Consider the following 40,797-nt stretch of genomic DNA (forward strand, 5'->3'; position numbering starts at 1 on the left):
GAGCGGGACCGGACGCCGTACTGGCTCACGAGCACCCGCCGGCCGGAGGAGCTCGTGGCGGTCCTCGGCGGCCACATGGCCGCCGAGGACGGGTGAGGGCTCAGCCCTCGCAGTCGGTGCAGTAGAGCTCGCCGTTCTTCTCGCGCGCGGCCTGCGAGCGGTGGCGCACCAGGAAGCACGAGGCACACGTGAACTCGTCGGACTGCGCGGGCAGGACCCGCACCATGAGCTCCTCGCCGGAGAGGTCCGCCCCCGGCAGCTCGAATCCCTCCGCCGCCTCGGTCTCGTCCTCGTCCACGACGGCCGACTGCGTGTCGGTGCGACGCGCCTTCAGCTCCTCGATGGAATTCTGGCCGAGCTCTTCCTCGTTCTTGCGAGGGGCATCGTAGTCCGTGGCCATGGTGTGGTTCTCACGCTCCGCTGGTGGGGGTACGGCATCGGGACCGATGCCGGTGCGGGCAGCGGATCGGGACCCCCGAGGGGAGCGCCCGCCGTCATCCTGCGCCGTTGCGCGTAGATTGTGCACCACGGGCCGCCGGGAACCAAATGGCCGCGGGCCGCGCTCGCACCGCGGCTCCCCGCGGCCGGACCGCTAGGATCAGCAGAGGCCCGACGCCGGCCGCGCCGTCCGCGCCCGCGGATACGCCGCGGACCGGTCGAGAACGATGTGGGAGGGACCACCGCCATGGCAGAGCTGCGACTGACCGGACCCACCGAGGACGGCCGGGCACTGCGCCTGGCCGACGCGGACGGGCAGGAGCACTCCCTGCCCCTCTCCGTCTACCTGCGCCGCCTCGTGCTCGAGGGCACGGAGCAGGAGGACGCCGAGCCTCAGGAGCAGCCCGCGCAGGACGCCCCGCGGGGGGACGAGCAGGACACCGACGAGCAGAGCCCCGACGACGCGTCCGGCGATGAGGTCACCGGCGGCGTCGATCCCGAGGAGGAACAGCCGCCCCGCCGCACCGGCCCCAGCCCCCTGGCGCCGCGCATCACGCCTCCCCTCCAGCCGGAGGCGGCCTCCCACGCGCCCCTGCCGCCGGCCGCCGGCGCCCCGTCTGCGGCCCCGCTCACCGCCACGTCCGCCCTCACGGGCTCCCCTGAGCCCGCCGCGTCCCCCGTGGAAGCGCGTCCGACGCCGGGCGAGCCCGCCGCGCCGCGCCCCTCCATGACCCGCTCTTCCGCGTACCGCCCCGCCGCGCAGGGCGAGCGCCGCACCGCGTCCGGCACGCCCACCGCTCCCCTGGCCGACCAGGAGGACGTGCGCGCCGCGGCCACCCAGGAGGCCCCGCCGCTCTCGCCGCGGGAGATCCAGCAGCGCATCCGTGCGGGCGCCTCGGTGGAGCAGGTGGCCCGCGAGAGCGGCAACCCCTTCGCCCGCATCCGCAGCTACGGCTTCCCCGTCCTCGCGGAGCGCGGCTACGTGGCGCAGCAGGCGCGCGGCACGGAGATCTGGGTCGGCGGCCCCGATCTGTACACCGATGCGATCGAGGACGGCGGGCCCAGCACCCTGGGCGAGCTCGCCGAGCATCGGCTGCGCGAGCTGGGCGCCCCCGCGGGCGGACTCGAGTGGGACGCATGGCGCGAGCCCTCCGGCGAGTGGACCGTGACCGCGCAGTTCGCGGCGACCGGCCTGCGCACCCGGCCCACCACGGAGGAGCCGCCCGCGCGGTGGACGTTCCGCCCGGTGGGGCGGCACCTGGACCCGCAGAACGCGTGGGCCCGGATGCTCTCCGATGCTGAGGCGTGGGACGTGTTCCCCGAGCCGCTGGCTCCGCGGACCCCGTCCTCCGAGACCGACGCCGAGGCCGCCGATGCGGGCGCCCCCGCGGCGGCGGGCCGCCGTCCTGACGCTGCGGTGGACGACGCGGAGGCGGCGGTGACCCCGCTGGGCGCCCACACCCCCGCGGCCGACCCCGACGCCGACCTCCTGGAGATCCTCCGGGCCCGCCGCGGACAGCGCGTGGGCGCGGACTCCGCCTCGGACGACGCCCTGGCCCACCTGATCGCCCGCGACGCGGCCCAGCGCCGGGCCGCGGCCCCGACGCCCCTGCGCCCGTCCCTCCCGGATCCCGCGGCGGAGGCGGCGGACGCCCGCCGCGCACCGGGGGCACACGACGCCGCGTCGTCCGAGGTGACCGAGGCCGAGGTGGACCGCGAGGTCAGCCGCGCCCAGGACGAGGTCGCCCAGGTCCGCGCCGCCACGGCCGACGTCGCCGACGACCGGGATGACGCGGAGGTCGCCGAGCCTGAGACCGCCGAGATCGAGGCCGAGGCGAGCGCCGGAACGCCGGAGTCGACCCCTGCCCCGGGCCGCCCCGCGATGCCCACCCCCACGCCGCGGCCCCGCTCCCGCTCGGCCTCGCGCCGCGCGTCGGTGCCCAGCTGGGACGACATCGTCTTCGGCCGCAAGGGCGACTGAGCCGCGCCTCGCCGAGGCGGGTCCGCTCAGCGCACCCAGGTGAGCAGCGGGACCTCGCGCTCGGCGCGTGTGGGCGCCCCGTGCTGCCCGACCATCGCGAAGGCGGTCGGCTCCACGCGGCGACCGTCGTAGAGCGCGAGGTCGCCGTGGACGGCGATCAGCAGGTCCCCGATGCGGCCGCGGACGCGCTCCTCCACGCGCTCCCCGAACCATCCGGCCGCCACCGCCTCCTCCCGGGTGAGCACCCAGGCGTGCGCCCCGTACCGCTCGAGCCACGCGGCACGGGTGCTTTCGCGCACCGCCTCGTCCGCGTCGGGGCGGAAGTGCAGCTGCACGAGACGCGGCTCCCCCGCGGTGTGCGCCACCCCGGCCAGCAGCGCGGGATCGAGCAGCGCGCCCCCGTCGTCGAGCGCGGCGTAGTCCACGCGCCGGGAGGCGGGCACGTCCACCATGCCGTGGTCGCCCGTGGCGAGGACCACGGTGCCCGCGGGGACGCGCGCGAGGAGGCGGCGCAGGGCGGAGTCGACCTCCTCGAGGGCGTGCAGCCACTGCGGCGATCCCACGCCGTGGCGGTGGCCGGCCTTGTCCAGCTCGTTCGCGTAGACGTACACGAGGGTGGGCTCGCGGGCGTCCTTCAGGACGCGCTCGGCGTGCTGGGCGCGCGCGAGCAGTCCCCTCCCCGCCACGAAGCGGCCGCCGCGCAGGCCCGCGCGGGTCAGCGCCGAGTGCTCGAAGGCCGGCAGGGAGACCGTGACCGTGTCCACGCCGGCCGCGGCCGCGCGCTCGAGCACGGTGGCGTGCGGCTGCCAGGCCAGCGGGTCCGTGGCCTCGTCCCAGCCGCCGAGCTGGTTGACCACCACGCCGCGCTCCGGGTCCAGGACGTCGTAGCCGGCGATCCCGTGCTCCCCGACCTCCAGGCCCGTGCCGAGGCTCGTGAGCGAGGCGGCGGTGGTGGTGGGCACGGCCGCCTGGAGCACGCGGCCGCCGTCCGCCATCGCCGCGCGGAGCGTGGGCGCGTGTCCGCCGAAGCGCCGGAGATGGGCACGTCCCAGCCCGTCCACGAGGGCCACGACGACGCGCCGCGTGGACGGCAGGCCGAGCGCGTTGGTCATCCCCTCCACCCCGAGGGCGGCCGCCGCGGAGACCAGCACGGAGCGCAGGGCACGCTCGGGCGGGACGACGCCGGCGGGGACGGCCGGGCCGCCCGGCGCCTGCGGAGAGGTGGGGGCCGACTCCCCCGTCAAGCGGCCGCCCGGAGGTGGGCGCGGCGCAGGGCGCGGGCGAAGACGACGGCGCCGTCCACGGCGGCCTGGCCCTCGGCGTCGGCCGCCACGCGGATCACGAGGTCCTCCCGTGCGGCGGTCCCGGTGTAGCCGTGGTCCTCCTCGCACTGCGGATCGGCGCAGCCGGCCGGCTGCAGGTCCAGGCGCTGGCCTCCGGCCCACTGCACGCCCAGCGTCACCTCGGCCACCGGGTCCGAGGGGTGGAAGCGGGCCGGATCGGCGTGACCCGTGGTGAGCAGGACGGAGGCGATCGCCGTCAGCGGGACCAGCTCGGTGGACACCTGGGCCAGCACGGCCTGGCCCTCCGGGTCGGCGGCATGGTCGTCGAGGTGGACGGCGAGCAGCACGTCCGCGGCGAGGACCAGCACGGTGATGTGCCGGTGGATCTCGTCGTAGTCGAAGTGCGTGTCCACGTGCACCAGGTGCGCCAGCACGGCGCGCCCCTCGAGCTCCTGGGCGATCGCGTGGGCCACGAGCTCCGGGTAGAAGCCGGCGCGCACGAGGGAGCCGCCCAGGGTGGCGGCCGCGTCCACGGTGCGGTGCCCGGTGCGGGCGTCAGGGCCCTCGGGACGGCCCCCGTGGCGGGGGTCCTGGTGGCCGGAGTCGTGATTCCTGCGCAGCGGGGTCATGGGGTCCATGCTACGGCGAGGCCCGCGGGAGCCGCCGTCCGCAGGGCCGCGCTCAGTCACCCCGCAGCGCGCGGCGCGCGGAGTCCGTGCGCCGTGCGGCGTTGGCCACGTCCACCTCCGCCTGGAGCACGGTGACGCCCTCGGGCGAGGCCAGCACGGGAGCGAAGCGCAGGCGAGCGACCTGCGGGAGGTCGTCCTTGAGCACGCTGACTCGCCCCACGAGGTCCTCGAGGGCGGCCAGGTCCACGGCGGGCACCCCGCCCGTGGCCTCCAGCTTGGCGGCCGCGCGGGGAGCGCGCACCATGCGGGCCACGTCCCGGTCCGTCAGGGGCGGCACGCGGTGCACCCAGTCCCCCAGCAGGTCCGTGGCGTCTCCGGCGATCCCGAACGAGACGACCGGGCCCAGGAGCGGGTCCTCAAGCGCCGTGACCATGCACGCCTGCCCGGCCGGGGCCATGGACTGCACCTCCAGCTCGGTGACGCCGAAGGGCTCGAGGACGCGGCGCATCTGCTGGACGTTGCGGCGCAGGGAGTCCGCGTCCACCACGTTCAGGCGCACGCCGCCGAGGTCCAGGCGGTGGCGCAGGTGCGGGTCCACGGCCTTCACCGCCACGGGGAAGCCCAGCTCCTCGGCCGCGGCCACGGCCTCCTCCGCAGTGGAGAAGCGCACGGAGGGCAGGACGTCGATCCCGTAGTGGCCCAGCAGCTCCTGCGTCTCCTCCGGGGTGAGGCGCACGAGCTCCGTGCCCGCCGCGCGGGCCGCCGCGGCCTCCACGAGCGACTCGGCCGCGTGCAGGTCCGTGCCGGCGGGCTCGAGGGGCTCCCCCGCCTCCTCACGCCGCCAGTCCACGTAGTCGGCCAGCCGGCCGAGCACGGCCATGGCCTTCTGCGGCGAGGGGTAGAACGGCACGCCGGCCTGGAGGGAGCCCGGCTCGGCGTCGTCGGGCAGCGGCCCGGACGCACCGAGGGTGGCGGCGGAGTAGCGCGGGGAGACCACGTCCGTGAGGCACACCGCCACCGGCACGGCCGCGCCCGCGGTCATCTCCGCGAGGGCGCGGGCCAGCTCCTCGGGCTCGTCCTCACCCTGGTGCAGCCCGAGGCGGCCGACGACCACGACGGCGTCCGCCTCCGGGTGGGCGACGGCCGCGCGCACCGAGGCGACGAGCTGCTCCTCGAGCGGGGCGATGCCGTTCTCGCGGTCGCCCAGGCCCAGGGTCTCGATCACGTCGAGCCCGGCCTCGGCGGCCGCGTCGCGGGTGAGGCGGTCCAGGGCCAGGGAGTCGGCCACGAGCACCACCCGGCGGCCCGTCGGCAGCGGCTGCGAGGCCACGGCCATGAGCACGTCCAGCATGTCGTCGTGGGTGGAGGCCTCGAGGACGCCGGTCTGGTCCAGCATCGAGTCCACGGCGCCCGCGGGCGCCTGCGTGGTGCGCGTCTCGTGGCCCGGGGGCAGGAATCGGCCGGTCACGTCCGAGCGGACCACCACCACGGGCTTGGTGCGTGAGAGCCGCCGCGCGATCCGCGAGAACTTGCGCGGGTTGCCGAAGGACTCCAGGTAGACGCCCACGGCGGCGGTGTGCGGGTCGTCCTCGAAGTACTGCATGGCGTCATTGCCGGAGACGTCCGCCCGATTGCCCGCGCTCAGGGAGGTGGACACGCCGATCCCGCGCCGCTTGACGCCCGCCGAGACCATGGCCCCCACGGCGCCGGACTGGCTGAACAGGCCCACCGGGCCACGGCCCGCCAGCCCCGGCGACGGCGAGGCGTTGAGGCGCACCGCCGGATCGGTGCAGACGAGCCCGGCGGAGGCGGGGCCGATCACGCGCATGCCCTCGGCGCGAGCGCGGGAGACGAGGCGGCGCTGCGCCTCCAGGCCGGCCGCGCCGGCGTCGGCATACCCGGAGGTGAGCACGAGCAGGCCCTTCGCGCCGATCGCGGCGGCGTCGGCGACGACGTCGTCCACCGCGTCCGCGGGCACGGCCACGACCACGAGCTCGACGGGCTCGCCGACGTCCGCGAGCGCGGCGTGCGCCTCAATGCCCTGCACCTGCTCCGCCGCGTGGTTCACCGCGTGCACCGTGCCCGTGTAGCCGGCCTCGAGGATGTGGCGCAGCACGATCGAGCCCACGGACTGCGGGTCGCGGGAGGCCCCGACGACGGCCACGGACTCGGGCGCGACGAGCTCGGCGAGGCTGCGGGCCTCGGCACGGTGCTCCCGGGACTCCACCACGGCGCGCCACCGGGCGGTCGGGTTGATGGGGAACTCGACGGCCACCACGCCGTCCTCGAAGTGGCGGGCCACCTCGAAGCCGGACTCCTGGAAGACGGAGAGCATCTTGCGGTTCTCCGGCAGGACCTCCGCCGTGAAGCGGCGGATGCCGAACTCGCGGGCCGCGACGGCCAGGTGCTCCATGAGGATGGAGCCGAGGCCGCGGCCCTGGGCGGCGTCGGAGATGTTGAACGCCACCTCGGCGGCGTCCGTGCCCGGGAAGCGGTCGTAGCGGCCGATGCCCAGGATCTGCCCTCCGCGCGTGATCACGAAGGCCACGCGGTCCCGGTGGTCCACCGTCGTGAAGCGCTCGAGGTCCTTGCGGGACAACTCGGACTTGTACGTGAAGTACCGCAGGTAGATCGAGGCCTCGGACTGGTGGGCGTGCATGTCCTGCAGCCCGGCGGCGTCGTCGGGCGTGATGGGGCGCAGTCGCGCCGTGGCGCCGTCGCGCAGCACGACGTCGGCCTCCCAGTGGCTCGGGTATCCGCGGACGGACTCGGTGTCACCCATAGGATCAGGGTAGACAATCACCGACCCCGTGAGGATCCCCCCACCGCCATGGCCCGTTCGTCCCGCTCCCGTCCCGCCGACCCGGACGCCGCGCGTCCCCTCCCGCTGGAGCAGGAGAACATCGTCGACGTCGACGTGGCGCAGGAGATGGAGAGCTCGTTCCTCGAGTACGCGTACTCCGTGATCTACTCGCGCGCGCTCCCCGACGCCCGCGACGGCCTCAAGCCGGTGCAGCGGCGCATCCTCTTCATGATGTCCCAGATGGGCCTGCGCCCGGAGAAGGGGCACGTGAAGTCCGCGCGCGTGGTGGGCGAGGTGATGGGCAAGCTCCACCCCCACGGCGACACCGCCATCTACGACGCGATGGTTCGCCTGGCGCAGCCGTTCTCCCTGCGCCTGCCCGTGGTGGACGGGCACGGCAACTTCGGCTCCCTCGACGACGGCCCCGCGGCGCCGCGCTACACGGAGGCCCGCATGGCCCCGGCGGCGCTCGCGCTCACCGCGGACCTCGACGAGGACACCGTGGACTTCGTCCCCAACTACGACAACCAGTTCCAGCAGCCCGCGGTGCTGCCCGCGGCCTACCCGAACCTGCTGGTCAACGGCGCGGCCGGCATCGCCGTGGGCATGGCCACCAACATGGCCCCGCACAACCTGCGCGAGGTGGTGGCCGGAGCCCGGCACCTGCTGGCCCACCCGGACGCGGACCTCGACGCGCTCATGGCGCACATCCCCGGCCCGGACCTGCCCTCGGGCGGACGGATCGTGGGGCTCGAGGGCGTGCGGGACGCCTACGCCACGGGCCGCGGCTCGTTCCGCATGCGGGCCGCCGTCGCCGTGGAGCAGGTCTCCCCGCGCCGCACGGGCCTCGTGGTCACGGAGCTGCCGTACGGGGTGGGCCCGGAGAAGGTCATCGAGCGCATCAAGGACGGCGTCAACGCCAAGAAGCTCGCGGGCATCGCCGACGTCGTGGACCTCACCGACCGCAAGAACGGGCTGAAGCTGGTGATCGAGCTGAAGTCCGGCTTCAACCCCCAGGCCGTGCTCGCCGCCCTCTACAAGCACACGCCGCTGGAGGAGTCCTTCGGCATCAACAACGTGGCCCTCGTGGAGGGGCAGCCGCAGACCCTGGGGCTGAAGCCGCTGCTGCAGGTGTATGTGGACCACCGCCTGGACGTGGTGCGTCGGCGCACGGCGCACCGCCTGGGGCGACGGCGGGACCGCCTCCACCTCGTGGAGGGCCTGCTGCTGGCCCTGGTGGACATCGACGAGGTCATCCAGATCATCCGCACCTCGGACGACACGGCCTCGGCCCGCGCCCGCCTCGAGCAGGTCTTCGACCTCTCGGAGGCGCAGGCCACGCACATCCTCGAGCTGCGGCTGCGCCAGCTGACCCGGTTCTCCCGCATCGAGCTGGAGGCCGAGCGGGACGAGCTGGCCGACGCGATCGCCGAGCTCGAGGCCATCCTGGGCTCCGAGGCCCGGCTGCGGGACGCGGTCTCCTCCGAGCTGCAGGCCGTCGCCGACGAGTTCGGGGACGAGCGGCGCACCCAGCTCCTGGCGGCCGAGACGCTCGCCGCCCCGGCCGGCTCCCGCCGGGAGCCTTCGGCGGCCGGCGCCGCGCAGGCCGGAGCAGACCTCATGGTCCCGGACACCGCCTGCTGGGTGCTCCTGAGCACGGCGGGCAAGGTGCTGCGCACCGCGGACCGCACCCCGATCACGGCGCAGGGCCGCCGCCGCAAGCACGACGCCTTCGTCTCCGTGGTCCCGGCCACGGCCCGCGGCGAGGTGGGCGCGCTGACCTCCGCGGGGCGCGTGCACCGGCTGCAGGTGGTGGACCTCCCGGCCGCGCCCGAGTCCTCGGAGGCGCCGGCCATGGCCGCCGCGGCGGACGCGAAGACGCTCATCCCCCTCGAGCGTGGAGAGTCCCTCGTCGCCCTCGTCCCGCTCGACGCCGTCCTCGCGCTCGGCACCGCCCGCGGCGTGGTGAAGCGAGTGCGCCCTGAGTGGCCCCTGAACCGGGACGCGATGGAGGCGATCGCCCTCAAGGACGCCGACGCCGTGGTGGGCGCGGCGCCGGCCGCCGACGACGAGGACCACCTCGTGTTCCTCACGCGCTCCGGGCAGCTGCTGCGCTACCCGGCCTCGGCCGTGCGGCCCCAGGGGCCGGCGGGGGGCGGCGTGGCCGGCATGCGCGTGGCCGACGAGGACGCGGTGATCGGCTTCGGCGTCGCCCCCGCCTCGTCCGTGGCCGAGGGTGCGGGCGAGGGCGACGCCGCCGCGGCGCGGGCCGCCGTCGTGGTGACCGTGGCCGACGGCGAGGGCGACCTGCTGGGCTCGGCCCCGGGCTCCGTGAAGGTCACGCCGCTGGCCGAGTACCCGGCCAAGGGCCGCGGCACCGCGGGCGTGCGGGCCCATCGCCTGCTGCGCGGGGAGTCCGGGCTCGCGCTCGCCTGGGTCGGCCCCGCCCCCGCCCTGGCGGCCTCCCGGGCCGGCGTGGCCCGCTCGCTGCCCGTGGAGTTCGGGCGCCGGGACGGCTCGGGCGTGCCGGTGGACCAGCGGATCGAGGCGCTCGGCGCCGGGGCCTCCCCCACGCTCGTCGCCGCGGCGCCGCCCGAGGACGACGCCGTGACGGTGTCCGCTGAGTGAGAACCCCTCCCCCCGGACGCCGTGATCCCGTCAGGGCCTCCGGGGGGCTCGGCTAGAGTGACAGCCCGGCCCGTGCCAGCCACGGGCCGGATCCCCACCGCCAACAAGAACGGTCCAGGTGCCCCACGTGTCCGGCAACGCCAGCTTCGAATACTCCCGCGCCGCCCTCCTGGCGGTGACCGAGGTGGAGGCACCCCTCGAGGTGACCTCGGATGACCTCGACGAGAAGCTGAAGGACGTGCTCGCCCGGCTGAAGCTGCCCGCCTCCCTGCTGCAGCGCGTCGCCGGGGTGCGGGCCCGCCGCTTCTGGGACGAGACGCGCGACTTCCAGGAGGCCGCCGCGGACGCCGGCACCGCCGCGCTCTCGGCCGCGGGCGTCGACGCCTCGCGCGTGGGCCTGCTGATCAACACCTCCGTCACGCGCGCCACCCTCGAGCCCTCCGTGGCCGTGCGCATCCACGACCTCATGGGCCTGCCGACCTCCGCCACGAACTTCGACATCACGAACGCGTGCCTCGGGTTCGTCAACGGCCTGATGATCGCCTCCACCCTCGTGGACGCCGGACAGATCGACTACGCCGTGGTGGTGGCCGGCGAGGACTCCGGCAGGGTGCAGGAGGCCACCGTGCGGAACCTGCACGCGCAGACCACCAATCGCGGCAACTTCATGGAGCAGTTCGCCTCCCTCACCCTGGGCTGCGGAGCAGCCGCCGCCGTCGTGGGGAGCATCGAGGACCACCCGGACGCGCACCGCATCCTGCGCGGGGTCACCCGCGCCGGCACGGACCACCACGGCCTGTGCGTGGGCGACCACAACGGCATGTTCACGGACTCCACGGCGCTGCTGACCGACGGCCTCGAGCTCGTCATGGACGCGTGGAACGACACGCCGCAGGAGTGGGGCTGGCGGGACATGGACCGCTACATCACCCACCAGGTCTCCCAGCTGCACACGAACGCCATCTCCGAGGCCGCCGGCCTCGACCCCGAGCGCATCCCCCGCACGTTCCCCACCCTGGGCAACGTGGGGCCGGCCTCGCTGCCCATCACGCTGGTGCGCGAGCAGGAGCGACTCTCCGCCGGGGACCATGTCCTGTGCCTGGGCGTCGGCTCGGGCCTGAACACCGCCATGCTCGAGATCCAGTGGTGAGCTGAAGGAGCCCCCATGCCGCAGATCCCCTCCGCCCCCGCCGTCCTGCCCCCCGCCGACCGGCTCCCCGGATGGGACGCCGCATGGTCCCGCCTGGTGGAGATCCGCTCCGCCGCCGACCCCGAGGGCACCGTCCGCACCCTGCACGTGGCGGACACCGGGCCCGTCCTGGCCTCGCTCGGCGTGGAGATCGCCGGCACCGTCGTGGCCGTGCACGGCAACCCCACGTGGTCCTACCTGTGGCGCTCGCTGATGGAGGCCACGGTGCGCCGCGCACGTCAGGGCCAGCCGGCCTGGAGGGTGGTCGCCCCGGACCAGCTGGACATGGGCTTCTCCGAGCGCCTCGCCCATCCCCGGCTGCCCAGGCCCGACGATCTCGGGGCCCCGGGCGGCACGTACCGCACGCTCGGCGCGCGGATCGACGACCTCGACGCCCTCGTGCAGGCCCTCGGCCTGACGGACCTGGCCCGCACCGGCCACCCGCTGATCACGCTCGGCCACGACTGGGGCGGCGTCGTCTCGCTGGGCTGGGCGGGCCGCCACCGGGACGTGGTCTCGGGCGTGGCCACGCTGAACACCGCCGTGCACCAGCCGCCGGAGGCGGCGATCCCCGCCCCGCTGCAGGCCGCGCTGGCCGGCCCGCTGCTCCCCGGCTCCACGGTGACCACCGACGCCTTCCTGGCCGTCACCACCTCGCTCGCGAACCCGTCCCTGCCGGACGACGTCCGCGCCGCGTACCACCTGCCCTACGAGGGCGCGAACCGCCGCGGCGGCATCGGCGGCTTCGTCGCCGACATCCCCGTGGACGAGGAGCACGCCAGCCACGCCGCCCTGACCGCGGTGTCCGACGGCGTCAGCGCCCTGGGCGCGGCGGGCACGCCCGCCCTCATCCTGTGGGGCGCCGAGGACCCGGTGTTCCTGGACCGCTACCTCGACGACCTGCGCGAGCGCCTCCCGCAGGCCCGCGTCCACCGCTACGAGGAGGCCGGCCACCTGCTCGTCGACGACCGGGACCTCACCCTCCCGATCCTCGCGTGGGCGCAGCTGCTGCACACCGGGCTCCTGGAGGATCCGGCCTCCGGCCTGCCGGGACCGGACCCGCGCGCCGCCCTCGCCGGACCCGAGCCGGGGGTCGCCCTGCTGTGGGACCACCTGCGCGACTGGGGCGCTCCGGACTCCGCGTACCGCGACTACACCGCGCTCGTGGACATGGCCGGCGCCGACACCGGCCGTTCGATCCTCGGCGGCTCGCGCCGCCCCGTGGCCGTGAGCTGGGGCGAGCTGCAGGAGATGGTGTCCGCGATCGCCTCCGGCCTGTGGGCCGCGGGGATGCGGCCGGGCGACCGCGTGGCCATGCTCGTCCCGCCCGGCCGCGACCTCTCCGCCGCGCTCTACGCCGTGCTGCGCGTCGGCGGGGTCGCCGTGGTGGCGGACCAGGGCCTGGGGATCTCCGGCATGACCCGCGCCATGAAGTCCGCGCGGCCGCGCTGGGTGATCGGGAAGACCCCGGGCCTCACGCTCGCCCGTGCACAGTCCTGGCCGGGCACCCGCCTCTCCGTCGCGCCGCTCGGCGCGGGCCAGCGGGCGCTGCTGGGAGTGGAGGGCTCGCTCTACGAGATGGTCGACCGCCATCGGGACGCCGAGGCCGGGGACGCCCGGGACGCCGCCGGCGCCGTGCTCCCGGAGCCGGAGACGTCCGCCGACGCCGCCATCCTCTTCACCTCCGGCTCCACCGGTCCCGCCAAGGGCGTGGTCTACACCCACGAGCGGCTCGGCCGCCTGGTCGCCCTGGTCCGGGACACCCTGGAGGTGCGCCCGGGATCCTCGCTGCTGGCGGCCTTCGCCCCCTTCGCCCTCCTGGGCCCCGCCCTCGGGGCCGCCTCCGTCTCCCCGGAGATGGACGTCACCAAGCCGGCCACCCTGACCGCGACGGCGCTGGCGGACGCGGCGATCGCCGGCCAGTCCACCGTGCTCTTCGCCTCCCCCGCGGCGCTGGAGAACATCGTGGCGACCGCGGGGAAGCTGAACCGGGAGCAGCGGCGGGCGCTCGGGCAGGTGCGGCTCGCGCTCTCCGCGGGCGCGCCCGTGCACCCGAACCTCCTGCGCCAGGTGGGCGCCCTTCTGCCCAACGCCCGCGTGCACACGCCCTACGGCATGACCGAGGGGCTGCTGCTCACCGACGTGGACGGGGAGACCGTGCAGGACCTGCGCCGCGCTGCGGACGAGGGCGTGTGCGTGGGCACCGCCGTTCCCACCGTGACGCTGGGCATCGCGCCGCTGCTCGAGGACGGGACCGCGGACGACGTCGTGCTCGACGCGCAGACCGGGCACGGGGTGCTCGGCGAGATCGTGGCCACCGCGCCGCACCTGAAGGAGCGCTATGACGCGCTCTGGTACACCGACCACCAGTCCAAGCGGGACGGGCTCTGGTTCCAGGACGGCCGCGTGTGGCACCGCACCGCGGACATCGGGCACTTCGACGCCGAGGGCCGCCTGTGGATCGAGGGGCGCCTGCAGCACGTGCTGACGCTCCCGGAGGGGCCGATCGGTCCGGGCGGCCCCGAGAAGGTCGTCGACGCGCTCGGCCCCGTGAAGCGCTCCGCCGTGGTGGGCGTCGGCCCGCGGGGCACGCAGGCCGTCGTCGTGGTGGTGGAGGCCGCCGTGCCCGCCACGCGCCCCGCCCGCCGCGCCGGCCACCACCGGGACGGCCGCCCCCACCAGGGCCTCGCCCCCACGTCCGTGGCCTCGGCCGTGCGCTCCGCGCTCGAGCCGCTCCCCGTGGCGGCGGTCCTCGTCGCGGATCAGATCCCCACGGACATCCGGCACAACTCCAAGATCGACCGGCCCCGGGTGGCGCGCTGGGCCGAGCGGGTGCTGGCGGGCGGCAAGGTGGGGTCGCTGTGAACCGGTTCGGCTACGACGTCGAGATCGACCCGCAGGGCATGCCCGTGCTCATGGAGCGTCTCGAGTCGCGCCGCGTGCTCGTGACCGGGGCGTCCGGCCTGCTCGGCTCCGGGGTGGCCCGCGTGCTGTCCGAGGCCGGCAACGCGGTGACCACCCTGCAGCGCCGCCCCTCGGGCGTGCCGGGGGCCGTGGACGTGTGCGGCTCGGTGACCGATCCCGCCGCCGTCGAGGAGGCCGTGACCGGTGCGGACACCGTGGTCCACGTGGCCGCCAAGGTGTCCGTCTCCGGCCCCGAGCGCGAGTTCGAGGCCGTGAACGTGGAGGGCACGCGGATCACGCTGGAGGCCGCCCGGCGGCACGGCGTGCGGCGGTTCATCCACGTCTCCTCCCCGTCCGTGGCCCACGCCGGCTCCTCCATCGTGGGCGAGGGCGCCGGGCCCGCCAGCCCCGAGCACGCTCGCGGCCCGTACGCGCGCACCAAGGCCAAGGGCGAGCTGCTGGCCCTGGCCGCGGACCGTGACGACTTCCGCGTCCTCGTGCTGCGCCCGCACCTCATGTGGGGACCCGGGGACCGGCAGCTCACGGACCGGATCGTCCAGCGCTCCCGCGCCGGCCGCATGCCGGTGCTGGGCACCGGGGCACCGCTGATCGACACGCTCTACACCGGCAACGCCGTGGAGGCCACGGTGGCCGCCGTGAGCGCCGCGGACCACACCCACGGCGAGGCGCTCGTGGTCACCAACGGGGAGCCGCGCCCCGTGGGCGAGCTCGTGCGCGGGATCGCCCTGGCCGGTGGCGCGGCGGAGCCGGCGCGCACGGTGCCCGCGGGGCTCGCGCGCCGCGCGGGGGCGCTCATCGAGAAGGCCTGGGAGCGGAACCTGCTCGGCGTGCGCTCGGCGGGCCTCGGCTCCGACGACGGCGAGCCGCCGCTCACCGAGTTCCTCGCCGAGCAGCTCTCCACGGCCCACTGGTTCGACCAGCGCCGCACGCGCGAGGTGCTCGAATGGACGCCGTCCGTCAGCATCGACGAGGGGCTCCACCGGCTCGCGCAGTACTACCGGGAGCACTGACCCCGCCCCGGCGTGGCGGCTCACCTGGCCGGACTCCCCCGGGGGACGGGGTCGGGCACCGGCTGCGGCTCGGGCGTGGTGGTGGCCGAGGCCACCCCGATGCGCCACCGCCAGGACCGCTCGCTCATCGTCGCGTTCATGTGTCCAGGCCCTCACAGGCCTGTGCGGCGATCGAGGGGAACCCGACTCCTCCCCGGAGGTGCCGGGCTCAGGCGTCGATGCGGGCGCGGTCCAGGTCGTCCGCGCCGGAGACGATGAACTCCTTGCGAGGGGCGACGGAGGAGCCCATGAGCAGGTCGAACACGCGCTCGGCGGCCTCCAGCTCGGAGATGTTCACGCGGCGCAGCATGCGGTGGCGGGGGTCCATGGTGGTCTCCGCCAACTGGTCCGCGTCCATCTCGCCGAGGCCCTTGTAGCGCTGGATGGGCTCGCGGTAGGAGCGCCCCTCCTTCTCCAGGCGGGCGAGGACCTCGCGGAGCTCCTGCTCGGAGTAGGTGTAGATGACCTCGCGCTCCTTCTGCCCGCGGGTGACCGCCTCGATCCGGTGCAGGGGCGGGACGGCGGCGAACACGCGGCCCGCCTCCACCATGGGACGCATGTACCGGAAGAAGAGGGTGAGCAGGAGGGTGCGGATGTGGGCACCGTCCACGTCCGCGTCCGTCATGAGGATGACCTTGCCGTAGCGCGCCGCGTCGATGTCGAAGCTGCGCCCGGCGCCGCCGCCCACCACCTGGATCAGGGCTGCGCACTCGGCGTTGGAGAGGATGTCCGAGACCGAGGCCTTCTGCACGTTGAGGATCTTGCCGCGGATGGGCAGCAGCGCCTGGAAGTCGGAGGACCGGGCGAGCTTGGCGGTGCCGAGGGCGGAGTCGCCCTCCACGATGAACAGCTCCGAGGAGGCGACGTCCGAGCTGCGGCAGTCCGCGAGCTTGGCCGGCATGGTGGAGGTCTCCAGCGCGTTCTTCCGCCGTTGGTTCTCCTTGTGGGTGCGCGCCGAGATGCGGGACTTCATCTCCGCCACGACCTTCTCCAGCAGCACCGCCGTCTGCTGCTTCTGCGCCCGGGCCGACGACGCCAGACGCGCGGTGAGCTCCTTCTCCACCACCTGTGCGACGATGCGCCGCACGGCCGAGGTGCCGAGGATCTCCTTGGTCTGCCCCTCGAACTGCGGCTCGGCGAGGCGCACGGTGAGCACGGCGGTCATGCCCGCCAGCACGTCGTCCTTCTCCACCTTGTCCGTGCCGGCCTTCAGGCGGCGCGCGTTGGCCTCCACCTGGGCGCGGAGCACCTTGAGCAGCGAGGCCTCGAAGCCGGACTGGTGGGTGCCGCCCTTGGGCGTGGCGATGATGTTCACGAAGGAGCGGAACACGGTCTCGTAGCCGACGTCCCACCGCAGGGCGAGGTCCACCTCGCACGTGCGCTGGACGTCCTGCATCGCCGTCCGGCCGTCCTCGCCGAGCACCGGCACGCGCTCCTTGAACGTGCCCGAGCCCTGGATGCGCCACACGTCGGTGACGGGGGACGCGGGGGTCAGGTGCTCGACGAACTCCGAGATGCCGCCGTCGTACTGGAAGACCTCCTCCGCGGGGGCCTCCTCCCCCGCGGCGCGGCGCAGGTCCCGCACCGTGATCCGGAGCCCGGGGATCAGGTAGGCGGTCTGCCGGGCCCGAGCGCGCAGGTCCTCCGCCGAGAACTTCGCGTCCTTGATGAAGATCTGGTCGTCCGCCCAGTAGCGGACCCGCGTGCCGGTGCGGCCGCGCTTGGCCTTGCCGACGACGTCCAGCGGCGAGGCGTCCTTCGCCGGCTCGAACGGGGCCTCCGGGGAGGGCCTCGAAGCGTCCGCGAACCGGCCGGGCTCGCCCCGGCGGAAGGACATCTGGTGGACCTTCCCGCCGCGGAACACCTGCACGTCCAGACGGGAGGACAGGGCGTTCACCACGGAGGCGCCCACCCCGTGCAGGCCGCCCGAGGCGGCGTAGGAGCCGCCGCCGAACTTGCCTCCCGCGTGGAGCTTGGTGAACACCACCTCGACGCCGGTCAGGCCCGTCCTGGGCTCGACGTCCACGGGGATGCCGCGGCCTGAGTCCTCCACCTCCACGGAGCCGTCCGGATGCAGCGTGACGTCGATCGACTGGCCGAAGCCGCCGAGGGCCTCGTCCACCGAGTTGTCGATGATCTCCCACAGGCAGTGCATGAGGCCGCGGGAGTCCGTGGAGCCGATGTACATGCCTGGCCGCTTGCGCACGGCCTCAAGCCCCTCCAGCACGGAGAGGTGGCGCGCGGTGTACTCGGAGGACGCTGGCACGGGAGGCGGGCCTTTCGACGGGGATGACGCGGGGGCCGAGGCGGCGCGGCGACGGCCCGTCCAGCCTACTCGGGGGGCCGGACACGGCAGGGCGCCCTACGGGAGGCCCGCAGCGTCCGGAGACCGACGTCGACGTCGCCGATACGCGCCCAGCGAAACGGGGCGGGTCCGCGCCCCGCGCCGCGAATAACCCTGCCATCCTGGCTGTTCCATCGGACGAGTGGGGCAGCCGGCGCATCCGCCGGCTGTCAGCCCCCAGACCCGAACTCGAGGAGGACACCGTGTCCATCACCGCCCTGGCCGAGCCGGCCGCCCTCACCCGTGCCGACCGCTGCGACCGCTGCGGCGCCCAGGCCTACGTCCGCGCTGTGCTCGAGGCCGGCGGCGAGCTGCTCTTCTGCGCTCACCACGCACGTGACGTGGAGGCCGCCCTGCGCCCGAAGACCGCCGTGTGGCAGGACGAGACGTCCAGCCTGAGCTGAGCCGACCCCCGGCTGCGCTGCAGCCGAACCGAACGGCAGAGGGCCGGGGCACCATGACGGTGTCCCGGCCCTCCGCCGCGTGGGGGGACGGGCCGCGTCGGACCCGCCCTCCCCGCGATCAGTCCAGGTAGTCCCGCAGCACCTGCGAGCGGGACGGGTGGCGCAGCTTCGACATGGTCTTGGACTCGATCTGGCGGATGCGCTCGCGCGTCACGCCGTAGACCTTGCCGATCTCGTCCAGGGTCTTGGGCTGGCCGTCGGTGAGGCCGAAGCGCATGGCGACCACGCCGGCCTCGCGCTCGGAGAGCGTGTCCAGCACGGAGTGCAGCTGTTCCTGGAGCAGGGTGAAGGAGACGGCGTCCGCGGGCACGACGGCCTCGGAGTCCTCGATGAGGTCGCCGAACTCGGAGTCGCCGTCCTCGCCGAGGGGGGTGTGCAGGGAGATGGGCTCGCGGCCGTACTTCTGGACCTCCACGACCTTCTCCGGGGTCATGTCCAGCTCCTTGGCGAGCTCCTCCGGGGTGGGCTCGCGGCCCAGGTCCTGGAGCATCTGGCGCTGCACGCGGGCCAGCTTGTTGATGACCTCCACCATGTGCACGGGGATGCGGATGGTGCGAGCCTGGTCCGCCATGGCGCGGGTGATGGCCTGGCGGATCCACCACGTGGCGTACGTGGAGAACTTGAAGCCCTTGGTGTAGTCGAACTTCTCCACGGCGCGGATGAGGCCGAGGTTGCCCTCCTGGATCAGGTCCAGGAAGAGCATGCCGCGCCCGGTGTAGCGCTTGGCCAGCGAGACGACGAGGCGCAGGTTCGCCTCGAGCAGGTGGTTCTTGGCGCGGCGGCCGTCGGCGATGATCAGCTCGTAGTCGCGGCGCACCCGGTAGTCGTCCACCGGGTTCTCCTTGAGCCAGTGCTCGGCGTACAGGCCGGCCTCGATGCGCATGGCGAGGTCCACCTCCTGCTCGGCGTTCAGCAGGGCCACCTTGCCGATCTGCTTCAGGTAGTCCTTCACCGGGTCGGCGGTGGCGCCGGCCACGACGACCTGCTGCACCGGGGCGTCGTCCTCGGAGTTGTCCACCACGAAGGCGCCCCGGACGACGGCGGGGCCGCTCGCCTTGGTGCCGGTGACGGACTCGGGGGCCATGGCCGGCGCCTGGTTCGCGTCCGAGCCGTCGGCGTCCTCATCGTCCGAGTCCTCGTCGGCGGTGGTGTCGCCCTTGGCGGCCAGCGCCTCGTCCTCCGGGCCCACCGCGTCGGCCTTGGCGGTCTCCTCGCGGGCGTCGACGGCCGCCTCGTCCGTCTCCGCCTCGGCGTCCGCGTCGGCGGCCTTCGCGGCGGCGGCCTTGGCGGCCGTCGCCTTCGTGGAGGCGGCCTTCGCAGCCGCCGTGGGGGCCGTGGCCTTGGACGCACCGGCGGTCTTCGCCGCGGTGGACCGGGTCGTCGACTTCTTGGCGGCGGTGCTCTTGGCGGTGCCGGTCGCGGACTTCGCGCCTGCCGCCGACTTCGTGCCGGCAGCGGACTTCGCCGCGGTCGTCTTGGCCGCGGTCGTCTTCGCCGCGGTCGTCTTGGCCGCGGTCGTCTTCGTCGCGGCGGCCTTCGTGGCTGCCGTGCTCGTTCGGGCCGTGGCCGTCTTCTTCGCCGTGGCGGTGGTCTTCTTCGCGGCGGTCCCGCTCGCCCGGGTGCGGGTGGTGGCCTTCTTGGCCGCACCGGTGCCGGTCGTCTCCGGGCCGTCCTGCGCTCCGCTGGTCGTCGAAGTGGTCACTCGTGGCCTTTCCGTCGGTCCGCGCCTGCGCGCGGATCCCCTGCAGTCCATATACACGTGACCCTGTCAAGTCCCGGCCGCGGGCGACGACGTCGCCCGGGCCCGCAGACTGCAGGGTCCTGGAGTGCTCAACACCGAGGCGGCCGGGTCTATTCCACGCGGATCGCACCGAGGCGGACCGCGCGGCTCGACCGGCGCTGAACCGATCCATTGTCGCACGGTGCGGCAGGCCCCCACCCCGGCCACGCCCCGCGGGGCGTCACCGCCGCGGACCGGCCCGCCATGCGGTCTCCGGGGACGTCGCCCACCCCGCGACCAGGCCCGCTCCCGTGACGGCCCGCAGCACCGAGCCGAAGCGGTCCCTCGGGTCCAGCGCCTCGGCGGCCTCCAGGTGCGCGCTCGCCGCGGAGCCGTGGCCCCGTGCCCAGGAGACCCATGCCGCCACCGCGAGCGCCTGGGCCGCGTGGCGTGCCGGGGCGGTGCTCGCGATGCCCCGGCACGCCTCCCACAGGCGGTCGAGGGAGCGCCAGTCCGGCGGCTCCGGCGTCGAGGCCGTGAGGATCGGCTCCCGCGCGGCGCCGTCGGCCGCGGCGGCGTCCGGGCCGCACGCCGCCAGGACCACGAGGGCGTCGCGCCAGGCAGGGAGGACGAGCGGCCCGGCGAGGAGCTCGTGGTCCTGCGCGCACCCGCCGCGCAGCACGGTGCGCCACGCGTCCTGCCAGGCGGCCCGGCCGGCGGCGTCCTGTGGGTCCGGCGCCGGCCACCGCCGGGCGTCGGCGGGCGCCGCCCGTCGCGGCGGCGGCACGAGGACGTCGCGGTCCCGCAGGCCCCACACGGAACCCTGGGCGAGCAGGTGAAGGGAGAGGACGCTGGACTCAGGGCTGACCGCGCGCGCCTGCGACGCCGTGCCCCGCCCGGGAGGCCACGGCCAGGCCCGCTCACCCGCGCTGCACCACGCCTCGGCCACCGGGATGTCCGCACGGCACAGGGCGTCCTCGAGGGCCGGCCACCATGGAGGCGCGGGGGCCGCGCCGGGCTCGGCCGAGGCGTCGAGCACCAGGGCCAGGACGGCGGTCGCCCGGGCGTCCCGCCGGCAGACGCCGGCCACGGTGCGCGCCCAGCGCCCCTGCGCGTCGGCATGCCCCGGCAGGTCCACCCGCACGACGGCGCGCAGGAGGCGGTGCTCGAGGGTCACGAGGACGAGGCTCTGCCGGGGAAGGGTGCCGAGGGCGTGGCCCACGTAGCCGAGGAGGTCGTCCACCCCGCGGGCGGAGAGGGTGCCGGGGGCGAGGGTGGGGGTGGGGGTGGGGGTGCAAGGGTCCATGGCCCGATCCTGGGTCGGGCGCCCCCGCCGCCGGGGGTCAGTCGCTCGGATCGGTGGAGGGCGGACCGGGCCGGTCCTCCTGTGCAGGATCCGTCCGCGTCCAGGGGTGCACCGCCCCGTCCCGCTCCGCGAGGTAGGCCTCGACGGCGGAGGCGAGCGCGTCGCCGTCGGGCAGTCCCCCGTCGGTCTCCAGGAGGGAGCGCTCCTGGTCCTCGGCGTTCTGGTCGAAGTTCTTCTCGAGCCCCGTGATCATGGACCGGACCTCCTCCGAGCCCGCCACCTGCCGCTCGATCTCCGCCTCGATCTCCCGGGAGGCGTCCCGCAGCTCGTCCGTGGGGAGCATGAGGCCCAGCGCGGCGCCCGCGTACTCGAGTGCGGCCACCGCCGCCTGGGGGAAGGCCGCCTCGCCGAGGTAGTGCGGCACGTGCAGGGTGTACCCGGCCGTGGGGATGCCGGCCTCCTGCGCGCGGACCTCCAGCATCTGCAGCGCCCCGGAGACGATGTCCGCCTCAGGGCTCCACGTGGAGAGCCCGCCGACGGCGTCCTGGCGGGAGCCGTGGGTGGTCACCCCGAGACGGCGGGTGTGCGGGACCGGCATGGGGGCGGCGTCGAGGAAGGTGAGGGAGTCCACCTGCCACTCCTCGGCGAGCCCGAGCAGCGCGGCGGTGAAGCGCTCCCACTGGAAGTCCGGCTCGGGGCCGGCCACCAGCAGGAACGGGTGGCCGATCAGGTCCTCCACCACCTCGACCCGCAGCGAGGGCATGCGCAGGTCTCTGTATCGGTCCCGCTCGAACCGCAGCCGCGGGCGGCGGGCCCGGTAGTCGAACATCTGGTCCAGGTCGAAGTCGGCGACGAGCCGGTGCGTGAGGTGCTCGCGCAGCGCCGAGCGCACCTGGAGGGCAACCCGACCCGCGTCCATGTGGCCCGTGAGCACGACCAGCATGCCCAGCCCCGGGGGGACGGCCAGGTCTGCGGCGCCCTCAGGCCCGCCGTCGTGACGTGTGTACAGCTGCGTGGGATCCTGCACCGCGCGCCCTCCCGGTTCGTCCTGCTCGATCTCGTCCTGCTGATGGTCTGCGGCGGACGCCCGTGGTCCCGGGCCCCGCCTCCGCCAGGGTCAACCTCCCCGACGGCCTCCCCTATTCCACCGCGGCGGGGCCAGGGGGCCGCCGGGGCCGTGACTAGGATGGCCGATGAGGGCCGCGTCACACGGGTGTCGCCGGCCCACCCGTCCCGCAGTCCCCGCCGAGAAGAGAAAGAGGCACCACCGTGATCGCACAGGACCGTCCGTCCCTGACCGCCCGTACCCTCGAGGACGTGACCGCGTCCGCCCTGGTGGTGGGGGTGGGTTCCGGACCGGACGGGCCGCTGCTGCTCACGGATGCCCTGCCGGCCGAGGCGGCCACCGCGCTCGAGGCCTCGCTCGAGCTGTTGGGCGTGCGCGGCGGCGCGGACGAGGTCCACCGCCTCCCCGGCGTCGGCGGCTCCCCCGTGCCCCTGCTCGTGCTCGTGGGCGTGGGCCCGCTGGACGAGGAGGGCGGCGTGAGCTCCGAGGCGCTGCGCCGCGCGGCCGGCGCCGCCGTGCGCTCCCTGGCCGGCACCGACGCCGTGGCCCTCGCCCTGCCCTCCGACTCCGCGGAGCGCCTCGCCGCCGTCGCGGAGGGCGCCGCGATGGGCGCCTACGCGTTCACGGCCCTGAAGTCCGAGACCGTCCGCGAGGAGTCCCGCCGCTCCCGCCCGGTGCGGTCCCTCGAGGTCGTCACCGACCTGGGCGAGGACGTCGCCGGCCCCGCCCTGCGCCGCGCCGCCGTCGTGGGCGACGCCGTGTGCGCCGTGCGCGACCTCGTGAACACGGCCCCCTCACACCTCTACCCCTCCACCTTCGCGGACGCGGTGGAGCAGGACCTGGCCGGGACGTCCGTGGACGTCACCGTGTGGGACGAGGGGAGGCTGGCCGCCGAGGGCTTCGGCGGCATCCTGGCGATCGGCCAGGGCTCCTCCCGTCCGCCGCGCCTCGTGCGCCTCGAGCACGCCCCGGAGGGCGCCGCCGCCCACATCGCCCTCGTGGGCAAGGGCATCACCTTCGACACCGGCGGCATCTCCCTCAAGCCGGCCGCCTCCATGATGACCATGAAGTCGGACATGGCCGGCGCCGCCACCGTGTTCGCCGTCGTCCGCGCCGCGGCCGCCCTCCAGCTGCCCGTGAAGGTCACGGGCTGGCTGGCCCTCGCGGAGAACATGCCCTCGGACACCGCCATCCGCCCCTCCGACGTCGTGACCATGTACGGCGGCAAGACCGTGGAGATCATGAACACGGACGCCGAGGGACGCGTCGTGATGGCCGACGCGCTCGTCGCCGCCACAGACGAGCGCCCCGACGCCGTGCTGGACATCGCCACCCTGACCGGCGCCCAGCTCGTCGCCCTCGGCACGCGCTACACCGGCGTGATGGGGGACGAGGCCCTGTGCGCGGAGGTCGTGGCGGCGGCCGACCGCGTGGGCGAGCTGGCGTGGGCCATGCCCATCCCGGAGAACCAGCGCGCCTCGCTGGACTCGCGCGTGGCGGACCTCTCGAACATGGGCGACAAGTTCGGCGGGATGATGACCGCCGCCGCCTTCCTGCGCGAGTTCGTCGACGCCGGCCGCGACGCCGCCGAGCGCGCCGAGAGCCCGACCCCGTGGGCCCACCTCGACATCGCCGGACCCTCCTTCAACGACGCCGCTGCCCACGGCTACACCCCCCGCGACGCGACCGGCGTGATGGTGCGCACCCTGGTTGGTCTCATCGCAGGACGCGCCGGGTAAGGTTGGCTCCGACGTCCGTCCCCCGTCCCGGTCCCGGCTCTGTGCCGGGCCGGCGGGGAGGCGGTGACCAGCAGGGATCCCCTGCTCCACCCACTCCCAGCACAAGGAGCATGACAAGTGGCCGATTCGGCAACCGCTCAGGAATTCGACGTCCTCGTCCTCGGCGGTGGCTCCGCCGGGTACGCGGCAGCCCTCCGGGCCGTCCAGTACGGCATGACCGTCGGCCTGGTCGAGAAGGCCAAGCTCGGCGGCACCTGCCTCCACTGGGGCTGCATCCCCACGAAGGCCTACCTCCACGCCGCCGAGGTGGCCGACGAGACCCGCCACGCCGAGAAGTTCGGCGTCAACGCCACGCTCGAGTCCGTGGACATGGCGAAGGTGCGCGACTACAAGGACGGCATCGTCGCCGGCAAGCACAAGGGCCTCACCGGCCTCATGAAGATGCGCAAGGTCCAGGTCATCGAGGGTGAGGGCAAGCTCGTCTCCCAGGACGAGATCGAGGTCGACGGCACCCGCTACAAGGCCAAGAACATCGTGCTGGCCTCCGGGTCCGTCTCGAAGACGATGGGCCTGCCGATCTCCAAGAAGATCATGACCTCCACCGAGGCCCTGGAGCTGGACTACACCCCCAAGTCCGCCATCGTGCTCGGCGGCGGCGTCATCGGGTCCGAGTTCGCCTCCCTGTGGAACTCGTTCGGCGTGGAGGTCACCATCATCGAGGGTCTGAAGAACCTCGTGGCCAACGAGGACCCCGCGATCATCAAGATCGTGGAGCGCGAGTTCAAGAAGCGCGGCATCAAGAGCAGCCTCGGCACCTTCTTCGACAAGGTCGAGGAGACCGAGTCCGGCGTCAAGGTGACCCTGGCCGACGGCAAGGAGTTCGAGGCCGAGGTGTGCCTCGTCGCCGTGGGCCGCGGCCCGAACACCGAAGGCCTCGGCTTCGAGGAGCAGGGCATCACCCTGGACCGCGGCTTCGTCATCACGAACGAGCGCCTCCACACCGGCGTGGGCAACATCTACGCCGTCGGCGACATCGTGCCCGGCCTGCAGCTCGCGCATCGCGGCTACCAGCAGGGCATCTTCGTCGCCGAGGAGATCGCGGGCAACACCCCGATGGTCGTCGAGGACATCAACATCCCGAAGGTCACCTTCACCGATCCCGAGATCATGTCCGTAGGCTACTCCCAGCCCAAGGCCGAGGAGAAGTTCGGCAAGGACAACGTCGAGGTCGCGGAGTACAACCTGGCCGGCAACGGCAAGTCCTCCATCCTCGGCACCGGCGGCATCATCAAGCTGGTGCGCCAGAAGAACGGCCCCATCGTCGGCGTCCACGGCGTGGGCAAGCGCGTCAGCGAGCAGATCGGCGAGGCGCAGCTCATCGTGAACTGGGAGGCCTACCCGGAGGATGTCGCCCAGTTCGTGCACGCCCACCCGACGCAGAACGAGTCGCTCGGCGAGGCCGCGATGGCCCTGTTCGGCCACCCGCTGCACGGCTGACCGACCGAGCCAGACCCTTGACGGGGCCGTCCGACGGTCCCACCCACCCACCCCGGCGCGGCGGCGATCCGCAGCCGCCGCGCCACCCCCGTGAGGAGAGACGGTCCCATGTCCGAAACCGTGAACCTGCCCGCCCTCGGTGAGTCCGTCACCGAAGGAACCGTGACCCGCTGGCTGAAGGCCGTCGGCGACGAGGTCGCCGTCGACGAGCCCCTGGTGGAGATCTCCACCGACAAGGTCGACACCGAGATCCCGTCCCCCGTGGCCGGCGTGCTCGAGGAGATCCTGGCCGACGAGGACGAGACCGTCGAGGTCGGCGCCCCGCTGGCGACCATCGGCGACGGCTCCGGCTCCATGCAGTCCGACGACGCCCCGTCCGAGGAGCCCGCCGAGGCCGAGGAGCCGGCCGTCGAGGAGGCCCAGGAGGACGAGCAGCAGCAGGAGCCCGCCGGTGAGCCCGCTCCCGAGGAGCGCGCCAGCACCGAGGCGGACCAGCAGTCCTCCGGCGACCAGGCCGGCGAGGCCACCGAGGTGACCCTCCCCGCCCTGGGCGAGTCCGTCACCGAGGGCACCGTCACCCGCTGGCTCAAGGAGGTCGGCGACGACGTGGAGGTCGACGAGCCGCTGCTCGAGGTCTCCACGGACAAGGTCGACACCGAGATCCCGTCCCCCGTGGCCGGCACCCTGGTGGAGATCAAGGCCCAGGAGGACGAGACCGTCGAGGTCGGCGCCGTGCTGGCGCTCGTGGGCTCCGGCTCCGCCGGCGGCTCGCAGCCCTCGTCGGACGCCTCGTCGGACGCCTCCCCCGCCGGGGACGAGGCCACCCCGGAGGAGATCGAGGACGCCGCCACCGAGGCCGCGGTCCCGACCGAGACCGAGGAGGCCGCCGAGGACGCCGGCACCGAGCCCGCCGCCGAGGCCCCCGAGGAGTCCGCCTCCGAGAAGGCGATCGAGCAGGAGTCCTCGGCGAAGGAGTCCGGCGAGGCGAAGGCCGAGCCCTCCGCGACCGAGCCCGGCCAGGGCTACGTCACCCCGCTGGTCCGCCGCCTGGCGCACCAGAACGACGTCGACCTCTCCACGGTGCGCGGCACCGGCGTGGGCGGCCGCATCCGCAAGCAGGACGTCCTGGCGGCCTCGCTCGCCAAGAAGTCCTCCGGTGACGAGGCCACTGCCCCCGCCGAGTCCGCCACCCCGGCCGCCTCTTCGGCCCCGCAGGCCGCCGCGTCCTCCGTGGACCCCTCGGTCCGCGGCGAGACCGAGAAGGCCCCGCGCATCCGCCAGGTCATCGCCCAGCGCATGCGCGAGTCCCTGGACCTCTCGACGCAGCTGACCCAGGTGCACGAGGTGGACATGACCCGCATCGTGCAGCTGCGCGCCAAGGCGAAGTCCTCCTTCCAGCAGCAGTCGGGCGTCAAGCTCACCTACCTGCCGTTCATCACGAAGGCCGTGGCCGAGGCGCTCAAGCAGCACCCCAAGCTGAACGCGTCCTTCTCCGAGGACAACAAGGAGATCACCTACCACTCCTCGGAGGACATCGCGATCGCGGTGGACACCGAGAAGGGCCTCCTGGTGCCCGTCATCAAGGACACCGGCTCGCTGAACCTGACGGGCATCGCGCAGAAGATCGCGGACGTGGCCGAGCGCACCCGGACCAACAAGATCTCCGCGGACGAGCTCTCGGGCGGCACCTTCTCCATCACCAACATCGGCTCCGTGGGCGCCCTGTTCGACACGCCGATCATCAACCAGCCGCAGGTGGGCATCCTGGGCACCGGTGCGATCGTGAAGCGCCCGATGGTGGTGGCCGACGCCGACGGCAACGACACCATCGCCATCCGCCACATGATGTACCTGTCCCTGACCTACGATCACCGCCTCGTGGACGGCGCGGACGCCGGACGCTTCCTCCAGACGCTCAAGCAGCGCCTCGAGGCCGGCGAGTTCGCTCCCGAGCTCGGCCTCTGAGGGGACCGTCATGGACGTCCTGACCACCATCCTGGTGACGATCCACGTGGTCTCGGCCGCGGCGATCGTGGGCGGCTGGTTCGCCCACTTCCGCAACCCCACCGTGACCGCCTCGCAGTGGATCGGCTCGATCGGCATGATCCTCACGGGCATCGCGCTCTTCGGCGTGGCCATGGCCACGTGGGAGGACCCGAACCACATGAAGCTGGGGATCAAGTTCCTGATCGGCGTCATCGTGTTCGTGGCCGCCCTGCTGGGTCGGCGCCGCCTCAACCGCGGCGAGGCCGTGCCCACCGGCCTGGCCCACGCCGTGGGCGGCCTGGGCCTGGTCAACATGCTGATCGCGCTGCTCTGGCACTGATCCGCCTCTGCGGCTGAGCCGCGTTCACGCCGTGTGCCCCGAGGAGAGATCCTCGGGGCACACGGCGTTCCCCGTCCCCGGACGGCTCAGCGAGGGTCCACCCGTTCCACGCGCCACCGCGTCCCGTCCGCGCGCAGGGTCAGCTCCACGGCCTCGTCTCGCTCCTCCACGTCCCCGACGACGGCGCCGGCGCCGTCCTGCACCGCGTGCGCACTCGTGACGATCCGGGCCGGCACCCGCAGCGCATCCCCCTCGACCTCGGCGGCCCCGTCCGGCTCCACGGACACCGTGAGCCCGGCGAACGCGTAGCCGCCGCCGGCTAAGTCCCGCTGCACCGCGGCGTCCCTGCGCCACGCGGGACTGCCCGGCACGGCGTAGGCCTCCAGCCGCTCCGCCCGCGGGTCCTCGAGCGCGGCCGTCCGCGAGCGGCCCACCCCCGCCAGGACCTCCTCGAGCGCGACGGCGTCCTCCGACAGCTCCTCCGGGCGGGCCGAGGCCTCGGTGCCGGTGGACGGGTCCCCGGGCGCCTCCCCGGAGGCCTCCCCCGACACCCCGTGCCGGGTGGACGACGCCGCAGCGTCCGGCGGCCGGCCGGGCGTACTCGACGAGGGCGGGGTGCCCGACGCGGGGGCGGCACTCGCCGGCGCCGACGGCGCCGTCGGCGCCGCCGGTCCCTGTCCCTCCCCGGCCGCGGGGCCGTCCGCGGGGCCGTCCGCGGTCCGGTGCAGCACGGCGCCCGCCACGGCCAGCCCCGCCAGGAGCGCGACGGCCCCCGCCGCGAGTCCCACGGCCGGTCCAGGCGCCCGTCGGCCTCGCCGGCCCACCGCACCTCGGCCCCCGGTCCGCCTCCGCCGTCCGCGCCTCGTGCCCGGCCCTCCGCCGCCGGGCAGGAGCGTGGGCAGCAGGTGGGCCACCTCGATCGGAGCCGCCTCGTGAAGGGGAACGGGCTCCGGAGCGGCGGCCGCGTAGGCGGCGGAGGCGCCCTCCAGGGCGCTCGGCCTGCCCGCGGGGTCGGGGTCGAGCGCCGCGTCCAGCAGGATCGCGAGCTCCGGGGGGACCTCCGGCACGAGCACGGGCAGCGGCGCCCGGCTGCCGTGGGGCCCGGGCGCCCGGCCGGTCAGCGCGAACCACCCGAGGGCCGCCCACGAGAACACGTCCGACGCGGCGGTGAGCGGGTCCGGCGCAGCGGCCCGCTCCCCGCCCGCCGGCGCCTCCGCCTCCTGCAGCGCCCGCAGCACCTCGGGCGCCGCGAACCCGGGCGTGCCGCCGACACCCTGGGCTCCCCCGACGACGCGCGCCACCCCGAGGTCCGCGAGGGCCGGGCTGCCGTCCACGCCGAAGAGCACGTTGCCCGGGGAGACGTCCCCGTGGACGATCCCGTGCTCGTGCAGCCGGGCCAGGGCCTGGGCCATGGGCACGAGGACGGTCACCGCCTGGCCCGGGGTGAGCGGCCCGGCCTCGCGCACGAGGTCCGCGAGCGAGCCCGCAGGCCGATGCTCGCTCAGCATGCCCGTGCCCTGGTCCGTCGGCACGGTTCCCAGCACGGCGACGAGGTGCGGATGCCGCACGTGCGCGAGGGCAGCCGCCTCCGCCGAGAGCGAATCCCCCGCGGCCGGGGAGCGGGGCACCTTGAGGGCGGCCTCGCCCCCGGCGGCGTCCCGGACCAGCCACACGCGAGCCTGGGACCCCTCGCCCAGCAGCCGCACGGCCTCCCAGCCGGGGACCCGGGGAGCGCCGCCCTCGGCCGCGTCCTCCGGCGCCGTCCCCGGCTCCGCTCCCGCGGGATCCAGGCGCCCGTGCCGAGCCTCGGGCCCCTCGCCCCCTCCGTGCGCCCCCATCGCGCGCTCCCCTCCCGATCCCTCCGACCGCCTCCGACAGGCGCCCGGGAGGGCCTCCTCCGGCCCCCGCCACCATCGTGCCTCCTCCAGGACCCGCGATCCGGGTTGTCCACAGGCCGAGGCGGACCCGTTCCTCCGCGTCCGGCTCCCGGGGCCCGAGGGATACAGTGGACGGCATGTCCGACCCCCTCCTCCCTCCCCTGCGCGTGCTCGGCCTGGCCCCTGGCCTCGTCGACTACCACGCGGCATGGGACCGCCAGAAGTCGCTCCACGACGACGTCGTCGCCGGCCGCTCGGAGGGCGAGTTCCTGCTCCTCGAGCACGCCCCGGTGTACACCGCGGGCCGCCGCACCGAGGACCACGAGCGTCCCGCCGACGGCGCCCCCGTGGTGGACGTGGACCGCGGCGGGAAGATCACGTGGCACGGCCCCGGCCAGCTGGTCGGCTACCCCGTGGTGCGCCTGAAGGACAGCGCGCACGTGAAGGACTACGTGTGGTTCCTGGAGGAGCTGCTGATCCGCACGGCCGCCGAGTACGGCGTCACCGCCGTCCGCGTGGACGGCCGGGCCGGCATCTGGGTCCTCAGCGACACGGACGCCGACGGCGCGGCGCGCCCGGACCGCAAGCTCGGCGCCATCGGCCTGGCCATCCACGACGGCGTGTCCACCCACGGCTTCTCCCTGAACTGCTCCAACTCCCTCGCCCCCTACGCGGGCATCATCGCGTGCGGCATCGCCGACGCCGCCACCACCACGCTCACCGAGGAGACGGGCCGGACCATCACGCCGGCCGACGTCGTCCCCGTGCTCACCCGCCACCTGGAGGAGCTCGGTCCCCGGTACATCGCCGTCACCCCCACGGAAGGACCCACCGCATGAGCACCGCACCCGAAGGACGCCGCCTGCTGCGCGTCGAGGCCCGCAACGCCGAGGTCCCCGTGGAGCGCAAGCCCGAGTGGACCAAGGCCAAGGTGCACATGGGCCCGGAGTACATCTCCCTGAAGAACAAGGTGAAGGGCTCCGGCCTGCACACCGTGTGCGAGGAGGCCGGCTGCCCCAACATCTTCGAGTGCTGGGAGGACCGCGAGGCCACGTTCCTCATCGGCGGCGACATCTGCACCCGGCGCTGCGACTTCTGCGACATCGCCTCGGGCCGTCCTCTCCCCCTGGACATGGACGAGCCGCTCAAGGTCGCCGAGAACATCCGGGAGATGGACCTGCGCTATGCCACCGTCACGGGCGTGGCTCGCGACGACCAGAAGGACGGCGCCGCGTGGCTCTACGCGGAGACCATCCGGCGCATCCACGAGCTGAACCCCGGGACCGGCGTCGAGATCCTGCCCCCGGACTTCGGGGCGGTCCCCGCGCTCGTGCAGCAGGTCTTCGACGCCCGCCCGGAGGTCTTCGCCCACAACCTGGAGACCGTGCCGCGCATCTTCAAGCGCATCCGTCCCGCCTTCACGTACGAGAAGTCCCTCCGCGTCCTGACGATGGCCAAGGCGGACGAGCTGGTGACGAAGTCCAACCTCATCCTGGGCATGGGCGAGACGGACGAGGAGATCGACCAGGCGCTCGTGGACCTCCACGAGGCCGGCTGCGACATCATCACGATCACGCAGTACGTGCGCCCGTCCAAGCTCCACCACCCGATCGACCGCTGGGTGAAGCCCACCGAGTTCGTGCAGTGGTCGGAGCGCGCCGAGCAGATCGGCTTCACGGGCGTCATGGCCGGCCCCCTCGTGCGCTCCTCCTACCGCGCCGGGAAGCTCTACGCGCAGGCCATGGAGCGCCTCGGCCGCACGCTGCCCGCGAACCTCACCCACCTCGCCGGCGAGCGGACCGCGCGCCAGGAGGCCTCGGCCGTCGTCGCGCGGATGTCCTGATCCGGCCCCGGTAGACTGGACCCCGCTATGGCCAAGAACACGCAGACCCCCTCGCCCTCCGCCGGATCCACCTCCCTCAAGGAGGTCAAGGCCATGCAGCGCGAGCGGCGCCGCCAGATGAAGGTGGACGCGAAGGCGGACCGCCGGCGCAAGCGCTCCTCCGGCGGCCCCGGCATCCTCACGCAGCTCAAGCAGGTCTTCGCCATGACCCGCCAGCACAACCCGAAGGTCGTGCTGTGGATGGCGCTGGCCTTCTCGGCCGCGCTGGTGGTGGGCCTGGTCATCGGCCTGCTGCTGCACAACTGGATCACGTGGCTGCTGATCGCCATCCCCTTCGGCGTGCTCGCCGCGGTGATCGTGATGAACCGCCTCGCGGAGCGGGCCATGTTCGCCCAGCTCGAGGGACGTCCCGGATCCGTCGGCGCCGCCCTGTCCACGCTGCGCCGCGGCTGGATCGTGCCCGAGCAGCCCGTGGCCGTGAACCCGAAGACCCAGGACGTCGTGTACCGCGCGATCGGCCGCCCCGGCGTCGTGCTCGTCACCGAGGGCCCCGCCCCGCGCCTGGCGAAGCTGCTGGCCAAGGAGGAGCGCAGCCTCGAGCGCTTCCTGCCCAACGTGCCCGTGCACGTGGTGCAGGCCGGCAACGGGGAGGGCCAGACGCCCCTGCACCTCGTGCCCAAGACGCTGAAGTCCATGAAGAAGACGCTCACCGACCAGGAGGTCAGCGCGATCGACAAGCGCCTGTCCGCCCTGAACACCTCCCGCCCTCCGATCCCCAAGGGGATCGACCCGATGCGCGCCCGCGCCGACCGCCGAGGCATGCGCGGCCGCTGAGGCCCGCTCGGTGCCACGTCCGGACCGGACGCGACAGGGGCGGCCCACCAGCACGGTGGGCCGCCCCTGTCGCGTCTCGGCGCGCTCACATGCGGATCTCGACGGTGCCCGCCACGCGGTCATGCATGCCGCGCCCATCGGGGTCCACCACGACGGCGGGCAGCACGAGGCACAGCAGGACCGTCCGGACGAGGACGCGGTGGACGGGCGCGGTGCGGCCGCCCACGCGCACCACCTGGGTGCGCAGCAGGGCCTTGCCCACGGTGGTGGCCAGCAGGGAGATCCCGACGACGTGCATCACCGCGAAGACGAGCAGCGTGGCGATCGCCTCACCGCCGAACACGAGGTTCGAGACGACGAGGGCGAGCGCCCAGTCGATGCACAGCGCCCCGAATCGGCGGGCGGCCGTCGCCATGGAGGCCGGACCGCGCTGGGGGAGGCCGAGGAGGTCGCCGGGCCACCGCCCCGCCGCGCGGCCACCGCCCGGACCGTCCACCCACCCCGCGAGGTCCGCACGCGTGATGAGCGGCTCGGCGCGGTCTCCGGCGCCGCGCCGGGACTCGTCGGGCCGGTCAGGGGGGTCGGTCGCTCGGTGTGCCACCCCTCCAGCGTAGTCGTCGCCCGGCGCGTCACAGCAGTCACGAAGAGTCTCTGGCTACGCTGGAACGTCGCCCCCTGAGTAGTCTGGAGGGCGTCGGCCGGCGGGCCCGGGTGTCTGCCGGCGCCCCCGTTCCGTCCCAGGAAGGCCAGGAGAGAACCGTGTTCACCTCCCCCGCAGAAGTCCTCGCGTACATCGAGCAGGAGGGTGTCGAGTTCGTCGACATCCGCTTCACCGATCTGCCGGGCATGCAGCACCACTTCAACGTCCCCGCCTCCTCCGTGGACGAGGACTTCTTCGTCACGGGCCAGCTGTTCGACGGCTCCTCCATCCGCGGCTTCGCCGGCCTGGCCGAGTCCGACATGCAGCTCATCCCGGATGTGGAGACCGCCTACCTGGACCCGTTCCGCGTGCGCAAGACGCTCGCCATGAACTTCTCCATCGTGAACCCCCGCACCGGCGAGCCCTACCGCCGCGACCCCCGCGGCGTGGCCCAGCGCGCCGAGGCCTACCTCACCTCCACGGGCATCGCGGACACCGCGTTCTTCGCCCCCGAGGCCGAGTTCCACGTGTTCGACGACGTGCGCTGGGAGTCCTCCGCGCGCGGCGCCTCCTACGCCGTGGACTCCGAGGAGGCCTACTGGAACACCAACCGCGTGGAGGAGGGCGGCAACCTCGGCTACAAGACGCCCAAGCAGGGCGGCTACTTCCCCGTCTCCCCCACGGACAAGCAGGCCGACCTGCGGGACGAGATCTGCACGATGCTCGCCGAGGTGGGCCTGACGGTGGAGCGCTCCCACCACGAGGTGGGCTCGGCCGGCCAGGCGGAGATCAACTACCGGTTCAACACCCTCACCCACTCCGCGGACGACCTGCTGAAGTTCAAGTACGTCGTGAAGAACGTCGCCGACATGTTCGGCAAGTCCGCCACCTTCATGCCGAAGCCGGTCTTCGGCGAGGCCGGCTCGGGCATGCACTGCCACCAGTCGCTGTGGATGGGCGGCGAGCCGCTGTTCTACGACGAGAAGGGCTACGCCAACCTCTCGGACACCGCGCGCTGGTACATCGGCGGCCTGCTGCACCACGCCTCCGCCGTGCTGGCGTTCACCAACCCGACGGTGAACTCCTACCGCCGCCTCGTGCCCGGCTACGAGGCCCCGGTCTCGATGGTCTACTCGCAGGGCAACCGCTCCGCGGGCATCCGCATCCCGATCACCGGCTCCAACCCGAAGGCCAAGCGCCTCGAGTTCCGCGCCCCGGACGCCTCGGGCAACCCCTACCTCGCGTTCGCCGCGCAGCTGATGGCCGGCCTGGACGGCATCCGCAACCGCATCGAGCCGGCCGAGCCGATCGACAAGGACCTCTACGAGCTGCCCCCGGAGGAGGCCGCGGACATCCAGAAGGCGCCCACGAGCCTCGAGGAGGCGCTCGCCGCGCTCGAGGAGGACCACGAGTTCCTCCTCGCCGGTGACGTGTTCACCGAGGAGATCATCCGCACCTGGATCGACTACAAGCGGGAGAAGGAGCTCACTCCGCTCTCGCTGCGGCCGAACCCCTACGAGTTCGAGCTGTACTACTCCTGCTGACCCGCGCCTCCGCGCGGTCCACGACGCCGGCCGGTCGTCTCCCCCAGGGAGGCGGCCGGCCGGCGTCGTGCCCGGGGAGGGCGGCACCGGGCGTGCAGCACGCGGCCTGAGACGTGGAGCACGGGGCGGGGCACCGCTGGAATAGCCGGGCCCCCGCGGACGCTTCACGAGGGGAGAGCACTGCCCGCCTGCCGACCGAGGAGCACCATGACCGAGACGCCTGACCCCACACCCCTCCCGCTGTCCCTCCTGGACCTCGCCGTGGCCCGCCCCGGCGAGGGGGCCGGCGAGGCCATCGCGCAGTCGGTGCGCCTGGCGAGCGTGGCCGAGGAGGAGGGCTTCCGCCGTGTCTGGTACGCAGAGCACCACAACATGCCCGCGATCGCCTCGTCGGCGACGTCCGTGCTGATCGCCCACGTGGCCGCCCGGACGAGCACCATCCGCCTGGGCAGCGGCGGCGTCATGCTGCCCAACCACTCCCCGCTGGTGATCGCGGAGCAGTTCGGCACGCTGGCCGAGCTCCACCCGGGCCGCATCGACCTCGGCCTCGGCCGCGCCCCCGGCACCGACCAGCGCACGCTCCAGGCCCTGCGGCGCTCGCCCGATGCCGCCGAGCACTTCCCGCAGGACGTCCTGGAGCTGCAGGGCTACCTGAAGGGCGAGAGCCGGATCCCCGGGATCGACGCGTACCCGGGCAAGGGCACCGACGTGCCGCTGTACATCCTGGGCTCCTCTGCGTTCGGCGCCCAGCTGGCCGCCCGCCTCGGCCTGGGGTACGCGTTCGCGAGCCACTTCGCCCCGCAGATGCTCGAGCACGCCGCTCGGGTCTACCGCGAGCACTTCCAGCCCTCGGCCGACCTGGCCGAGCCCCACTTCATCGCCGCCGCGAACGTGATCGCGGCAGACACCGAGGAGGAGGCGCAGGCACAGTGGGAGCGGGCCAAGCGCGACCGCATCCGCATGATGCTCGGCCGCGGCCGCACCCTCGGCGACGACGAGGTCGAGATGCTGCTCGACTCCCCCGCCGGCGAGCAGGTGCTCGGCATGCTCGCGCGCACCGCCGTGGGCACGGGCGAGACCGTGGCCGCCTGGCTGCGGGACTTCGCCGCCGGTGTGCAGGCCGACGAGGTGATCGTCACGACGGCGGCCCCGGACCCAGCCGTGCGCGAGCGCACGCTGCGGATCCTGGGCGAGCACGTGGTCCGCGGCTGAGCCCGGGCGCTCCGGTCAGAGCCCGTAGAACCGCGTCTCGAACACGGAGCGGGCCTGCCGGGTGACCCGCAGGTAGCGCTCCTCGAACGCCGTGGGGCCCACGTTGCCGTCCGCCCCGCTGAGGCGGGCGATCGCGGCCAGGTCGCGCGCGTTCGTGGGCAGCACGTCCCCGGGCTTGCCGCTCCACAGCACCGTGGCGGCGCGGATGCGGCTGGCCAGGAGCCAGGCCTCCTCGAGCACGCCGGCCTCGGCGTCGGGGAGCAGGCCGTGCCGGGCGAGGGCCCGCAGGGCGGGCAGGGTCGAGGTCACACGCAGGTCCTCGACCTCGGGCGCGTGGCGCAGCTGCAGGGACTGCACGAGCCACTCCACGTCGGAGAGCCCTCCGCGGCCGAGCTTGACGTGCCGGGCCGGGTCGGCGCCGCGGGGCAGGCGCTCGGCCTCCACGCGCGCCTTGATGCGGCGGATCTCGCGGGCGTCGGCGTCGGTGAGACCCTGGGCGTGGCGCACGGAGTCCGCCCAGCGGCGGTACTCGTCGGCCAGCCCGTCGTCCCCGGCCACGGGCCGGGCGCGCAGCAGCGCCTGCCGCTCCCACACCTCCGCCCAGCGGCGGTAGTACTCCCGGTACGAGTCCAGGGTGCGCACGAGCGGGCCCTGCCGCCCCTCGGGGCGCAGGTCCGCGTCCACCTCGAGCGGCCTCTCCCCCGGCAGGGGCGGCGCCGCCGGCTGCTTCAGCAGGGAGACCACGTGGCGGGCCACCGCCTCCGCCTGGGCACCGGCGGCCTCGTCGTCCGCTCCCGGCCGCGGGCGGTGCACGAACATCGCGTCGAGGTCGGAGCCGTACATGATCTCGCGTCCGCCCTGGCGGCCCATGGCCACCACCACGACGTCGGTGAGGGGCTCCTGCCCCTGCGTGGCGGCGTGCACGGCCACGCGCAGCGCCCCGGCGACGGCCACCTGGTCGATGTCGGCGAGTGCCGCCCCGATCGTCTCGAGGCCGAGCTGCCCGGACATGTCCGCGAGCGCCACCCGCAGGATCTCGCGCTGGCGGATCTGCCGGACGTGGCGGATCGACTGGGCGGGGGACCCGTCGTCGCCGTGCCGGTCCAGGCGCGCGGCGACCTGCCGCCACAGCGTCGCGGAGCCGCGGGGCTCCAGCTCACGGTCCTCCCCGACCCACGCCACCGACTCGGGGGCGTGCTCGAGGAGGTCGCCGACGAACCGCGAGCCGGCCAGCACGAGGCACACGCGCCGGGCAGCCTCCCCCGAGTCCCGCAGCATGCGCAGGAACCACGGCGAGGTGCCGAGGGCCTCGGAGAGGCGCCGGAAGGCGAGCAGCCCCGCGTCGGGGTCGGGCCCGTCGGCGAACCAGCCCAGCATGGCCGGCAGCAGCTGGCGCTGGATGGCCGCGCGTCGGGAGACGCCCTGCGTGAGCGCCTCGATGTGGCGCAGGGCGCCCTTCGGGTCGCGGTAGCCGAGGGCGGCGAGACGTTCGCGCACCGCGTCCGCGGAGAGGCGCACCTCGTCGTCGGAGAGCGCCGCCGTGGTGGAGAGCAGGGGACGGTAGAACACCGTCTCGTGGAGCGAGCGCACGTGGCGGCGGACGGCTCCGAAGCGCTCCCTCAGGCCCTCGGCCGCGGCGGGCTCCGTGCGCCCCGCGCCGCGCAGCGAGCGGGCGATCACGCGCAGGGCGTCGTCCTTGGCCGGCAGGAGGTGGGTGCGGCGCAGGTGCACGAGCTGGATGCGGTGCTCGAGGGCACGCAGCCAGCGGTAGTGCTCCTCGAACGCGGCGGCGTCCGCGGTGCTCATGTAGGAGGCAGCGTGGAGGGCTGCCACGGCGTCGAGGGTGCCCCGCACCCGCACGGACTCGTCCGCGCGGCCGTGCACCAGCTGCAGCAGCTGGGCGGTGAACTCGACGTCGCGCAGCCCGCCGGCGCCGAGCTTGATCTCCCGGTCCCGCTCGGCGGGCGCGATCGTGTCCAGCACGCGCCGGCGCATCGCGCGGACGGCGTCCACGAACCCCTCCCGCGCGGAGGACTCCCACACGCGCGGCCACACGGCCTCCACGTAGCGCTCGCCGAGGGCGCGGGAGCCGGCGATCGGGCGGGCCTTGAGCAGGGCCTGGAACTCCCAGCCGTGCGCCCAGCGGCGGTAGTACTCCACGTGGGAGTCCACGGTGCGGCTGAGCGCGCCGTCCTTGCCCTCGGGGCGGAGGTTCGCGTCCACCTCCCACAGGCCCGGCTCGGGGGCGGCGCCGGTGATGACGCGCGAGATCCCTGCGGCCAGCTCGGCCGCCACGGAGGCGGCGCCGCCGACGGGCGCGGCGTCCTCGGCCACGTCGTGCACGAACACCACGTCGACGTCGGACACGTAGTTCAGCTCGCGCGCCCCGCACTTGCCCATCCCGATGACGGCGAGCTCGACTCCGCGGGCGGCATCCCCGTCGCGAGCGACCAGCTCGGCGCGGGAGACGGCGAGGGCGGCGTCGATCGCCGCACCGGCCAGGTCGGCCAGCCACGCGCCGACGGCCGGCATCACGGCGGACGGGTCGGGCGCGGCGAGGTCCGCGAGCGCGATCGCGGTGAGCTGGCGGCGGTACGCCCGGCGCAGCGCGACGGCGGCGTCCGCCCCCGTGAGCCCGGCGCAGGGCCGCTCGGCGTCCGGGTCCGCCTCGACGGCCGCGAGCAGCAGGCGGCGCAGGTCCTCGCCCGGGGCGGTGTCCGGCCCGTCCCCGTGCTCGAGGCCGGTGAGGGCGGGGGCCGTGGCAGCCGCGGCCTCCGGGTCCAGCACGAGGTCGAGGTGCTCGGGGCACCGGATGAGGAACTCGCCCAGGGCGTCGGAGGCGCCGAGCAGGCGGACGAGGCGCGTCGCGTGGTCCGGGTCGGCCAGCGCGGTGTGGACGCGGGGCTCGCGATCGGCCAGGCGCACCCAGAGCAGCAGGGCCCGGTCCGGGTCCGCGGCGTGGCAGAGCACGTCCACGAGCGGTCCCACGTCCACCCCCTGGAGCTCGGGGGACTCGAGGAGGCCGACGGCGCGGGGCACGGCCTGCACACCCGCGCGCGTCAGGGCGCGGCGGTGGGGGCTGCCGGACGGGGGCAGGGTCGGCATCGTCGGCCTCAGAGGGCGCTGAGGTAGCGGCGCAGCTCGTAGGGGGTGACCTCGACGCGGTAGTCGTCCCACTCCTGGCGCTTGTGGCGCAGGAACGCGTCGAACACGTGCTCGCCGAGCACGGAGGCCACGAACTCGGAGTCCTCGGCCAGCCGCAGGGCGTCGTGGAGCGTGCCGGGCAGCGGGGTGTGGCCCAGCACGCGGCGCTCGTGGGGGCTCAGGGCGCTCACGTCGTCCGAGGCCGGCTCCGGCAGCTCGTAGCCCTCCTCGATGCCCTTCAGCCCGGCCGCGAGCAGCAGCGCGTAGGTGAGGTAGGGGTTGGCGGAGGCGTCGATCCCGCGGTACTCGATGCGGGCCGAACCGGCCTTGTCCGGCTTGTAGAGGGGCACGCGGACGAGCGCCGAGCGGTTGTTGTGGCCCCAGGACACGTACGAGGGGGCCTCGCCCCCGCCCCACAGGCGCTTGTACGAGTTCACGAACTGGTGGGTGACGGCGCTGATCTCCTCGGAGTGCCGCAGCAGGCCCGCGATGAAGCTGCGGCCCGTCCTGGAGAGCCGGAACTCGTCCGCCGGGTCGTAGAACGCGTTGGCGTCCCCCTCGAACAGGGAGAAGTGGGTGTGCATGCCCGAGCCCGGGTGCAGCGCGAACGGCTTCGGCATGAACGTGGCGTAGCTGCCCTGCTGCGCGGCCACCTCCTTGACCACGGTGCGGAAGGTCATGATGTTGTCCGCGGTGGTCAGGGCGTCCGCGGCGCGCAGGTCGATCTCGTTCTGGCCCGGCCCGTTCTCGTGGTGGCTGAACTCCACCGAGATGCCCATCTCCTCGAGCATGGTGACGGCGTCGCGCCGGAAGTCCTGCGCCTCTCCCCCGGGCACGTGGTCGAAGTACCCGGCGGTGTCCACCGGCTGGGGCTGGCCGTCCGGGCCGAGCTCCGAGCTCTTGAGCAGGTAGAACTCGATCTCCGGGTGCGTGTAGCAGCTGAAGCCCATGTCCGAGGCCTTCTCCAGCACGCGCCGCAGGGCGTGGCGGGGGTCGGCCGGGGCGGGGGCGCCGTCCGGGGTGAGGAGGTCGCAGAACATGCGGGAGGTCTGCCCCTGCTCCCCCCGCCACGGGAGGATGGTGAAGGTGGCCGGGTCCGGCTGCAGGAGCATGTCCGACTCGGAGATGCGGGTGTAGCCGTCGATCGAGGAGCCGTCGAAGCCGAGGCCCTCCGTGAACGCGGACTCCACCTCGGCGGGGGCGAGGGCGACGGACTTGAGGGTGCCCACCACGTCGGTGAACCAGAGGCGCACGAAGCGCACGTCCCGGTCCTCGATGGTGCGGAGCACGACATCCTGCTGACGATCCATGCCGCCCACTCTATCCACGCCCGCCGTAGACTCCGGGGCATGTCCGCCACCCCCTCCGCCACGCCCGCCCCCGAGTCCCCGGCCCCCTACGGCGGCGCCGCGCCCGCGTCAGCCGGCCCGCCCGCGCGCTGGCGCACGGTGCACCTGCAGCGCGCGAAGGACGAGGGCCGGCGCTTCGCGATGCTCACGGCCTACGACGCGATGACGGCCGCGCTCTTCGACGAGGCCGGCGTCGAGGTGCTCCTGGTGGGCGACTCGGTGGGCAACACGGTCCTCGGCCATCCCTCCACCCTGCCCGTGACCCTCGACGAGATGGTGCTCTTCTCCGCGGCCGTGGTGCGCGGAGCGACGCGCGCGCTCGTGGTCGCCGACCTGCCGTTCGGCTCCTACGAGGCCTCCCCGCAGCAGGCGGTGGCCGCGGGCGTGCGCCTCATGAAGGAGGCGGGTGTGGCGGCCGTCAAGATGGAGGGCGACGAACGCTTCGCCGAGCACGTCGCCGCGCTGACCGCGGCCGGCGTCCCCGTGATGGCGCACATCGGCTTCACCCCGCAGTCCGAGCACGTCCTCGGGGGCTACCGCGTGCAGGGCCGCGGCGAGGGGGCCGTCGAGCGCATGACCGCGTCAGCACGGGCACTCGAGGAGGCGGGCGCCTTCGCCGTGCTCATGGAGATGGTGCCCTCGGACGTGGCCGCCGCCGTCGACGCCGCGGTGCGCGTGCCCACCGTGGGCATCGGGGCGGGGCCGGGGACCACGGGCCAGGTGCTCGTGTCGCAGGACATGCTCGGCCTGCGTGAGGGGCGCATGCCCCGGTTCGTGAAGCAGTACGCGCAGCTGCACGCGGTCATGGGCGAGGCGGTGCGCGCCTTCCGCGCGGACGTGCTCGAGGGCTCGTTCCCGGCGCCGGAGCACGGGTTCGAGGGCTGAGACGCCCGTCGCGGGCCCCCCCGGCCCGGGGGGGGGCGCCGGGCCGGGTGCCGGGTCCGGGGAGCGCGCGGCGGCGCGCGGG

At 74.4% G+C, this 40,797-nt stretch carries 29 protein-coding genes (1 of these 29 only partly in view); 17 read left to right on the forward strand and 12 right to left on the reverse strand.

The genetic code is table 11. From position 1 onward, the window contains the following. Nucleotides 1-96, forward strand: partial view of a DUF3093 domain-containing protein gene (locus tag KZX60_RS03545; protein ID WP_248115652.1) — the final stretch only. 432 nt of this gene lie to the left of the window's left edge; the window shows 96 of its 528 coding nt (coding positions 433-528); its start codon lies beyond the left edge, outside the window; it ends in the stop codon at nt 94-96. 4 nt (nt 97-100) lie between these two features. On the opposite strand, the gene KZX60_RS03550 is transcribed toward KZX60_RS03545, so the two are convergent. Continuing rightward, a complete protein-coding gene (locus KZX60_RS03550; protein WP_248115653.1) occupies nt 101-400 on the reverse strand; it encodes a DUF4193 domain-containing protein in 300 nt (99 codons plus the stop codon). A 285-nt stretch (nt 401-685) separates the two neighbouring features. On the opposite strand from KZX60_RS03550, the gene sepH reads away from it, so the two are divergent. Beyond that, complete coding sequence (gene sepH / locus KZX60_RS03555) at nt 686-2,419, forward strand: septation protein SepH (protein WP_248115654.1); 1,734 nt, start codon at nt 686-688, stop codon at nt 2,417-2,419. Between the two features lie 26 nt (nt 2,420-2,445). Here the strand turns inward: sepH and KZX60_RS03560 are convergent, their stop codons facing one another. From KZX60_RS03560 to KZX60_RS03570, 3 genes are read right to left on the reverse strand one after another with little or no spacing between them, the layout of a single operon-like run. Then, entirely contained in the window at nt 2,446-3,663 is a 1,218-nt protein-coding gene (locus tag KZX60_RS03560; RefSeq protein ID WP_248115655.1) for a nucleotide pyrophosphatase/phosphodiesterase family protein, read from the reverse strand. After that, nucleotides 3,660-4,331: a DUF5998 family protein gene (locus KZX60_RS03565; protein ID WP_248115656.1), complete on the reverse strand. Its 672-nt coding sequence runs from the start codon at nt 4,329-4,331 to the stop codon at nt 3,660-3,662. Before KZX60_RS03565 ends, KZX60_RS03560 begins: the two co-directional genes overlap by 4 nt. Before the next feature lie 52 nt (nt 4,332-4,383). After that, on the reverse strand, nt 4,384-7,113 hold the full coding sequence (locus KZX60_RS03570; RefSeq protein WP_248115657.1) for a GNAT family N-acetyltransferase: 2,730 nt from the start codon (nt 7,111-7,113) through the stop codon (nt 4,384-4,386). 48 nt (nt 7,114-7,161) lie between these two features. On the opposite strand from KZX60_RS03570, the gene KZX60_RS03575 reads away from it, so the two are divergent. The 4 genes from KZX60_RS03575 (at nt 7,162) to KZX60_RS03590 (ending at nt 14,886) form a co-directional block, all read left to right on the forward strand. Beyond that, nucleotides 7,162-9,762, forward strand: coding sequence for a DNA topoisomerase (ATP-hydrolyzing) (locus KZX60_RS03575; protein WP_248115658.1), 2,601 nt, complete (start codon nt 7,162-7,164; stop codon nt 9,760-9,762). 118 nt (nt 9,763-9,880) lie between these two features. After that, a complete protein-coding gene (locus KZX60_RS03580; RefSeq protein ID WP_248115659.1) occupies nt 9,881-10,912 on the forward strand; it encodes a 3-oxoacyl-ACP synthase III in 1,032 nt (343 codons plus the stop codon). A 15-nt stretch (nt 10,913-10,927) separates the two neighbouring features. Further along, nucleotides 10,928-13,816 carry an alpha/beta fold hydrolase gene (locus KZX60_RS03585; RefSeq protein WP_248115660.1) on the forward strand — a complete coding sequence of 963 codons (2,889 nt, stop codon included), beginning with the start codon at nt 10,928-10,930 and terminating at the stop codon, nt 13,814-13,816. Further along, nucleotides 13,813-14,886 carry an NAD-dependent epimerase/dehydratase family protein gene (locus KZX60_RS03590; RefSeq protein ID WP_248115661.1) on the forward strand — a complete coding sequence of 358 codons (1,074 nt, stop codon included), beginning with the start codon at nt 13,813-13,815 and terminating at the stop codon, nt 14,884-14,886. The genes KZX60_RS03585 and KZX60_RS03590 overlap by 4 nt, the downstream gene beginning before the upstream one ends. 208 nt (nt 14,887-15,094) lie before the next feature. On the opposite strand, the gene KZX60_RS03595 is transcribed toward KZX60_RS03590, so the two are convergent. Continuing rightward, on the reverse strand, nt 15,095-17,191 hold the full coding sequence (locus KZX60_RS03595) for a DNA topoisomerase IV subunit B (RefSeq protein ID WP_248115662.1): 2,097 nt from the start codon (nt 17,189-17,191) through the stop codon (nt 15,095-15,097). A gap of 281 nt (nt 17,192-17,472) precedes the next feature. On the opposite strand from KZX60_RS03595, the gene KZX60_RS03600 reads away from it, so the two are divergent. After that, on the forward strand, nt 17,473-17,673 hold the full coding sequence (locus KZX60_RS03600; protein WP_248115663.1) for a hypothetical protein: 201 nt from the start codon (nt 17,473-17,475) through the stop codon (nt 17,671-17,673). Between the two features lie 118 nt (nt 17,674-17,791). Here KZX60_RS03600 and KZX60_RS03605 read toward each other — a convergent pair whose 3' ends face one another. The 3 genes from KZX60_RS03605 to KZX60_RS03615 all read right to left on the reverse strand — a co-directional run bounded on the left by KZX60_RS03605 (nt 17,792) and on the right by KZX60_RS03615 (nt 21,786). Beyond that, complete coding sequence (locus tag KZX60_RS03605) at nt 17,792-19,486, reverse strand: RNA polymerase sigma factor (protein WP_248115664.1); 1,695 nt, start codon at nt 19,484-19,486, stop codon at nt 17,792-17,794. Nucleotides 19,487-19,694: 208 nt separating this feature from the next. Continuing rightward, complete coding sequence (locus tag KZX60_RS03610; protein WP_248115665.1) at nt 19,695-20,759, reverse strand: DUF4192 family protein; 1,065 nt, start codon at nt 20,757-20,759, stop codon at nt 19,695-19,697. A gap of 37 nt (nt 20,760-20,796) precedes the next feature. Continuing rightward, nucleotides 20,797-21,786, reverse strand: coding sequence for a PAC2 family protein (locus KZX60_RS03615; protein ID WP_248115666.1), 990 nt, complete (start codon nt 21,784-21,786; stop codon nt 20,797-20,799). A gap of 242 nt (nt 21,787-22,028) precedes the next feature. Between KZX60_RS03615 and KZX60_RS03620 the strand changes: the two genes are divergently transcribed. The 4 genes from KZX60_RS03620 to KZX60_RS03635 all read left to right on the forward strand — a co-directional run bounded on the left by KZX60_RS03620 (nt 22,029) and on the right by KZX60_RS03635 (nt 27,387). Further along, on the forward strand, nt 22,029-23,564 hold the full coding sequence (locus tag KZX60_RS03620; RefSeq protein ID WP_248115667.1) for a leucyl aminopeptidase: 1,536 nt from the start codon (nt 22,029-22,031) through the stop codon (nt 23,562-23,564). 117 nt (nt 23,565-23,681) lie between these two features. Next, nucleotides 23,682-25,061, forward strand: coding sequence for a dihydrolipoyl dehydrogenase (gene lpdA / locus KZX60_RS03625; protein WP_248115668.1), 1,380 nt, complete (start codon nt 23,682-23,684; stop codon nt 25,059-25,061). 108 nt (nt 25,062-25,169) lie between these two features. Beyond that, on the forward strand, nt 25,170-27,026 hold the full coding sequence (gene sucB / locus KZX60_RS03630) for a 2-oxoglutarate dehydrogenase, E2 component, dihydrolipoamide succinyltransferase (protein ID WP_248115669.1): 1,857 nt from the start codon (nt 25,170-25,172) through the stop codon (nt 27,024-27,026). 10 nt (nt 27,027-27,036) lie between these two features. Then, nucleotides 27,037-27,387: a hypothetical protein gene (locus tag KZX60_RS03635; protein ID WP_248115670.1), complete on the forward strand. Its 351-nt coding sequence runs from the start codon at nt 27,037-27,039 to the stop codon at nt 27,385-27,387. An 86-nt stretch (nt 27,388-27,473) separates the two neighbouring features. Here KZX60_RS03635 and KZX60_RS03640 read toward each other — a convergent pair whose 3' ends face one another. Continuing rightward, a complete protein-coding gene (locus tag KZX60_RS03640; protein WP_248115671.1) occupies nt 27,474-29,225 on the reverse strand; it encodes a serine/threonine-protein kinase in 1,752 nt (583 codons plus the stop codon). Between the two features lie 176 nt (nt 29,226-29,401). Here KZX60_RS03640 and lipB point away from each other — a divergent pair, with 176 nt between their 5' ends. Genes lipB through KZX60_RS03655 form a run of 3 tightly spaced genes read left to right on the forward strand, consistent with a single transcriptional unit; the run spans nt 29,402 to nt 31,941 of the window. Next, nucleotides 29,402-30,103, forward strand: coding sequence for a lipoyl(octanoyl) transferase LipB (gene lipB, locus KZX60_RS03645; RefSeq protein WP_248115672.1), 702 nt, complete (start codon nt 29,402-29,404; stop codon nt 30,101-30,103). After that, on the forward strand, nt 30,100-31,107 hold the full coding sequence (gene lipA, locus KZX60_RS03650) for a lipoyl synthase (protein WP_248115673.1): 1,008 nt from the start codon (nt 30,100-30,102) through the stop codon (nt 31,105-31,107). Before lipB ends, lipA begins: the two co-directional genes overlap by 4 nt. 27 nt (nt 31,108-31,134) lie before the next feature. After that, nucleotides 31,135-31,941 (forward strand): DUF4191 domain-containing protein, encoded by an 807-nt coding sequence (locus KZX60_RS03655; protein WP_248115674.1) that lies wholly within the window; start codon nt 31,135-31,137, stop codon nt 31,939-31,941. Nucleotides 31,942-32,026: 85 nt separating this feature from the next. On the opposite strand, the gene KZX60_RS03660 is transcribed toward KZX60_RS03655, so the two are convergent. Next, a complete protein-coding gene (locus KZX60_RS03660) occupies nt 32,027-32,542 on the reverse strand; it encodes an RDD family protein (RefSeq protein WP_248115675.1) in 516 nt (171 codons plus the stop codon). A 158-nt stretch (nt 32,543-32,700) separates the two neighbouring features. Here KZX60_RS03660 and glnA (KZX60_RS03665) point away from each other — a divergent pair, with 158 nt between their 5' ends. Together glnA (KZX60_RS03665) and KZX60_RS03670 are read left to right on the forward strand one after the other, a co-directional pair. Then, complete coding sequence (gene glnA / locus KZX60_RS03665) at nt 32,701-34,125, forward strand: type I glutamate--ammonia ligase (RefSeq protein ID WP_248115676.1); 1,425 nt, start codon at nt 32,701-32,703, stop codon at nt 34,123-34,125. A 207-nt stretch (nt 34,126-34,332) separates the two neighbouring features. Further along, nucleotides 34,333-35,337, forward strand: a complete 1,005-nt coding sequence (locus KZX60_RS03670; RefSeq protein WP_248115677.1) for an LLM class flavin-dependent oxidoreductase — start codon at nt 34,333-34,335, stop codon at nt 35,335-35,337. A gap of 15 nt (nt 35,338-35,352) precedes the next feature. Here KZX60_RS03670 and KZX60_RS03675 read toward each other — a convergent pair whose 3' ends face one another. Next, complete coding sequence (locus KZX60_RS03675; protein WP_248115678.1) at nt 35,353-38,442, reverse strand: bifunctional [glutamine synthetase] adenylyltransferase/[glutamine synthetase]-adenylyl-L-tyrosine phosphorylase; 3,090 nt, start codon at nt 38,440-38,442, stop codon at nt 35,353-35,355. An 8-nt stretch (nt 38,443-38,450) separates the two neighbouring features. Beyond that, nucleotides 38,451-39,791, reverse strand: a complete 1,341-nt coding sequence (gene glnA / locus KZX60_RS03680) for a type I glutamate--ammonia ligase (RefSeq protein ID WP_248115679.1) — start codon at nt 39,789-39,791, stop codon at nt 38,451-38,453. Nucleotides 39,792-39,830: 39 nt separating this feature from the next. Between glnA (KZX60_RS03680) and panB the strand changes: the two genes are divergently transcribed. Next, nucleotides 39,831-40,715: a 3-methyl-2-oxobutanoate hydroxymethyltransferase gene (gene panB / locus KZX60_RS03685; RefSeq protein ID WP_248115680.1), complete on the forward strand. Its 885-nt coding sequence runs from the start codon at nt 39,831-39,833 to the stop codon at nt 40,713-40,715. Nucleotides 40,716-40,797 lie beyond the last annotated feature (82 nt).

The sequence above is a fragment of the Micrococcus sp. EYE_212 genome (genome assembly GCF_023147585.1).
GTDB lineage: Bacteria > Actinomycetota > Actinomycetes > Actinomycetales > Micrococcaceae > Micrococcus.

What these genes read in the sequence shown, in the direction of transcription:
- KZX60_RS03575 (WP_248115658.1), top strand. Translation starts at nt 7,162, where the DNA reads ATGGCCCGTTCGTCCCGCTCCCGTCCCGCCGACCCGGACGCCGCGCGT.
- KZX60_RS03635 (WP_248115670.1), top strand. Translation starts at nt 27,037, where the DNA reads ATGGACGTCCTGACCACCATCCTGGTGACGATCCACGTGGTCTCGGCC.
- KZX60_RS03565 (WP_248115656.1), bottom strand. Translation starts at nt 4,331, where the DNA reads ATGACCCCGCTGCGCAGGAATCACGACTCCGGCCACCAGGACCCCCGC.
- lipB (WP_248115672.1), top strand. Translation starts at nt 29,402, where the DNA reads ATGTCCGACCCCCTCCTCCCTCCCCTGCGCGTGCTCGGCCTGGCCCCT.
- KZX60_RS03640 (WP_248115671.1), bottom strand. Translation starts at nt 29,225, where the DNA reads ATGGGGGCGCACGGAGGGGGCGAGGGGCCCGAGGCTCGGCACGGGCGC.
- KZX60_RS03585 (WP_248115660.1), top strand. Translation starts at nt 10,928, where the DNA reads ATGCCGCAGATCCCCTCCGCCCCCGCCGTCCTGCCCCCCGCCGACCGG.
- KZX60_RS03670 (WP_248115677.1), top strand. Translation starts at nt 34,333, where the DNA reads ATGACCGAGACGCCTGACCCCACACCCCTCCCGCTGTCCCTCCTGGAC.
- glnA (WP_248115679.1), bottom strand. Translation starts at nt 39,791, where the DNA reads ATGGATCGTCAGCAGGATGTCGTGCTCCGCACCATCGAGGACCGGGAC.
- KZX60_RS03675 (WP_248115678.1), bottom strand. Translation starts at nt 38,442, where the DNA reads ATGCCGACCCTGCCCCCGTCCGGCAGCCCCCACCGCCGCGCCCTGACG.
- sucB (WP_248115669.1), top strand. Translation starts at nt 25,170, where the DNA reads ATGTCCGAAACCGTGAACCTGCCCGCCCTCGGTGAGTCCGTCACCGAA.
- KZX60_RS03610 (WP_248115665.1), bottom strand. Translation starts at nt 20,759, where the DNA reads ATGGACCCTTGCACCCCCACCCCCACCCCCACCCTCGCCCCCGGCACC.
- KZX60_RS03550 (WP_248115653.1), bottom strand. Translation starts at nt 400, where the DNA reads ATGGCCACGGACTACGATGCCCCTCGCAAGAACGAGGAAGAGCTCGGC.
- KZX60_RS03605 (WP_248115664.1), bottom strand. Translation starts at nt 19,486, where the DNA reads ATGGACTGCAGGGGATCCGCGCGCAGGCGCGGACCGACGGAAAGGCCA.
- sepH (WP_248115654.1), top strand. Translation starts at nt 686, where the DNA reads ATGGCAGAGCTGCGACTGACCGGACCCACCGAGGACGGCCGGGCACTG.
- panB (WP_248115680.1), top strand. Translation starts at nt 39,831, where the DNA reads ATGTCCGCCACCCCCTCCGCCACGCCCGCCCCCGAGTCCCCGGCCCCC.
- KZX60_RS03570 (WP_248115657.1), bottom strand. Translation starts at nt 7,113, where the DNA reads ATGGGTGACACCGAGTCCGTCCGCGGATACCCGAGCCACTGGGAGGCC.
- lipA (WP_248115673.1), top strand. Translation starts at nt 30,100, where the DNA reads ATGAGCACCGCACCCGAAGGACGCCGCCTGCTGCGCGTCGAGGCCCGC.
- KZX60_RS03655 (WP_248115674.1), top strand. Translation starts at nt 31,135, where the DNA reads ATGGCCAAGAACACGCAGACCCCCTCGCCCTCCGCCGGATCCACCTCC.